At 39.0% G+C, this 47632-nt stretch carries 44 protein-coding genes and 6 pseudogenes; 23 read left to right on the top strand and 27 right to left on the bottom strand.

Annotated elements, in window-relative coordinates:
* Positions 1 to 224: 224 nt before the first annotated feature.
* Positions 225 to 1823, bottom strand: a complete 1599-nt coding sequence (locus tag MZO41_RS15195; RefSeq protein WP_015474755.1) for an APC family permease — start codon at positions 1821 to 1823, stop codon at positions 225 to 227.
* Between the two features lie 367 nt (positions 1824 to 2190).
* Between MZO41_RS15195 and MZO41_RS15190 the strand changes: the two genes are divergently transcribed.
* Positions 2191 to 3219, top strand: coding sequence for an IS30 family transposase (locus MZO41_RS15190; RefSeq protein ID WP_015474672.1), 1029 nt, complete (start codon positions 2191 to 2193; stop codon positions 3217 to 3219).
* Between the two features lie 111 nt (positions 3220 to 3330).
* Here the strand turns inward: MZO41_RS15190 and MZO41_RS15185 are convergent, their stop codons facing one another.
* From MZO41_RS15185 to MZO41_RS15175, 3 genes and pseudogenes are all read right to left on the bottom strand, one after another.
* Positions 3331 to 3918, bottom strand: a complete 588-nt coding sequence (locus MZO41_RS15185; RefSeq protein WP_027822913.1) for a recombinase family protein — start codon at positions 3916 to 3918, stop codon at positions 3331 to 3333.
* Between the two features lie 316 nt (positions 3919 to 4234).
* Positions 4235 to 4918 carry an IS6 family transposase gene (locus tag MZO41_RS15180; RefSeq protein ID WP_022669498.1) on the bottom strand — a complete coding sequence of 228 codons (684 nt, stop codon included), beginning with the start codon at positions 4916 to 4918 and terminating at the stop codon, positions 4235 to 4237.
* Positions 4915 to 5445 (bottom strand): annotated as a pseudogene (locus tag MZO41_RS15175) (acetate kinase); the annotation flags it as partial. The gene MZO41_RS15180 and the pseudogene MZO41_RS15175, both read right to left, overlap by 4 nt.
* 13 nt (positions 5446 to 5458) lie before the next feature.
* On the opposite strand from MZO41_RS15175, the pseudogene MZO41_RS15170 reads away from it, so the two are divergent.
* A pseudogene (locus tag MZO41_RS15170) lies at positions 5459 to 5710 on the top strand (hypothetical protein); the annotation flags it as partial.
* 389 nt (positions 5711 to 6099) lie between these two features.
* On the opposite strand, the gene aspT reads toward MZO41_RS15170, so the two are convergent.
* The 8 genes and pseudogenes from aspT to MZO41_RS15130 form a co-directional block, all read right to left on the bottom strand.
* Positions 6100 to 7758 (bottom strand): aspartate-alanine antiporter, encoded by a 1659-nt coding sequence (aspT, locus tag MZO41_RS15165; RefSeq protein ID WP_252129707.1) that lies wholly within the window; start codon positions 7756 to 7758, stop codon positions 6100 to 6102.
* Positions 7759 to 7770: 12 nt separating this feature from the next.
* The gene (locus tag MZO41_RS15160; RefSeq protein ID WP_187349911.1) at positions 7771 to 9369 is read right to left on the bottom strand and encodes a bifunctional aspartate transaminase/aspartate 4-decarboxylase; all 1599 of its coding nucleotides are present in this window, start codon (positions 9367 to 9369) and stop codon (positions 7771 to 7773) included.
* Positions 9370 to 9524: 155 nt separating this feature from the next.
* Positions 9525 to 9629: pseudogene (locus MZO41_RS15155) on the bottom strand (acetate kinase); the annotation flags it as partial.
* A gap of 65 nt (positions 9630 to 9694) precedes the next feature.
* Complete coding sequence (locus tag MZO41_RS15150) at positions 9695 to 10378, bottom strand: IS6 family transposase (RefSeq protein ID WP_022669498.1); 684 nt, start codon at positions 10376 to 10378, stop codon at positions 9695 to 9697.
* Positions 10379 to 10565: 187 nt separating this feature from the next.
* The gene (locus MZO41_RS15145; RefSeq protein ID WP_159271202.1) at positions 10566 to 12485 is read right to left on the bottom strand and encodes an ATP-binding protein; all 1920 of its coding nucleotides are present in this window, start codon (positions 12483 to 12485) and stop codon (positions 10566 to 10568) included.
* Positions 12482 to 13615, bottom strand: coding sequence for an SIR2 family protein (locus MZO41_RS15140; protein ID WP_159271200.1), 1134 nt, complete (start codon positions 13613 to 13615; stop codon positions 12482 to 12484). The genes MZO41_RS15145 and MZO41_RS15140 overlap by 4 nt, the downstream gene beginning before the upstream one ends.
* 106 nt (positions 13616 to 13721) lie before the next feature.
* Entirely contained in the window at positions 13722 to 15566 is a 1845-nt protein-coding gene (locus MZO41_RS15135; RefSeq protein ID WP_252129706.1) for a Z1 domain-containing protein, read from the bottom strand.
* Positions 15566 to 16807: a restriction endonuclease PLD domain-containing protein gene (locus MZO41_RS15130; RefSeq protein WP_252129705.1), complete on the bottom strand. Its 1242-nt coding sequence runs from the start codon at positions 16805 to 16807 to the stop codon at positions 15566 to 15568. The genes MZO41_RS15135 and MZO41_RS15130 overlap by 1 nt, the downstream gene beginning before the upstream one ends.
* 155 nt (positions 16808 to 16962) lie before the next feature.
* Here MZO41_RS15130 and MZO41_RS15125 point away from each other — a divergent pair, with 155 nt between their 5' ends.
* Together MZO41_RS15125 and MZO41_RS17005 are read left to right on the top strand one after the other, a co-directional pair.
* Entirely contained in the window at positions 16963 to 18105 is a 1143-nt protein-coding gene (locus tag MZO41_RS15125) for a DNA cytosine methyltransferase (RefSeq protein ID WP_159271194.1), read from the top strand.
* A gap of 116 nt (positions 18106 to 18221) precedes the next feature.
* Positions 18222 to 18284 (top strand): putative holin-like toxin, encoded by a 63-nt coding sequence (locus MZO41_RS17005; RefSeq protein ID WP_222843308.1) that lies wholly within the window; start codon positions 18222 to 18224, stop codon positions 18282 to 18284.
* A 157-nt stretch (positions 18285 to 18441) separates the two neighbouring features.
* Here MZO41_RS17005 and MZO41_RS15115 read toward each other — a convergent pair whose 3' ends face one another.
* The 4 genes from MZO41_RS15115 to mobQ all read right to left on the bottom strand — a co-directional run bounded on the left by MZO41_RS15115 (position 18442) and on the right by mobQ (position 24202).
* Positions 18442 to 19566, bottom strand: coding sequence for an ArdC-like ssDNA-binding domain-containing protein (locus MZO41_RS15115; protein ID WP_159271193.1), 1125 nt, complete (start codon positions 19564 to 19566; stop codon positions 18442 to 18444).
* Between the two features lie 3 nt (positions 19567 to 19569).
* Positions 19570 to 19785: a hypothetical protein gene (locus tag MZO41_RS15110; protein ID WP_003679901.1), complete on the bottom strand. Its 216-nt coding sequence runs from the start codon at positions 19783 to 19785 to the stop codon at positions 19570 to 19572.
* A 121-nt stretch (positions 19786 to 19906) separates the two neighbouring features.
* Positions 19907 to 22042 (bottom strand): type IA DNA topoisomerase, encoded by a 2136-nt coding sequence (locus MZO41_RS15105; protein ID WP_252129704.1) that lies wholly within the window; start codon positions 22040 to 22042, stop codon positions 19907 to 19909.
* Positions 22043 to 22138: 96 nt separating this feature from the next.
* Entirely contained in the window at positions 22139 to 24202 is a 2064-nt protein-coding gene (gene mobQ / locus MZO41_RS15100; RefSeq protein WP_064972137.1) for a MobQ family relaxase, read from the bottom strand.
* 252 nt (positions 24203 to 24454) lie between these two features.
* Between mobQ and MZO41_RS15095 the strand changes: the two genes are divergently transcribed.
* Positions 24455 to 24682: a hypothetical protein gene (locus MZO41_RS15095; protein WP_003555660.1), complete on the top strand. Its 228-nt coding sequence runs from the start codon at positions 24455 to 24457 to the stop codon at positions 24680 to 24682.
* 22 nt (positions 24683 to 24704) lie between these two features.
* Positions 24705 to 24983: a hypothetical protein gene (locus tag MZO41_RS15090; RefSeq protein WP_014216278.1), complete on the top strand. Its 279-nt coding sequence runs from the start codon at positions 24705 to 24707 to the stop codon at positions 24981 to 24983.
* On the opposite strand, the pseudogene MZO41_RS15085 reads toward MZO41_RS15090, so the two are convergent.
* The 8 genes and pseudogenes from MZO41_RS15085 to MZO41_RS15050 form a co-directional block, all read right to left on the bottom strand.
* Positions 24973 to 25113, bottom strand: a pseudogene (locus MZO41_RS15085) (zeta toxin family protein); the annotation flags it as partial. The gene MZO41_RS15090 and the pseudogene MZO41_RS15085 sit on opposite strands and share 11 nt — an antisense overlap.
* Positions 25114 to 25133: 20 nt before the next feature.
* Complete coding sequence (locus tag MZO41_RS15080; RefSeq protein WP_010620892.1) at positions 25134 to 25319, bottom strand: hypothetical protein; 186 nt, start codon at positions 25317 to 25319, stop codon at positions 25134 to 25136.
* 46 nt (positions 25320 to 25365) lie between these two features.
* The gene (locus MZO41_RS15075) at positions 25366 to 25647 is read right to left on the bottom strand and encodes a type II toxin-antitoxin system RelB/DinJ family antitoxin (protein WP_003660204.1); all 282 of its coding nucleotides are present in this window, start codon (positions 25645 to 25647) and stop codon (positions 25366 to 25368) included.
* 226 nt (positions 25648 to 25873) lie between these two features.
* Entirely contained in the window at positions 25874 to 26950 is a 1077-nt protein-coding gene (locus MZO41_RS15070; RefSeq protein ID WP_064972138.1) for a replication initiator protein A, read from the bottom strand.
* 662 nt (positions 26951 to 27612) lie between these two features.
* Positions 27613 to 27816, bottom strand: a complete 204-nt coding sequence (locus MZO41_RS15065) for a hypothetical protein (RefSeq protein WP_015474751.1) — start codon at positions 27814 to 27816, stop codon at positions 27613 to 27615.
* A 50-nt stretch (positions 27817 to 27866) separates the two neighbouring features.
* Positions 27867 to 28652 carry a ParA family protein gene (locus MZO41_RS15060; RefSeq protein WP_064972139.1) on the bottom strand — a complete coding sequence of 262 codons (786 nt, stop codon included), beginning with the start codon at positions 28650 to 28652 and terminating at the stop codon, positions 27867 to 27869.
* Positions 28653 to 28812: 160 nt separating this feature from the next.
* The gene (locus MZO41_RS15055; protein ID WP_064972140.1) at positions 28813 to 29697 is read right to left on the bottom strand and encodes an IS3 family transposase; all 885 of its coding nucleotides are present in this window, start codon (positions 29695 to 29697) and stop codon (positions 28813 to 28815) included.
* A 23-nt stretch (positions 29698 to 29720) separates the two neighbouring features.
* On the bottom strand, positions 29721 to 30008 hold the full coding sequence (locus tag MZO41_RS15050; RefSeq protein WP_003688751.1) for a transposase: 288 nt from the start codon (positions 30006 to 30008) through the stop codon (positions 29721 to 29723).
* A gap of 82 nt (positions 30009 to 30090) precedes the next feature.
* Between MZO41_RS15050 and MZO41_RS15045 the strand changes: the two are divergent.
* A pseudogene (locus MZO41_RS15045) lies at positions 30091 to 30582 on the top strand (recombinase family protein); the annotation flags it as partial.
* 609 nt (positions 30583 to 31191) lie between these two features.
* Here MZO41_RS15045 and MZO41_RS15035 read toward each other — a convergent pair.
* Entirely contained in the window at positions 31192 to 33720 is a 2529-nt protein-coding gene (locus MZO41_RS15035; protein ID WP_064972141.1) for a PRD domain-containing protein, read from the bottom strand.
* Positions 33721 to 33953: 233 nt separating this feature from the next.
* On the opposite strand from MZO41_RS15035, the gene MZO41_RS15030 reads away from it, so the two are divergent.
* From MZO41_RS15030 to MZO41_RS14970, 14 genes and pseudogenes are all read left to right on the top strand, one after another.
* Positions 33954 to 34388, top strand: a complete 435-nt coding sequence (locus tag MZO41_RS15030) for a PTS sugar transporter subunit IIA (RefSeq protein ID WP_022638614.1) — start codon at positions 33954 to 33956, stop codon at positions 34386 to 34388.
* Between the two features lie 15 nt (positions 34389 to 34403).
* The gene (locus MZO41_RS15025; RefSeq protein ID WP_022638613.1) at positions 34404 to 34898 is read left to right on the top strand and encodes a PTS sugar transporter subunit IIB; all 495 of its coding nucleotides are present in this window, start codon (positions 34404 to 34406) and stop codon (positions 34896 to 34898) included.
* A gap of 33 nt (positions 34899 to 34931) precedes the next feature.
* Positions 34932 to 35780, top strand: a complete 849-nt coding sequence (locus MZO41_RS15020; protein ID WP_027822950.1) for a PTS mannose/fructose/sorbose/N-acetylgalactosamine transporter subunit IIC — start codon at positions 34932 to 34934, stop codon at positions 35778 to 35780.
* A gap of 2 nt (positions 35781 to 35782) precedes the next feature.
* Positions 35783 to 36628 carry a PTS system mannose/fructose/sorbose family transporter subunit IID gene (locus MZO41_RS15015; RefSeq protein ID WP_024002725.1) on the top strand — a complete coding sequence of 282 codons (846 nt, stop codon included), beginning with the start codon at positions 35783 to 35785 and terminating at the stop codon, positions 36626 to 36628.
* 36 nt (positions 36629 to 36664) lie between these two features.
* Entirely contained in the window at positions 36665 to 36994 is a 330-nt protein-coding gene (locus MZO41_RS15010; RefSeq protein ID WP_027822949.1) for a hypothetical protein, read from the top strand.
* 191 nt (positions 36995 to 37185) lie between these two features.
* Entirely contained in the window at positions 37186 to 40038 is a 2853-nt protein-coding gene (locus MZO41_RS15005) for a GH32 C-terminal domain-containing protein (RefSeq protein WP_252129703.1), read from the top strand.
* A gap of 296 nt (positions 40039 to 40334) precedes the next feature.
* On the top strand, positions 40335 to 40997 hold the full coding sequence (locus tag MZO41_RS15000; RefSeq protein ID WP_119724052.1) for an ArsR/SmtB family transcription factor: 663 nt from the start codon (positions 40335 to 40337) through the stop codon (positions 40995 to 40997).
* 135 nt (positions 40998 to 41132) lie between these two features.
* Positions 41133 to 41417: a thioredoxin family protein gene (locus MZO41_RS14995; RefSeq protein ID WP_027822611.1), complete on the top strand. Its 285-nt coding sequence runs from the start codon at positions 41133 to 41135 to the stop codon at positions 41415 to 41417.
* A gap of 21 nt (positions 41418 to 41438) precedes the next feature.
* Positions 41439 to 42362: a thioredoxin-disulfide reductase gene (gene trxB, locus MZO41_RS14990; protein ID WP_053339260.1), complete on the top strand. Its 924-nt coding sequence runs from the start codon at positions 41439 to 41441 to the stop codon at positions 42360 to 42362.
* A gap of 15 nt (positions 42363 to 42377) precedes the next feature.
* On the top strand, positions 42378 to 43028 hold the full coding sequence (locus MZO41_RS14985) for a DsbA family oxidoreductase (protein WP_053339259.1): 651 nt from the start codon (positions 42378 to 42380) through the stop codon (positions 43026 to 43028).
* A 5-nt stretch (positions 43029 to 43033) separates the two neighbouring features.
* Entirely contained in the window at positions 43034 to 43168 is a 135-nt protein-coding gene (locus MZO41_RS16900; protein ID WP_255782008.1) for a hypothetical protein, read from the top strand.
* Between the two features lie 14 nt (positions 43169 to 43182).
* Positions 43183 to 43497, top strand: a complete 315-nt coding sequence (gene trxA, locus MZO41_RS14980; RefSeq protein WP_064972126.1) for a thioredoxin — start codon at positions 43183 to 43185, stop codon at positions 43495 to 43497.
* Between the two features lie 21 nt (positions 43498 to 43518).
* A complete protein-coding gene (locus MZO41_RS14975; RefSeq protein WP_027822615.1) occupies positions 43519 to 44856 on the top strand; it encodes a dihydrolipoyl dehydrogenase family protein in 1338 nt (445 codons plus the stop codon).
* 53 nt (positions 44857 to 44909) lie between these two features.
* Positions 44910 to 45042: pseudogene (locus MZO41_RS14970) on the top strand (aspartate racemase); the annotation flags it as partial.
* Positions 45043 to 45361: 319 nt separating this feature from the next.
* On the opposite strand, the gene MZO41_RS14965 reads toward MZO41_RS14970, so the two are convergent.
* Positions 45362 to 45724, bottom strand: coding sequence for a hypothetical protein (locus MZO41_RS14965; RefSeq protein ID WP_027822616.1), 363 nt, complete (start codon positions 45722 to 45724; stop codon positions 45362 to 45364).
* A gap of 26 nt (positions 45725 to 45750) precedes the next feature.
* Positions 45751 to 46191 (bottom strand): MarR family winged helix-turn-helix transcriptional regulator, encoded by a 441-nt coding sequence (locus MZO41_RS14960; protein WP_027822617.1) that lies wholly within the window; start codon positions 46189 to 46191, stop codon positions 45751 to 45753.
* A 136-nt stretch (positions 46192 to 46327) separates the two neighbouring features.
* Between MZO41_RS14960 and MZO41_RS14955 the strand changes: the two genes are divergently transcribed.
* Both MZO41_RS14955 and MZO41_RS14950 read left to right on the top strand, forming a co-directional pair.
* Complete coding sequence (locus MZO41_RS14955) at positions 46328 to 46765, top strand: OsmC family protein (RefSeq protein ID WP_010495033.1); 438 nt, start codon at positions 46328 to 46330, stop codon at positions 46763 to 46765.
* 11 nt (positions 46766 to 46776) lie between these two features.
* Positions 46777 to 47199 (top strand): OsmC family protein, encoded by a 423-nt coding sequence (locus tag MZO41_RS14950; protein ID WP_010495029.1) that lies wholly within the window; start codon positions 46777 to 46779, stop codon positions 47197 to 47199.
* The last annotated feature ends 433 nt before the right edge of the window (positions 47200 to 47632 follow it).

Raw genomic sequence — 47632 nt, 5'->3', positions numbered from 1 at the left:
AAAATAGTGGTGCTCATCAAGGTCCTTCTTTCTAATGGATTGTGTGGTAACACCATTAAAGACCTTGATGGGTTTTTCTGTCCACTTAAATGTTCAACTTAAATTTTACAATCTGCCTTATTTAAAAAGCGTCAAATTGTCTGTTCAGAAAGATCTGAAGATAGACAATTTGACGCTTTTTGGTTATAGGCTCAAAAATGAATTGTTGCTATAAATTATACTGACTATTCTTTTACCGTATCATTTAGTTCCTTGGCCTGATAAAAGTCCGGGAAGACGTGAGCACTCTTGATTCCCCAATAATAAAAACCAAGGGATGCAATAATAATCACGACAAAGTCCCAAGGATATGGGATCCAATTGATACCGTTAAATTGGTGACTGCCAATGTAGGACATGATTGAAATGAAAATGAGATAAAAAATCATCCACATACTTGACCAAAATGCTTTCCGGGTATTCACATAACCAGCTCGGTACTCGTAATAAAAGTAGAATGGTAATCCTAGTAAAATAACCAAAATAACTTCAACGGTTGTTGGCCACATTGCCCAATATACGGCAAGTGAAGCCAAAACAAACGAAAGTGGTGCCATCCAATTTAAATGCTTTAACTTAACAGGACGTTTAAAATCTGGTGCCAATTTTCGAAAGGCAACCGCTGTTACCGGCCCGGTTAAGTACGCAATTAAGGTTGACGTACAGATAACCGTTGCCAAGGTTGCCCATGATCTAAATACAGAAACCATCAGCATACTTAGAACCAGGTTAACAATCATCGCAACACGGGGAATCCCATATTTTTGATTGATCTTACCTACGAAACTCGGAATACGCTGGTTACTTTCCATCGCGTAAAGTGCTCGGCCAGTTGATGCGGCAAACGAGACACCGGTTCCGACGGGTGAAACAAAGGCATCCATGTAAAGCAGAACGGATAACCAGCGGATTCCCAACATAATTGCCAAGTCGGCAAATGGGGAATTGAAGTTAATACCACTCCATCCGTGTGCTGCAACCGCGGATGGCTTAATTGCCGTTATAAAGACACTTTGAAGGACAATGTAGATAATCCCACTAATCAAAAGTGAAATAAAAATGCCATGACCGATATTTTTATTTGGGTTTTCGATTTCACTTCCCATATTAATAACCGTTTGAAAGGCATTGAACGAGAAAATAATACCGGCTGATGAAGTAGCCGCAAAAATCGGTGCTGACCCGTATGGCATAAATTCGTGGAGTGAATGGCCATAGTTTTCGGGATGAAAACTGGCAATTGTCAGCATAATAATGGTTAGCGTTGGTACCCCGATCTTAAAAACTGAGATTAAACTGGTAAAACTGGTTAGAATTTTAACTGACCAGAAGTTCAAAAGAGTGAAAACCAACATGAATAAGAAAACTACCATTAATCCTGCTGTGGTAATGGTGCCATTTTTCAAGAACTGATGGGTCCAGTTTGCCCACGACCACGGCCATGAACTCATATATTGAACGGCAGCAACAGCCTCTATTGGAATTAACGTAATTAACGAAATCCAATTGGCCCATGAAGAAATAAATCCCAGAAGCGGTCCGTGGGAATATTGTGCGTATCGGCTCATCCCGCCGGCTTCCGGAAACATTGCGCCAAGTTCAACATAATCGTAAGCAATTGCGGCAATGACCGCACCCCCGATGACCCATGAAATAATAGCAGCGGGGCCTGCTATTTTCGAGGCTTCCCAAGAACCGAAAAGCCAGCCTGATCCAATTAAGGAACCAAGCGTTAACATTACAAGTTGAAATAATCCAATCTTAGTCGTTTTGTCAGAATCCATTTGTACCTCCTATTTGCAGTGACAACCAGTGTAACAAATGAGAAAATTATTGCAAATGAAGTAAAATGAAAAAAGTCGACTGGTGACTATCATGATAGTCAGGAGAAGATTTTATACTTTTTTAGGAATAGTACCGAAATTGTATTTTTTGAGATAAGGCAAGGAAACACGTTCTTTTAAGGACGTGATGAATTGCCCCATTTTTATGTGCAATGAAAGTTTAGCGTCATTACCTGTCAATAAATTTCCTCAATTGTCAAGTTAAGTGCAACACTTGATAACTAGACCAATTAGACTAGCTTAAAAGGCCATGAAGGCCTATTCTTATTATTAACGACAAAATCAACAGATAAGGATAGGTGTCTTCATGACCCAAACTAAGAATATCATGCCTAAGCATTACCAACAACTCCAATCTTTTGAACGCGGTCAAATTGAGTCCCTGACTCGATTAGGATTTGGCGTTCGTCAGATCGCCAGCCGGCTTCACCGGAGTCCCAGCACCATTTCTCGCGAATTAAAACGCGGGTTAACCACCCAGATTGATTCCCAGAAACATCGGTCATATCAGGGCTACTTTGCCGAGCGCGGGGCGGCTTACTATCGAGAACAGCGGGCCAAGTGTCACCCCAAAGGTTTACTGCAGCGGGCTGCCGTGTTCTTCAAGTCCCTGCCGAAAGCTTTAAAAGCTAAGCCACGAGTTTTCAGTGTCGATACGTATGTCCACTATTTTAAAGCTCATTACCCGGGCTTTCCCTGCCCATCAACGGCTACGGTCTATCGGTATATCGAGGCTGGCAAGCTCCCGGAGCTTCACAACTATGATTTACCCATGAAGCTACGTCGCCGCGCTAAACGCCCGAATCACCGACATGCCCGCCTGAATAAAAAACGGCTTGGACAGTCCATTGAAGACCGGCCCGCAGTGGTTCGGAAACGTCAGGAGTTGGGCCATTGGGAAGGCGACTTAGTGAAAGCCAAACGGGTTGAGTCCGAACCAGCTTTAATGACGTTAACCGAGCGAGTTAGCCGGATGGAAATTATCGTTAAATTGCCTGATTACCGGGCAGAGACTTGCCGGCAAGCCCTCCAAGATACGATTGATGATTACGGTGCAGAAAACTTTCGGACGATCACGTTTGACAACGGCTCGGAATTCGCTAGTTTAAATCAGGTTCAAGGAACGGGAATCTACTTTGCCCATCCATATTCTCCCTGGGAACGGGGCACTAATGAGAATGTGAATGGTCAATTAAGAGAGTTATTCCCAAAGGGGCATTCCTTTAAAAACCTCTCATTAGTGGATCTGCAGTTGGTTCAAGACACGCTGAATCACCGTCCCCGCCGCTGCTTAAGCTATAGTTGTCCAGCGGATGTTATGCCACAACTGGTTTAACTTTCTAGACCAATTATAAGAATAGGCCATTAGTGTTGCACTTAACTTGACAATTGAGGAAAGAAAATAGGGACCCTTTCAGTTAACATGTGCTAACCAAAAGGGGGGGCCCTATTTTCTTTTAATACCGTATTTCACACGGTATCGAATAAAAGTCGTCCGTTTAATACCTGTATTTCGCGACACATCAATGTCACTCATGCCTGCTCGATAAAGCTTAAAAGCATGTTGCAAGCGGGGATCATCTTGGGTGTATTGGGGTTTGCGCCCATGATATTTCCCCTGCTGTTTGGCTAGGGAAATCCCTTGTTGCTGACGCTCAATGATCCGCTTACGTTCACTTTCAGCTTGGTATTTATAAAGTTCAATAATGAGGTTGGTCATGAGTTGACGTAAATTGGGGTCAGCAATCCCTGTCATGGACGGTAAATTCAACACATCTAGGGTGGCACCCTTATTTTGAATGGAGTTCATGATCTTAGTCAAATCATGGTTGTTTCTGCCTAAGCGATCTAATTCAGTGACCATTACAATATCACCCTCACGAATATAGGCCAGCATTTTTTGCAGTTCTGGCCGATTAGTGTTAGCCCCACTTAATTTATCCGTAAATAATTTATCAACGTCTTTTAAAGCCGCTAACTGTCGATCTAAATGTTGCTCCTTGGAACTCACACGCGCATAACCGATTTTAGCCATTTCCAATTCTCCTTTTGGACAGTTCTAATGAACACTTGTAATTCCTAGTATAGCACAGAAATAAAAAAGACCATTAGGGTATACCCTAATGGCCGTTTTACGCTGTTATTTGTTGCCCCCATCCAAACGAAGCTTCATTACGTCGCTCCCCCTCAATAAAGGTGCCTCCTTTACTTTAAGTATTGTATGGTTGCACAGGCCAGCAGTGAATTTATTGAATCAGATATTTGTCAAAAAACAGAAATATTAAAGAGGGATCTGGTGCAAACAGTGTGAGAGATGACCATCTAACCAGCTATTGATCCTATGTTGAAGGTTATGCAGCTAACAATGCTTCTAATTCGTCCACGACTGAGAACCCGATGAGACTTAACTCTCGTCGGGTTCTTTTGCGTATTGCGTGAACAATTTCCACACCGCTCAACGTTGCACTAGCGGTTCGAATGCTTTGAAAGCTTGCTGAGCGGACACGATGACGTTTAATGAATCGGTGGTCCTGTTCAATCAAATTATTTCGATATTTGGAACATTGGTGGGTTGATTTGCTCAAATAGTCTTGCTTTATCAGGTGCTTCACTGCTTTCAGTGTTGCCCGATATTGATCAGTGACTAATCGATCAGGCCGACCATTGGTCGTCAAGAGACGCTTCAAAAAGTGATAGGATGCGGTATAATCGCGGTGTTTTCGTAGCTCAAAATCCATGGTCAAACCGTTACTGTCAATAGCGCGATACAAATAGGCCCAACGGCCTTTAACTCGAATATAGGTCTCATCGATTCGCCAACTTTTAGCGTGAGCTGTTTGATGCCGACGCCATAGAGCCTTAAAGATGGGGCCATAGTGATGAACCCAACGCATGACCGTGGTGTGATGAACAGTGATACCCCGATCCCGAAGCAATTCAACGATGTCACGATAGCTGAGACTGAATCTGAAATAGTAGCCAACGGCTACTAAGATGATGTCCTTTTGAAAGTGGCGTCCCTTAAAGTGATTCATGCGCGCAATCCCTCGTTTCTTGGCACCCAGTATACTAAAATCAAGTCAGCGAGGAAAATTTGCACCAGAACCATCTCGGCTTCTTTCCCGTGGATCTTGTTATTGGTTTCAACATCAAAATCGATCCCGAACCAAGTCATCGGTTTCAAAACGCGTTCGCGCATCCCAGTATCATTTTCGCCTACACCGGCTGTGAATACGATCGCGTCGACCCCATTCATAACAGAAATATACTGAGCGATATATTTGCGGATCCGGTCGCAATAGATTTCAAGCGCCAGTTCCGCGGCCTCGTTATCTTCTTTGACAGCAGCTTCGATATCGCGCATATCGCTGGAGATTCCGGACAAACCGAGGATCCCGGATTTTGTGTTCAGGATGACGATCATTTTATGAACATCCGTCATCCCAAGGTGATCCATCAAATAAGGCAAAAGGGAAGCATCGACGTCGCCTGAACGAGTCCCCATCGTTACGCCGGCAAGCGGCGTGAAACCCATCGAAGTATCGACAGATTTTCCGCCTTCCCATAAAAACCAAGAAAGCCTTCTAAAAAGCTTTCTTGGTTTTTATGGGTTGGAAGTTGATAACGCATTAGGACGTTATGAACATAATCTACATGTTTTGGAAACGCAAGAACTTGGTCAGTCTGAAAAAGAATACTACTTAGCCACAAGTGAAAATGGTCGCGTCAAATTAGCCACTGATCCGTTACCAAGCCAGCAAATTGCCGAGGAACAATTGAACAAGTTCTATCAGCGTGAGTTCGTTCGGTCAGCCAATTCTCGCTGAAAGAGAGATTTTTATCTGTGAAACCTAAAAGTTTTCTAGTATGATGATCCATGGAGATATCCTTTCCTGATGACTGTTGGTTTTCGTCGACTACATTTTATCAGTTTGGATATCTCTATTTCTATCCTCAAGAATAAAAAAGAGTGCTGGAAGAAAAACCCGAAGGATTTTCCACCAACACTAAATATTATAGAACCATAAAAAAGAGGCTGGGACAAAAGTCATGTCCCAGCCTCTTTTTCCGAATAAACGGTGTTTCAAAAGCAGCTTCTTCGGAAATAAGCCGAAAAATCTCAAAAATATGAGAAACTATTTTCGGATTTTTCTTCTTATTTCTTGAAGCTGGACACTTTTGTCTCAACCTCTTTATTTATGATTTTGCGCCTTGCCTAACTCAAAAGCGCAACTGTCAACGGTCCGAGGATCGTCAAGAGGATATTGCCGACTGCATACCCTGGTGTATAACTGAGGGCGAACAAACTGCTGCCGGTTTCTTCATTGATCGCGTTCAAAGCAGCGGTGATCGTACCCGCCCCAGTCAAGGAGCCGATATTATCGATCGCGTTCAGCTTCAAGACATATCGACCGAACAGCAATGTGATGAAATGCGGAAGGATCGAGATGATCGCCCCGATGATCAATACTTTCCAGCCCATCTTCACTAGGGCGCTGACAAAGTCTGAGCCGGCTTGCAGCCCGACTACCGCGATGAACAAGTTCAAACCGAGACTCTTGAAGACCCAGCGGACGGGTCCGGGGATATTGCCGATGTTGGCGTGTTTTTCTTGATACCATCCGAAGAAGAGCCCCAAGAAAAGTGCGCCGCCGCCTTCACCGAGTGTGATCGGGATATTGAAAGCTTTGACCACGATCGATCCCAAGAGAACCCCGAGAACGATCCCGATAGTCAAGAAGCTGATATCGGTCGTTTGTCCTTCAGCGATCTCATAGCCGATTTCTGGCAAGATCTTTTGCAGTGCCCGCGGAGTTCCGATAATCGTCAAGCGGTCACCGCTGCGCATCGTTGTCAGATCGGTCACTTTTTTGCCGTCGCGTTCGACGGAGGTGATCATCAAGCCGCTCTTGACCATATCTTGCAAAGCATGGAAATTAAAAGCATTCGTCAACATCACATTGATCGTTTTCAATTGGATATTACGATACTGTTTGTTTGAAACTTCGGTCGTTCCATGACTTTGTTCCAACTGTAAAAATTCTTCCATATTGCCCACGACCACGATCTCGTCGCCTGGCGAAAGGACCAAGTCGCTGGTTGCCGGGATGCTTTCTTCCTTGCGCAGCACATCCTCAACAACAAATTCATAGTGATATTGTTTTTCGATTTGCAAGATCTTTTTGCCGACAATCGGAGAATCGTCTCCCAGCAAAAATCCTCTGACCCGCACAGAACTAGTCAATGGCGAAAAACTTCCGGAAGTGAAGTTGAGTTTTTCTGCCAATTTTTTCGTTTCTTCTTTCAAATCGACGTGCAGGATCGCTGGCGCGATATTCTTCAAGAAGACCAGCACCCCGACGGTCCCGAAAACATAGGTCAAAGCATATGCGATCGCGACTTCCGAGTTGTAGGCTACCTTAGCAGCTGAAGAAATATCAAGACCATTGATCGACGAGTTGGCAGTCCCGATGACCGCCGACTGCGTTAAAGCGCCGGCGATGATCCCAGCCGCTTCGCCAAGGTCGACTTTGAATAGTTTAAACAAGACCATCGCGATCGCAAACGCAACTACCGCGAAGAAGACACTTTGGCCAACGATCTTAAGTCCGGTACTCTTCAAACTGCGAATAAATGAAGGTCCGACTTCATAGCCGATCGTAAAGATAAAGAGATCGAAGAAAATGCTTTTGACAAGCGGATCGATCTTAAAAGCTCCGATTTGACCGATAATAAGCGCAATGATCAAGACCCCGACCGTCGAACCGACGGAGAAGCTTTTGATCTTGAAACGCCCCAGCAGATAGCCTAGGCTCAGACTAAGAAATACCGGAATGATCGGATTGGCAAGCAAATAATCCACAATTGCTTTCATCACTATCCACCCCTATTTTTGTGCTTCAAACGTTTTATAATATTCATCAAGCAGTTCCAGCACTTGACGGCCGATCAAGCGATAATCTTCCGTCGGCAGGTTCGCCTCAGAAACCCGCAAATCGCCAGGTGCTGCACCGAACCCGACACCATCCATCAATACAACGCCGTTCTTCTCAGCCAATTTCAGCAAGAAGTCGACTTGTTCGAAGTTGTCTGCCAAGTATTCGCGGAACGCTTTGCCGTGACGCTTTTCAGCCAATTCGTAAATATCGATGATCGAATAATATTTCGCAGAAGTTTCGCTGTTGTCTTCCGGATACGTCAAGGCTTTATGCAAGTCGTCGTAGCGTTTATCGATCAATTTGTTCGAAGCTGCGATATACGGATCGTTTTTCGTCTTCTCAACCAAATGCGTCAAGCTGAAGAGGACTTCCATGATCTGCTGCGGTGTTGACAAGCCAGAAGTATGATACAAGCCGATCGAACGGGAATCCGCTACCATCCGGTCGATGAATTTCATCTTTTCGGGTTCCAAAACAACAAGACTGTAACGTTTTTCGAGTGCTTGTTTATCTGCTTGCGGAAGTGCCGCGATCAATTTATCAAAGACATTGTCCTTGCTGACACCGATCACCCCTAAGCGCCAGCCGGTCGCTCCAAAGAGTTTCGAGTAAGAATAAACAAGCAAAGTATTTTTCGGTGCGACACTGTAAACTGTTTGGAAATCGTCAACGAACGTTCCGTAAACATCATCAGTAATGATCATCAAGTTCGGATTCTTCGCAACGGCTTTTTTGATTTCATTCAGTGCTTTTTGGTCAAATGCTTTGGAGCCTGGGTTGCTTGGATTGACAATGAAGAAAGCTTTGATATCGGGATCCTGTAATTTGTCGATCTCTTTCGGCGAAACTTCCCAATTATTTTCTTCTTTCGAGCCCAAGTCGATTTCGACCATTTCATAGTCGTTCAAGGCTGGGATTTGGATGTACGGCGTAAAGATCGGCGTGTTGAGCGCGATCTTGTCGCCCGGTTTGATCAATTTGTTTTCTTTCAGCGAATTGAAAATATAAACGATCGCTGCAGTCCCGCCTTCTGTTGGGAACAATTGCGTTTCATTTTCCAAATCTTCTCCGTGATACAAGACAGATTGCAGATAATGATTGATGATCGTTTCGGAATTTTTCAGGATGCGGCTTGGGACCGGATAATTATTGCCGATGACGCCATCCACAAATTCTTTTACGACTTCATCGCGGTCCAAATGCAGTTCGTCTTTGATATAACTCAAGACGTTCATCAAAAATTGATCGGTTTCGTTTTTATCTGGATCGAGGAATGTTTCAAAACGTTCGCGGATCCCGTCTTTTTCGGTATATCCGGCTAAATCGCCGTCTTTCATTGTGCGTTCTGATTCAAGGACCCCAAATTCAACGATGCGAGTGAAAGCCAAACGGGCTTTTTTATTGATCCAGTTCGGGTTTCCGCGGCCAGCATTCAAAAAGATATTATTTTTTTCGCTTTTTTGTGCCAATGACAGCATTTTATTGCTGATTTCAAAGGCACCTAAATGTTCCAGCTGCTTTTCATCATTCTTGTTGATCTTGTCCATTTTCTTCTTCCTCCTCGTTTTCTTTATAAATTCCTTAAGTTATCTACCAACCCATCGTAAAGTGGATGGACTTATTGTGCAAATAATAACTCTTTTGCATAAAAAAAACCGACCCGCAAAAGCGGGTCGATCGCATGTGTCATCTGTTTTAGCGCTTATTTACCTAATTTTTTGAAATGTTCTACATCGCGAGCGATCATCAATTCTTCATCGGTCGGAATGACGAATGCCCGGATTTTTGAGTCGGGAAGTGTGATCTCGGCGGATCTGGTGCAAACAGTGTGAGAGATGACCATCTAACCAGCTATTGATCCTATGTTGAAGGTTATGCAGCTAACAATGCTTCTAATTCGTCCACGACTGAGAACCCGATGAGACTTAACTCTCGTCGGGTTCTTTTGCGTATTGCGTGAACAATTTCCACACCGCTCAACGTTGCACTAGCGGTTCGAATGCTTTGAAAGCTTGCTGAGCGGACACGATGACGTTTAATGAATCGGTGGTCCTGTTCAATCAAATTATTTCGATATTTGGAACATTGGTGGGTTGATTTGCTCAAATAGTCTTGCTTTATCAGGTGCTTCACTGCTTTCAGTGTTGCCCGATATTGATCAGTGACTAATCGATCAGGCCGACCATTGGTCGTCAAGAGACGCTTCAAAAAGTGATAGGATGCGGTATAATCGCGGTGTTTTCGTAGCTCAAAATCCATGGTCAAACCGTTACTGTCAATAGCGCGATACAAATAGGCCCAACGGCCTTTAACTCGAATATAGGTCTCATCGATTCGCCAACTTTTAGCGTGAGCTGTTTGATGCCGACGCCATAGAGCCTTAAAGATGGGGCCATAGTGATGAACCCAACGCATGACCGTGGTGTGATGAACAGTGATACCCCGATCCCGAAGCAATTCAACGATGTCACGATAGCTGAGACTGAATCTGAAATAGTAGCCAACGGCTACTAAGATGATGTCCTTTTGAAAGTGGCGTCCCTTAAAGTGATTCATGCGCGCAATCCCTCGTTTCTTGGCACCCAGTAACTAAAATCAAGTCAGCGAGGAAAATTTGCACCAGAACCTTAAAGAGTTATTATTTTAGCGATTACAAGAAAAGTGGAACCGTGACCATTTAAATACCATCCTGATGATTTTTTAGAGGCTGGATTTTTAAAGTTATGACCCGTAAAACAAAAAATCATTTTTGATGGTCATGTGGTAACCAGATTTTTTTTAAATTAGCATTATCACTACTGGGAGCATGTCCCTTATCTAATTGATCTATATGAACCATTACAGGGAGCGGAAAGCTGGTTCCTGTAAAGATAGCACTTCCAGGGGCTAGAGAAGGGATAGCAGATTTTGAAACACTATCCAATGAATTCAATGTATTGCCTAACATATTCAAATCAACTTCATTTACAAGACGATGAATAATAAAATTATGCATCTGAGAAACAATAGTTGCTGAAATGTCAGCGGGACGCTGACTAGCAATAGTTAAAAAGAAGCCAAATTTCCTGCCTTCTTTAATAATTTCTTCAAACACATCTAAACGATAATCTCGCCATTTATCACCTTCTCGATTTCTGTTTACAGAAAGAATGTTATGGGCTTCGTCGATTATAAGGTTAGTAGTCTTAGTAATTTCATCTTCTCCTAATAAGTCTTTTTTTTGAAGCTTATAAAGATACCTTGCAATTAATAATGGAATTGTTGCTTTAGCGTCTTTATTGACATTACGTAAAGAAATTATTGTGCAATATTTCTCAGAAAAATTATCCGAGTCGTCATTGCTTACTTTAATTAACTTATTAAACATCTTTGATTTTGCTTCAATTCTGTTTAATAAAGGAGCAATGAAATCAAATTGAGCTCCTCCGTAGGTTAATTTATAAATCATTTGTAGATGGACAAACACAGATAACAAAGTTAGAGGTTGCCAATCAGTATCAATCATGACATCCTCCCAATTTAGAGTTTCTTCTATCAAATATCTAAATTCTGATTTATTGACCATATTATTAAAATAGATTTTGCCATTGCTAGTAAAACTCCAAAATAGACCCGTATAAGTAGTATCAATATTAGAAAAATATGTGCCACTATTGCTGTTCCATGATGCTTTTAACCAAATGCTAAGTTCGGAACTTTCTGGTATTTTAATTTGTAAGTCATTTAAAATTACTTTAAGTAAATTTAACGTTCTTGGGTCTTGCACATTGTTTTGAAATACCTGACAAAAGGCGGTTACAACGTAACTTATTATTTCTTTCTTTGTAACTTTATTTTTCCCGGGATTAAAATGCTTTAAAGTTGTTCTAAGAAAGGGTTCTTGCGTTTGTTGCGTTGCTGAAAACAACACTGACAACATTTCTATATCCCAGAATTCTGATCTAGGAAGGATTATTTTGTCTCCTTTAGATGTAGATGAAGTATTAAGTTCAATAGTTTTTTTGCTTGATGTTAACGATTCATCACCAGTGTATTCACCATTAAAATCTATAAAAATAAACTTGGAATTATTAATATTCCAATTATTTTTATCAGCAGTATTAAATAATTCTGAATACATTTTTGCCAAGGTGTTAGATTTTCCACTGCCAGTGTTACCAAAAATTGCAAAATGCGTGTTAAAGATATGCGACCAATCAATTGCATATTTAAGTCCTTCGGGGACTGTTTTTCCAATATATAATGGATAATCTATATTGAGAATATTTCCCGTTAGTATCTGAAGGGTTTCTTCTGAACTTAGTAATACGATTTCAGAAAATATTTGAGGAAAAATAGAAATTCCAAAAGTGAATTTACTTTGCCTAAAGGCTCCTATGATTGAAATATCCACTTCTCTAATAAATCTGTTTTTTGAAAATTCCTGATCATTACTGTCTTTTTGCGTGTCTTCTAAATATTCGTGAAGGACCTTGCCTACTAATTTATAGGGGCCTCTTTGAATTCCAATGTATTCTCCAGTACCCACTCCCCTATATGTAACCCCGTTTCTGTAATATGTTAAATTATTAGTATTTTCAAACATTCTAGCTGTAACGTAAGTCCCCTTTACTTCAGTTACGATTCCGACACTTGGTAACGGATCCATCTTAGCTGTTTTCATTGTCCATAGGCTCCTTCTAAAAATTTATTTAGGACATTGAAGTTACCTGGCTCGTTAGTATCAGGGGACTTTAAAAATGTCACATCAGTATATCCTTTTAACACAAGATTAATATAGTCAACGTCTTTTTCACTATATGGAATAACGAAAATCTGTAAAGATGGATTGGAAATAGATCTTTTTAACAGATCTAAAATATGTTCATCTTTGAAGGAAAAACCAAAACAAATTAAAACAGTGTTATCCTTTTGCAACTCATTTTCGAATTCTCTTAGTAGTTGATAGTATTGTTTCTGAAACACTGTCTCTTGAAATTTTCTTTTGGTAGGACTCACAATTAATAGCTTGGAATAATCGTTTTCAAATATTCCGAGTTCATCTTTTAGTTCTTCATTTCTTTCTATATTGCTAAGATATTGGTCAATAACGTTTTCGTCAGTTACTTCAATTCTATTTCCTTGATTCAACATCTTTAAAATAGTATCTGATTCTTCTTTTATTTTCGTTAGTAATTCATTTTCTAGGCTTGATGTAATAATGGTTTGGTCATCTTTCAAAACTTTTTTTGACCATGAAAGAGAGCCATGTAATTTATACAGATTAATAGACGGTATCTCTCTACGAAATGTGTCAATGGATCCACTGTGGGTAACATTAAAATAATAGTTTTCGTAACTAACTTCACGCGTAAAGAAACCTCTAGAGCCATCGTTAAAAAAGGCTAAGGGGTGTTCAAGAGAAATATCATCAAAAGCGGCCTCGAAAAATGTATCATAGTTTGTAGTAAAAATATTAGTTCTTTTAGGTCTTTCAAATCCGTTGTGGCGCGAAAGAGTAAGCATATTCTCAATTAATTCTTTATAAGAGTTCAGAGTATCCATTGCTTCTTCTGGAATGTGAGTAGTGCTAACTAATCCATTTTTGACTGATGAATCAAAAAAAAGGAATTTCAAAAAAGCTTGTGCCATTTTTTGAGAATTATAGGCAGTTAAAAGGTCTTCAATACTGTGTTTATTCCCTTTTTCCCCAACAGAAAGAGTGCTTATATAATCAGAACTTGCACCAGAACCAATTAAAAAATCTATATTTTTCCCTTCTACTTTATCTAAAAATTTTTGACTGTCATTCATGATACCCAACCTCTTTTTTTTAAAAGTCAAAAGTGCCATTGATTATTTTACATTGGGCTTTCTTTCGATGCCGAATAAAGAACTTTCGTTATATTAAAATTACAATTTAAATAATATAAAAGTTCTTTTTCATCGGTAACTTAATATTCGGTACCCACACTGACTTACCATTGTTCTTCTCTCCAGAGACTTTGTACAGTGTTAATACGAACTCGTCTTGGAATTGATTAGTTTCTTTCCAGTCGTTTGGTGACAGCAATGCACGGTTTCCCAGTGTCACGGCACGATTACGCCTGACAAGAATATGGGCGCTTGCCATCGGATTCTCACTACGGGCACTATCAATCATTTTGATGTAACCATCAAGATTAAACTCTTTTTCTGCTTTGAAATGCTTCAAAATATCCGATATAAATTTTAGGCTAACTTCAGTAGCTGGATCATCATTAGAAAATTGTTGAACCAAATCTGATATTTGCGTAGTCGTTTCGTTCTTCGGTACGCTTGGAAAGTGGTTTGATCCGCCAACCAGGATATTCAGCAAAGATTTATCTAACACATTAGATCGCGTTGGATTCAAACCATCTGGATATGCAATTGTAATCTTCTTTCCTGCTTGAGCTTGACGGATAATCGAGTTATTAGTCTCATTGATTTCTGCAAAAAGTTTATACAACGCCCGGCTACTATACATTGTTATCAAGCCAGGGTCACGATCATAGCCAAACATGCGATTATGTTGCCACATCGTATCCGCATTTGGATTTTTGCTGGTCCTGGTGTAGTAGAACGTATTCAATTGGCCAAAGGTTACACCCCGGCCCAGGTTAGTTCCCCCAATAACAAAGTTACATCCAGACTCATAGTCTTTGTCATCGTCAATTGATGTTCCGTTTAATAGGACAATCGTAAACTCACGTTTTTCAAGAATCTGTTTAACACGTGTCAATACTTGATCGTGTGGTTGTTTCTCAGTATTTTGTGGTGTAATAGCGGCATACTCCCGATCAAATGCATCAGTGAATTTTTCGTCAGCATGCTGGTAAGTCCACCAGGCAATTGCATCTTCAATTTCTTTTTTTGACTTCTCGTGAGCTGCTCGTCGAATGCCAGGGTGAACTAAACAGTTTGAGACTTTACCACCAGTTAGCAATATTTGTGCTGATACGACCAAGTGGCGGAGCACAACATGCTTTGCGCTTTCTTGCGGTGTTTCATCATCAACAAAATGAATGAAGTTAGGTATATCGTTAGTCTCTGTTCCCGGAAAGAAAAAGTCACCACCGAGATAGCCATTACCAGGTTCAAAGTATTCAGTAAACATTGGCCGCCAATTGGAGTTAAGACTTTGAAGTAGCAGGGCTTGGGGAGTACCAGTCACTTGAAGATAAATTGATGCTTGTGCTGTATCACGTATTTTTCGTAGTCGATCATTGATCGCGGAAACCTTTTTTTGATTAACCTTTGTATTTTCTGAAGCAGCATCAGCTTCATCATCAACGATGAATAATGCATTTCCCTTCAGTTTTTGAGAATTACGGAATCGATCAACCCATGCCTGTAAAACACGTGTATTCTTTTTTACAATAATTAGTACCGGCTGATTTTTTGCGCTTCTGAACTTTTCTTCATCATTCTCGCTACAGATTGCAAATTCAGGCAAATCATGTTGTGCGCGTTCAAGTGTTTGTTTTTGTAGGAGTTTGCTGTCCGTTGTCATCAGTAGGAAGTAGCGAAATTCCAAATCAGCAGCTTCACAGATAATGCCAAATGTTTGTCCCGTCTTCCCACTTTGAATATTGCCAAAAAGCAATCCCATTTCATGTGTTATATAGGTGAAATGGCTGATGTATTTTTTGCCTATACGTCGAGACGTTTTTTCTATGCTGTTTGCAAGCTCATCTTTACCTGCATCACGAAATTGTTGTAGGTAATTATTAAGATATCCCATTAGCTTTTCTCACCTTCAAAGTGAACTGTCCAGACGTCTAGCAATTCCCGTGTCCAATGTTTCTTGTCTAAAGCACCTTTCTTATTTCGTGGTGTTGGAGCTAATCGATTGAATACCACCCCATATTCCTGTGTAGATGTCTTAGTAAGAACCATCACGCGCATTTGGGCAGCGTTTAACATTTCTTGCGTTACAACGCCGAGACGTTCCGTATCGGCGGCTGTATTATCGACTGGTTTGACGTATCCAGCTGTAGCCAATCGTCCCTTGATCCAGCGCCCAAAAACGCGATCGTTACCAGTCTTACCATAAGCCGTCAGTTGTTTATTGTTATCAGCAGTGGTATGCGCTTCAAATTTATAACCATCGTCCGTTACAATCCAAAAAGGCTTATTTTTAGGGTAGTTTGGCTGAGTAGAGATCGTCTTATTTACGGTAATTTGAACCTCATACCAATTTCTGGGATCAACACCACCACTCAATTTGTTATACCGACCGCCGCCATAGGCCACATTGATATTTGATCGCGCGTAATCATGCCGGGCGGTAGAAAAACGATTAGTAGCTAATGGTGCTTTAATTGGAATCCTAATCTCAATATCAGTCTGCAGTGAACGATACATATCTTGTTCACTTTCGGTCGTTTCCAAAACTTCTTCGATCCCGCCAAGCACTTCGATCCGCTCGTGGATTACCTTGAAATCGTTTAAATTGGTGGCAGAAACGGTGCAGCTGGTTTTCAATTTCTCAATATGAGTAGACAATTCATGCAGTTGGTTAGAATTGGTAATTGTGGTTGCTAGTTCATATTGACGAGCAACAGATCCCAACGGGGCCAGCACGCTTAAATTAGCTGATCCTAATACCGCTGACTTCAAATCATCATTTCCTTGTTGGTTCGGTTGCCAAAAGAGATAAACCTTGCCATGATAGCTCATATTGTTCACAAAGCAGATTTCGCCTTTACCTGTAGCTTGCCATTTATTATGTAACAAACGTACCCGATTATAGATACTTTCTGGAATACCACTTTCCAGATACATACCAACAACCAGACAGATCTGCTTAATGTTCCCCTTTGAAACTAATGAGTCCAGTTTATCCAATCCATCTACAGAAACATAGCCTACTGCAATGTCAATTCTCGAAGCTGAACTCGCCTCTTTTACCAACTGATTAGAAATAAGTGGTAAGCTCTCCCCAAATGGCATCGGTGGTACTTTAGAGTATAAAATTGTCATTTTTAGTCCTCCTATTATTCTCCATTTTCCCACACTAAAGCAGATTAATCACGACTATTAGAGCTTGCAATATGTAATAAAAAGTCGTATGATTTTTAGCATAGGCATATGCTAAAACACTTGTTCGATATGCTGAACTCATGGAGGTGTTCACTATGATATTTAGAACTGCTGAATTATTCGCTGGACCTGGTGGTGGCGCATATGCTGCTAAAACTTCACACTTTATCGATACTAAGGGCAGAAAATGGGGGTATCAACATGCCTGGGCAAATGAATTTGATAAAGATACTGTTGATACCTATAAACTGAACATCCTTAATAACCCTAAGGCGACTACCGTTTACTGCGAAGATGTAAGGAAATTAGATCTCACTAATCACCAATTACTGACTGATATGGATGCGTTGATTTTCGGATTCCCTTGCAATGATTTTTCCGTTGTCGGCAAGCAAAAGGGGTTAGATGGAACATATGGTCCACTATATACTTACGGAGTTAAAACATTAAAGGAGTTTCAACCAAAGGTTTTTATCGCCGAAAACGTCGGTGGCCTAACCTCTGCCAACGACGGTGATGCTTTCATTCAAATTCTCAAATCATTAGCCGATGTTGGTTACACACTAACGCCAAACTTCTATAAGTTTGAGGAATACGGTGTTCCACAGGCCCGGCATCGTATATTAATTGTTGGTATTCGCAATGATCTGGCTATTCAAGGCATTAAATTTCACGTACCTGCCCCGACCACACCCAATCCAGATGACTATGTTACCGCTGGCGAGGCTCTAACTAATCCACCGATTCCAGCAGACGCGTTTAATAACGAATTAACACGTCACAAGGCTTCGACTATTGAGATGTTGTCCTATATCCCAGAAGGTGGTAATGCTTGGTCGCACCAAATTCCTGAAAGTCTGCGTCTAAACGTCAAGGGAGCTCGGCTTTCAAATATCTATAAGCGCCTAGACCGTAATAAGCCGTCATATACTGTTACCGGATCTGGAGGCGGTGGTACCCATATGTATCACTGGAAGGAAAACCGAGCATTAACCAACCGTGAACGTGCACGACTGCAAACCTTTCCTGATAATTATCACTTCATTGGTGGTAAAGAATCTGTGCGGAAACAAATTGGTATGGCGATTCCACCTGCTGGTATGCGCCATATCCTAATGGCAGTGCTTAAAACTTTTGCAGGGGAGCCATACGACTACATTTCACCAACACCACGTTTACAACCTAATGTTCTGTTCAAAACATCTGGGTCGGAAGTGGCAACACTTGTTAAACTTTAGGTTAGCATACAAAAGTGAGCACTAAAGACACAGTTCTAAGCTTAGTCTGTTAATATTCGATCACTGAAAAAAATCGTTTTTAGATTTTCTTGAATCAATTATAAACATTCCAGTTGATGTTGCTGTTTGGCACGTTTTTAATCGCGCTCCTCAGCTATATCGACAAGCATCACAAATAAAAAAAGCCGCCCTGTGTAACTTTGGTAGAGGTCACAGGACGAGCTAAAATCGTTTATTAAATTTCTGCCACCGCCTTTGAAGCGGCTTGCATGGGAAGTCTTGTTAGCGCAAGGCTTCCCTTTTCTATTACATTATAGCATGACCTTTAAAAACTGGCTAACGTTTTAGACTTTGATCAGGTTCAGAATCTGGTTGTTTGATTTCTGGATGCTGTTCAGCAAATACTTTCAGTTGTTTTTGAGTTCGATTACTGATTTCCTGGTGTACATCATTTAATTTATTTTGTAGTTCTGATTTTTGTTGTGGATTAGTTGCTTGCTGAACTTGTTGTTGCAAGCCTTGGTAGGACTTATTAAGATCATGGGCTGATAGCTTTTTTAGATCATGCTCAGGTTCTTTTTGGGCTTCTTGTAAGCCTAATTGTTTGGTTAACCCGTCACTAAGCTCAATCACTTTGTTGCTAACTTGCTGGATCTCACTTAAAGCACTATGGATCACGGCTTTATCTTTAGCCCAGGTGGCCACGTAACCGAGGGAGTAGTTGCTGGTATCAACGCCAATATTTTGCATGGCAACATACGCAACCGCTTCGGCTTGGGTTTCCTGATAGGCTCGTGGCCGATCTTTAAAGGCTGATTTTAAGCCGTGTAGCTGGCTATGCGCATATTCGTGGTATAACGTCTTTAGTTTCAAAGCATTGTCGGGCTCATCGCCACCAATGACGATTTCATTAGTGCTGGGTTGAAAATATCCCTTAGCCCCATTTAGCGTCGCTAAAGGCACTTCACTGACTTTAAGGTCGGTTTGCTGGTTTAAATAATCCTTGAACGCGTTATATAAGCTTGTCACATTCTGATGATCGGCCAAATTTTCTTTGACAAAGTCTTTAGCACTTAACACTGGTTCACCGCTAGTTTGTGCCACATCAAAGACGGGTAGATAGCGATAACCGACAATGGCGCGCTCATCGGTGGTATCAAGATGCTTCTGCTCGGCTGGTGTTAGCTTCTTAATGATCGGAGCCGCAATCCGAATCGCTTTTGCGCCCCGGTTGACGGTGCGGTTAAAATCCTTCTGCCATTGCTTAAAACCGGCGACTTGAGTGGCTTGAGGATTTTGCGCATAAATTAAATCAATGTTTCTGGCGCTATAACGATGAAATTTAGCCAGGGTATTGAGATACTTTTTAAATTGGTCACTATCAGTTAATTTTAGGATTTGCTGTTCAGCCTGGGCGACTAATTGTGCTTTCCAAGCCTTCACATCTGCTTTATTTGGCATAAGTTACCCCTCCTCATCTTCAAAAATATCATTCAATGTTGGCAATGATCTTATTTGAATCGGGGTCGTGCCATAAAGGGCAACGTAACCGTCAGACAATTTTTGCCAGGCTACTTGATAATAAGCGCCGTTACCAGTGATTTCTTTTAAATACTTGTAGGTTCCTTTAGCTTGCAAAACGGGTAATTCACTGGCTAAAACTGCTAATTCGTTGTTCATTTTATGATCTCCTTTGCTTTGTTAATCTCACCCGTTGTTCAGGTTTACTTTTGGGATTGTAAAAGTGAACCTAAATGACGGGTTAACCAACCGGAACGTAGTATAGGGCGGTAGGCAGGTTCTAATCAAAATCAAAACTTAATTTATGGCCGTCAAGCTTTAACTTGGCGTCAAACGACTTTCCCTTTTTGCTCTTGAAACCCTTTAGTTTGCTGGTTTCCCCCTTGGTGACCAACGCTTTAATTGCGGTCTTACCGAGGGTCTTACTGCTCCATTTCTTGGGCAGGGTAAAGTCTTCGCCTTGCTTAGGCTTTACAATATAAAACTTCTGTTTATTTAAAACGGTCGCTTGCGGTGTTTCTAAGAAGACCTCGGCGGACTTTTGTGCTTGCTGTTGGTGATTGATTTGTTGCTTAATGGCTGCACTGCCAGTCAATTGCGTGGGAACATCAGCGATCAATTTAGCCACAAACTTCTTAATTTGGCTCAAAAAGTTATCCGGGGTGCGTTCTTCGGTACTGATTTGCTGTAACGCTTGCTCCCATTTAGCTGTCATTTCTGGACTAGTTAGCAAGGGCTCAAGTTCAACCGCTTTACATAAAGTAATTCCGGCTTCACTGACGTGTAGCTTGTTCTTTTCAGTGACGAGATAGCCGCGTTTCTTTAACACTTCCAGCACATTGGCCCGGGTTGCACTTGTCCCAATGCCTTGCACATCTTTAAGAATCGCTTGGGCTGCTTCATCATCAAGCGTTTTGCCGGCGGTCTTCATGGCCGTAATCAGGGTACCTTCGGTAAAGGGTACCGGTGGTGTCGTTTCTTTTTGCGGTGTTTGCAGATTTGCTTGGACTTGATCGCCTTGGTGAACGAGCGGTAGGGTGGCTGCTTCTTGCTGGTCGGCTTTGTTTTCATCAAATAATGCTTGCCAACCTTGCTTAGTTGGGACCTTACCCGTTGCTTTAAAATTAGCATCGCCGACTTGGGTAACAATGGTGGTTTCTTCATACTCGTAAGGATCAGCAAACATCGCTAACGTCGTTCTTAAAACCAAGTCATAGACCTGTTGCTGTAATTTAGGTAAGGCCGCTAATTGATTTTTCGTCGGCACAACTTTAGTCATGATAATAGCGTAGTGTTCTTCAACTTTTTTTCCATTAACATAACGCTTATTTGGCGTGGTATTGGTTAAAGCGACTTGCTTAGAGACTAACCCCAGATACTTCGTCAGATTAGCCACTAAATACTCAAATTCTTCATCAGTGATATAAGCACAATCGGTTCGGGGATAGCTAAGGAACTTAGCTTCGTATAAACTCTGAATGGCGGCTAAGGTTTGGCTGGCACTGGCATGATACCGTTTATTCATGGCACTTTGCAGACTGGATAGTGAGAATAGTTGTGGACTAGCACGCTTTTTGTCTTGTTTTTGGACGTCCTTGATTAAACCGGCCTGTGAGCCTTTCTGAACGTTCTTAGCTTGCATGAATGTTATTAGTCCTGCTTCATCTTTAAACCGCTGATAGGGGTCTAATTTTGCGACGAATTTTTGCTGATTGGCTAAAATTTCCGCATTTAGTTCAAAATAGGGTTCCGGCTTAAAGTTTTTGATTGCCTGGTCTCTTTGATAAACCATATACAAAGTTGGCGTCTGTACTCGACCAATCGAGTACACCCCGCGCACCCCGTTTTGTCTTAATAGCAAGGTGTATAAAGGACTGCCATTCATACCAATTAACCAGTCACTAATTTGACGGGTTTGGGCTTCTTTATAAGCCAAATAGTCTTTGTGCCAATCACCAAGATTTTTAAAGCCGGTAATAATCGCGTCTTTTTCTAGGCTATTCAACCAAAGGCGCTTAATCGTTTTCGACTTAACATCAATATGCGCTTGGTTCATGATCGACCACGCGATATTTGACCCTTCTCGACCACTATCGGTGGCCACAATAATGGTATCGGCTTTCGTTAACAGGTCTTTGACGACCTTGAATTGATCTTTTTTACTAGCTGACACTTCAAACTTGTATCTGTCTGGGAAAATCGGTAAATTAGATAAGGCCCATTGCTGGTATTTCTGATCATATTTATCCGGTGTGGCTAGTTCAACTAAATGTCCGAGACCATACGTCACAAGCGTATTTTCGGGCAAAACAGGGTCACTAACCGTATAGTAACCCTGTTTTTTTGTGCTCTTTTGAAAGGCTTGGACGTATGAACGGGCTTGACTGGGTTTTTCAGCTAAGATAACAGTGGTCATGTTCGTTCACTCCTTATGATTCAGCTTTTGTTCTAATTCTGTTTTGCCTTGTTCAGCCGCTTTTAACCAGGTTTAACGGTGCATTTTTTATTCCGATTACAAGTGCATGCCCCCATCTTCATGCCGGTTTCGAGTTTGGTGTTGCCGTTGCTTTTTCATCATTTCCCACTCAGTCTCCTTTAAACCTTGCGCCTGTCTTTGTCGTTGGTAATCTTCATCACGAGCATATAGAACAGTCATGATCGCGTCACTAAAGGCCGTCTTTAAGTAATAGTCTGGACTAACTGGCTTGTAATTTAGCGGTTGATAATGTCCGATATTTTCTTTTCTGTACTGGTCGTCCTTGGCTTGTTGCCCTTTTAACTGCTTTTGGATTTTCTCGATCTGACTGTTCTTAATCGTCGGATCGGCTTTGCATTCACCCAAAAAGAGTTGTTTAGTGCCATCATGCTTTAAAACCCGTTGTAAGTGATGATTTTCTAACTGATCTAAGCTAAGCTGTCCCGATAAATAAGCTAGTCCTTGTTGATGTTCTTGGGGACTGAACACCTGTGGTGGATTTGCTTGCCACTGTTCAATTGTTTCAGCCTGACATGGCTTTAAAACAGGATCATAGTACATCACGGCTGTATAGGCTTGTTCCTGTTTAATCAATGGCAATCCATCTAAATCGCCTTTGGGAAAGGCCCTTTTCAATACTTCATGGTATTGCGTTTTAATGACTTGCTTAACGGCCATGATTGCCCGTAGGTCTTTGACTGCGCGAGTAATCTTTTGCTGCTCGGTTGGTGAATACTTTTCTAGTAGACCTTGATCAACGTGTTCTAGACTTTCTAAGCTATCATCATGAATCATCAGCGTATATTTAAGCTTGATTTTGACTTCCTTTTCTTGTTGCATTAATAACTTCCAGCCAACGTATGGCCGTTTGGTAAAGGTCAATAATTGTCGGGTCAATAAATCATCACGAATATTCATTAAACGTTCGTTTAATTCACTGCCTTTGAAAATCGTTTGTTCACTATTAGTTTCTTTAATCAATTCCCGTCGTTCAGCCGCGGTTGTCTGTTCAAAATCAAGCTCTGGATAAAGTTTTTTAGTCGTGCGATCAACTACTTTATTTAAGAGCTCATCTGCTTTTTTTAGTGAACTTTCTTGTTGGTTAATTGTCAATAATTGCTTAGTGACATCTTCACCAACAGCGTGCTTAATTAAGGTACTGTTTTTCCAATTAAATAGCAGGCGCCGCTTATCATCTAAACTTTCCAAACTAATATAAGTTTTCAGTTCGTGGCTTAACTCTTTGACCACTTTTTTCTCGTTAAATGAGAAGTGTTTACTTAGGCTATCCAAGTGGCCTCGATTAACTACTTTCTCCTGCATATTTTTATAGCCAGCTTTGGACTTACGATAGTTCTTAACTTGTTGATTAAATGCCTTTCTTTCATGCCGTTTGCTATTGATTCCCTCGTGTTGCATTGGTGTGTCAGCTATTCCCTGTTCCACAAATGATTTTTCACTGATTCGATCCGGAATATTTTTTTGCTCTAAAACCTGATTGACACTAACTGCCCAATTATGACGCCATTCAATTATTTTTTCTTTCTTATCCCAATCGACCATCAGTATCTTTCTACTCTTAGGGTACTTGCTAGTTCCGGTATACATTTTATTGCCATTCTCATCTAAAATATATTGCTTTTTACTCTTGATTCCCCATGTTCCGTCTGGGTTAAATGGTCGGTTAGTTAACATCACATGTGCGTGCGGATTATCTTGGTGGTCGCGATGAATCGCTACATCAGCTACCATGCCTTGATCAACAAAATTTTCTTGCACATATTTTGTCAATAATTCTTTCTGTTCGGATTCACTTAATTCTACCGGTAAAGCCACGTTAAACTCTTTTGCATACCGTGAGTTTGATTTACGATCTTTCTTTTCAACTTCATTCCACAACTGCTCTCGATCACTCGCCCATTCAGGTGAATTTTTTGGCGTCAAAATAAAGCTTTCTGGCATGATCGATCGGGCATAAAAATAGTGGCGACCTTCCTTATCATCAAATAGCTTTTCACCACTTCGATAAGCGGCACTGGCAATCGCACTTCGTCCTTTACCAGCACTAATATTACTAAAACTCATGTGAAATATTGCCATGTCAGTCACCATCTTCCTTTGATTCTATGGGTTTTGACTTTGTTGTCGCCATCGGCGACTTCTAATACAGGATTTTAGCACGATTTACCCCACAAGAATTTAGTGGGGTGTAAGTGCGCATTGACCTCGTTTCACTCGGTCTTCTGATTCTCTTAACTTTAACTTAGTGTATGCCTTCCGCTTCGCTATTTCAACTTTTATACTTTGACTTAACGTTTCCCTTATGATATAGTGTCAGTGATTATTTCTAATATGATTGGAGGGATCGTTATGTCTCAAAGCAACTTAGAAAAACAAGAAGCTAAATTAAAAGCCCTTAATCAAAAAATTAAGGACGAAAAAAATAAGATTGAACAACGGCTAGGTAAACAAATCATCAGTCAAGCCAATTTAGATTATGCTAATTTGTCTAACGATCAGATTAAGCTTTTAGCTAAGCAATTTTCTGAATTTTTAAAGGTAAAGTCCGTAGATCATTAGCCATACGAGATGGGGAAATTCCATGTCTAATCAATATGAAAAACTAGTCGAGCAACAAGCGCGTTTAAAACAAAAAATTGAGCGGGAAGATTTTAAATTACGGCAATCTAAATACTATGAAAATCGGCAAGCCCGCAAAGCCCGTTCTCGCCGATTAATTCAAAAAGGGGCCTTATTAGAAAAGTACTTCCAAGCTAATAACCTCTCGGTCGAACAAACCGAAGAACTTTTAAAAATATTTGCTGACTATGTTAACGCCCATAAACCGGATAAATTAAAAAACGATCAACCTAATAACTAGGCCGATCGTTTTTATTTTCTGGATCATTTCTAGGCTTTACTTCTGGGTTTTGATCTGCAAAATTTTGTAACTGCTTTTGCACCTTTTCTGGATAAGTAATATTTTGGTTTATCCAAGGAAAATTCCTCAATATATATTGGGGTTTATCTATCAACGGACAAAGTCCTTTCGCTTAATAACCTCATCTTGCCTTTTATCTAAAAAGTAGGTATATAAAGCGTCATATACTTTGCGCTTTTCTGGGTCTGGCTCATGTAATGACTTATCAAGTAAATCTTTTAAATCAGTTTCTTTGGCAATTTCAAAAAAGTCATTAATTGTGATTGTATCTTTCATGTTCATCACACTTCCAAGTTATTAATTTATTTAATCTGATAAGTCATTAGTCCTCATCTGGATCATTGAGCCAATCAGCGACCTCTTTAGCGTCTTTGAACTCGGTGACTGGTGTTTCTTTGGTAGCCTTTAAAAAGCGTAAATTAGCTCTTTCTTCTTCGCTTAAAGACACATTAAAAGGTAAGGCACCATTAGCAACAATCCGCTTATAAAACATATTGATCGCGGTAGTTGGGTTTAGACCTAACTGGCTTAAAACGGCTTCGGTATTATCTGCCAATTCTTTGTCAATCTGGACTTGTACGCGTTTCTTTTCCTTAACTGCCATGATTTTCTCGCCCCCCTTTATTACTACTCACATTATACTAATCTTTGAGTACCATCTCAATTAGCCTGCTTCTTTAAAAGTTGTGAATTTAAGTTTGCTGTCCTTTCCGCAATGGCACTTATACAACGTTCCTAAAGTGCCCGTAAGCGCATTTTAAAACTCGTTTAATATAATTATACTCTATCTGTTTAAAACAGCTTAAATGGCCTTATATAGCTTTTTAGTTTTAAGCACGCTCATCGTTAGGGTGTTTGGCCGCATATTCTCTAGCCGCCTGTTTATTCCACCAAACACCAAATAAGTTTTGCATGGTGCCATACAAGTAGTTCTCCACGTTTTTAATGTGCTTCTCATTGCTTCTCAGGGCGTTAAAGTAGCGCCTCAAGGCTTTAGTCATTAAAGGCTTCAGTTCCTCATCATCAAGTGGGATTATGACGCCAATGTCCTGATGATCCTTTTCAACTCGATATTTAGCATTCAAGATAATACCAATAAACCGGCGCATTTGTTGTGGGGTGCGGCACCAGAAACTAAGTAATTGCACGGCTTCGGGTTCTAAGAAAACCGGTAAGCCACTATCTTCATCAGTTAAGAAATCATTAGCATGGATCACCAAATCCTTGTTTTGCTTTTCTAGTTCCGCTGGTGAGAATTGGGCTGTGGAAAAGTCCAACTTTTGAGTATCTATATTATATCTATTAGTATCTAAATTATTAGTATAGTCTAGATTGTGACTCTTTTTGACACTTTCGCGTGTATCAAGGGTTTGTGGTGTATCTTTAACGAACTTCCGCGAAGGTTCCGTTTTGACACTTTCGCGTGTATCAAGGGTTTTAACGAACTTCCGCGAAGGTTCCGTTTTGACACTTTCGCGTATACCAAGGGTTCGTGGCTCTTGTTGCCGAGATTTTGTATAAATGTCTGTTGCCGTAACTTCTAAATCTGCTAAATACAATCTATTTGGTTCATTTTTACCAGTTTTGGGATTAAAGTGCATGGTTTTCTGAAATAATAATCCTTGGTTTTCAAGTTCATTTTTTACCCTAATCACTTTCTTTTTTGACCAGCCCATAAGATCTGTTAGTTCTTGATTTGTAAAAATGAAATAAACCCGGTTATCTTCATCAACCCAGTTGTTTTTCAATGAATAATCTAGTCTATCGTGTAAAATCATATATCCTAATTTTGCACTATCACTTAATGTCTTATATTGAGATCCATAAATTAAAACCTGTGGGAATTGGAAAAAACGAGTTGCATAAGCTTTTTCCGACTCAATAAAATTGAAATTAGTTTGATTCATTATAAAACTTCCCTTCTCAACTGACACATACTGTCTCGAAAGAGAGTTGCTAAAACATTAGATTTGCTTTAAAATACAAATCTGATATGCTTTAACTAAATTACAAAGCATTCATTTAGCCGTGAGGGCTTTGTAATTTACCAGCATGTGTCTATTCTTGGTTGCCCATTCGGCAACTTTTTTAATTTCTAACAACAAAAAATGGACTAAATAGCTTCGGTTAGCTACTTAGTCCATTGGCTTTGATTTGTTTTTAACTATCCTTCACTTGTCCTCTAGGACTGGTTTGCGGTATAATTAACCTACAAATTAAGAACAATGTTCAGTCGATTTTCACCGCCAAGTTAAAATTGACTGAATCTAAGTAGCTGTCTGATAGCTACTTGCTAAACCAAAAGTCCCTGATTCCCCGTGAATCAAGGACTTTTTCTGTTTAGCTTTATCTTCTATTCGGTTGTTAAATTAGTTTTAGTCTAGCATAGCGCTTATCTTCCAGCAACATTATTTGATCTTGTATACTTTACCAGCTCTTAGTTTGGAACCAACAAGCGATTGAATATACTAGCAAATATTATTCAATCGATGTTTTAATTAAATTAACCAAAAAATGTAACATTTATTGTAGTTGCTGTTGTACTTATGCATTTTCTGGCTGATCATAATTATAGATTGAACTCTTTTTTCAATAGCTGCTCTAAATATCTGGAAGCTGTTAACTCTTTTCCTTTGGCACGTCTGGCCAATTCATTAGCAACGTTTTGTTTTAAAGTATAAGACTTTGAAACTCTAGGTGTAGGAGGTTCATTTGTTATTGGATTGCTGTTCATACTGTTTTTTAATTGGTCCATTTTATCTTCAAATGCCATGATGTTGATCCTTTCGATAGCATATCATACTATGTCATAGCATGATATGATTATTGCTTAGTAAACGTATCAAATATTTTGTCAATTTTCTCAAAAAATTCCCTTGCTTTTGGAGTTGAGCTTTTGCCTTTTTCCATGTTGATCAGCGGTTCATGATTAAGAGTTGTTTTATTGAATACTTCTCTTTCAGGAATTAAGGCAATGGTTCTGGGATCTTTTTTCATTTGTTCCACAAATTCATGTGAAGATTTAGTATTATGTTTTATTCTATTTCCAATAAATTTTAGTTCTGCTGTGATAAAGCTTTTACGACTTTCAACATTAATTACTTCTTGTTTTAATTGTTCCATTCTTAATTCCAAATTACTTTTGGAAATAAAACCGTATTCACTTGGTTCAATCGGACTAAATACTAAATCCGAAATTACAATCATATTTTGCGTGATTGTCGAAAAATCCGGATGTGTGTCTATTAATACATAGTCAAATTTTTTCAGTTTGTCATAATTGTCTGAGAACCACATGTACATTAGTAATTCTTTGTTGGCTCTCGTTTGAAGATCATTATTGACCATATCTAAATTCATAGAAGCAGGAATAATTGATAAGTTTTTGTGCAATTCAATAATTTCTACTTTTTCACTATCTTTTGTAAAAATGTTAGCTAAGGTGCCATTGTCTTTATAAATATCATAGGTTTGGGTCAGACTGCATTGGTGGTCGCTATCAATCAGCAAAACGTTATAGCCCTTGCTAGACAGCCATTCACTATAATTGAAAGTTAAGGTTGTTTTGCCAACCCCTCCCTTAATAGCAGAAAAAGTAATTATTTTCATAGGGCGCCTCCTTGTTTACAGTTAAAGCATATCATAGCATGATATGATATGCAATGACTGAATATAGCACAGCATGTTTTTTCTTTGTTGTGTATGTTTGCTAATGTCCGTCTGGTCCCCTGTCAATAAAATAGACAATTTAAATAGAGACTTTTTTGTCCTATGCCACGACTAAATTTTGAATTTGAGTTTGATACTCATCTTCAAGTTGCTTTGGTGATTTGAATCCACAGTGACTGTGAATTCTAACTGTGTTGTAAAACGTTTCAATGTACTGAAAAACTAGTCGTTTAGCTTCGGAGTATGAATGGATTTTAAACCGATTTATCCATTCACGCTTAATCAAGGCATGAAACGACTCAATGCAGGCATTATCCCAAGGATAAGCTTTCTTTGAATAGCTTAATGTCATGTTAGCTGTAACTTGATTGTAAGCTTCAGACGTAAACTGACTACCACGATCACTGTGCATGATTAATGGCTTGCTAATATGGCGACTGTGCTTAGTCTTTTCAATATCAATAAGTGGGATGACATTCGATACCTCCAAGGTTTCAGATAAGTCCCAACCAATGATCCGTCGGGAGTACAAGTCCATAATACTGGTTAAATAAACGAATCCGTCATGAACTGGAATATAAGTGGTGTCAATGCACCAAACGGCGTTTGGTCGCAATGGATTGAACTGCTCGTCTAAAATATTTATTAGCTGTTTATCAAACTTAGAATTGCGAGTGGTAGTCGTCCAAGGGGTTAGGTAAACGGCGTGAATGCCAAGTTCACGCATATACTTACCAACAGTTCGTTCAGCAATCTTATATCCTTTTGAGCGAAGTTCTTGGGTGATTTTGCCGGCACCGTAAATACAAAGGCTTTTGAGCCAAATTGCTTTAATTTCACCTTGAATAAACTTCTTCCGAAGCTTTCGCGGTGATTGGTGATTATGACGCTTTTCTCGTTGATAGTAACCACTTCTTGAGATTCCAACATAATCACACATACCATTGATGGAAGGGTGGGATTCCAAAGCGTGCTGAACGTCCATTTCTTGGTATACCTTTTCGGTAGTTACTTGCTCAGAATCCCGATTGATTTTTTTAACACTTCGATCGCTCCTTCAGCGTCACGAAGTTGACGCTTTAGTCGTGCAATCTCCTTGTCCTTATCGCTGGCAAAATTACCAGAGCCACGGCCAAACTCCCCAGTCTCAGTAAACAGCTTAATCCATTTATGTAATGTACTAGCCCCAATACCTAGATTCTTACTTATTTCATTCATGGTCATGTGATCCTTGTTATCTAAGTAATACTGAACGGCCTGTTCCTTAAATTCCTTGTCATAACTGTGCTTCGTCATTATTTGATCCTCCAATTTACTTCCTTAATTATACTAAATCAGAGTCTCTATTTAACTTGTACACTTTTTATTCTAGGCCCAACTAAAATTGGCAGGAGCAGAAAAAATCTTTCAGGAAAAGTTTACCGGCACAACTACTGAACGACCGGAGTTTCAAAAATTGTTGCGCGTTCTAAAAACAGGCGATACTTTGATTGTCACTAAGTTGGATCGGTTTGCACGGAACACGCGCGAGGCCTTAGCCATTATCCAAGAGTTGTTTAAAGAAAATGTCAAAGTCAACATTTTGAATATGGGCTTAATTGACAATACGCCGACTGGCCAATTAGTCTTTACAATATTTAGCGCCTTTGCGCAGTTTGAACGCGATATGATTGTCACGCGCACACAAGAAGGTAAATTGTATGCCAAGCAACATGATCCGTTGTTTCGGGAAGGGCGACCGAAAACGTATTCTGATGAACAGATCAGATTTGCTTATGAGTTGCGAAAACAAGGCATGACTTATAAGATGATTGAACGAAAGACGGGGATTAGTAAACGCACGCAACAGCGAAGGTTTAAGTCGATTTAAAAATAGGTGTTTTAAGAATTGACTGTTTAATTAATCACGTACGACGGGGATTGCCGCTTTATTAAACAGTTGTGAGAGAAATTTATTTAGGGATTTTAAGCATTATTTATACCTGTTGTGCTATTGAGGTTAGTTGTGATAAGGATTAATTTGGTACTACCAAAGGCCTACTCAATTGTTAGTTGAGCAGGCCTTTGGTGGGTATTTTGATTAAGAGCTATTAACCCTATGTTAATTATAAGGCTTAGTTTCCAAATGGAACATACTATTATCTAAATTATGATTTGTTAAGGTAATGTTGTCATAGTTACTGAATTGAATCAATTGGGCAGAAACAAGAAAAATTTAACTAAGACCATGAACACCATTCAAAATTAAGGAAACGTCATCTTAAATCTATCGCCAATGACGGGAATTGTTGATTCTTATTTATGCCAACTCGTGACCATGTTTTATCATTGGACGGTATGAATGATGTTGACAGAAACACTAGTATTAGAGGCCTCTTTATTATATATAGTAAAGGATACTAAACGAAATGGATTAAAGATAGTAGCAATATATCATAGTAGTCTCTCTGCTCCTTTTGGTAAAACGGTAGATTACGTCTTAACTTTTATTTTTTATAAAATCTTTGATCAATTGATAAATTAACTCAATTTCATAAGGTTGGATTTCAATATTGAATTTTTTTTCTATCGGTTTAAAGATTCCGTTAGACAATGTGAAAAAATCTCTTTCTTGGCTAGTCATGGCCATTTTTTTTATCAGATTATCAGAGCTTGTATGATTCATAATCATTCGTTCAATCATTAGCGAGAGATGCATATATAAATTGAGCTTTAATCTAGGATTAAATTTAACATCATAGAAATTCTCATAATGGGTAACAATGTCTTGACTATCTTCAATTACAATATTGGGATTCAAAATTTGTAACCGTCCACGAATACCCTCAATTGAAAGAAACTGTAGTAAGCGATCAATCAATAATTTGCAGGCTTCATAACTTTCACCAATTGATAACAATATTGATTGTAATTTTAAAGATGTGTTTTTATCAAAAATACTATAAACATTTATAATCTCAATATCTAAATCATGATTGATATCGGTTGTGGTTAAGATTAATTTTGTCTTTGAAAAAAATTGATGATCTTGGTTGATTAATAAATTGTGTAATTGCTTGTAATCTAGAGCAATTATTTCTAAGGATGATGACAGAGTTGTTTGAATAAGCTTTTTAAGTTCCTTGGATAAGCCGACTCCTGACATGCAAGAAACAATAATATTTTGTTTGTTCGATAATCCCTCATAGTATTGAGAATCAGTAGTAGCACCGTATTTCTGGCTTGCTTCTGCAATAGCAAGAAATGGTTCGTTGCGTTGAATCTGAAGACCAATATCAAGCGCCATTGCAGTTGTTATATTATTAACAACTAGAAGTTCTTGATCAGAAACTTTCTTAATTTCTTTAAACATTTGGTGTAGTGATCCCATATCAAATAGAACAATATTTCCTTTTGCAGAATCACCTTGCTCAGACAAATAATTACAGACATAAGTATTAATTTCTCCCAAGGAAATATCTATTGGCATATTAAAGGCTTCAAAAAAGTAATTACCACATAATGTATTCGCTATTTGTTGAATGCTAGAAGCAGTTTGTTCTCCATGTGCTAATAAAATAGCGTTATAATGCACAGATTCAATTTTATCTGTGCTTGATGCCATCAGGATGAAAAACGGAAGGTAATGATAACTATTTTTTACGTATTGAGGTTCAATTTTGGTCAATAATTTTTTAAATAAATAGTAGCTTCTCGGGTAATGATTTCTTAAAGCTTCTTGCAGTTTGGAGGATTGTTCATCATCTGGTAGGTTGATGCTACAAAGATTAGCATAGATGAAAGCTAAAGCAACCTGATTCCAAAAGTTACTATTTTGTGGGAAATTAATGCCATAGGGAGTAGTAATATACTTCTGGACAGCCTCTTGAAATGTCGGTGCTAAGCTGATCAATACCGGTTCATTAGTAATAACGCTGACTTGCTTAAGCACTTTAAGCACATAAAAATTTTGCTCTGTGATAGATTCACTATGGCCAAGTGAATCCGTGAGTTTTGCGAGTAAAGTGTGTGAGTTGGAATTAAGCTGTAGGATATTGTTGACTACCCTAGTTATGCTAGTTTGTAATAAATTCTGGTTAGGTATGATGGAGATAGCATGATTTACATCTAAACCAATAACTAACTGATTCATTTTTAAGGATCGGGCGTAGGCTGACGCTACCAGTAGTTTAATTGTATTTTGCAGGCCTCTGATGTTATCAGCTTGTCTAAGCTTGGCCAGCTTAATAAGTTCAGATGGTGAAATTAAAATCTTCTTGTTAATTTGATCGGCTTGTTGTTGTAGGAACATAATAATAAAAGCAACTTTCTCATGAAAAGGCCTGCTATCAAGGTCCAATAAGTCAATTCTCACCATAGCATTTTTTAAATATATGTTATCTTGAAGACTGAGGTTTGTATTAGTCGTTGAAAAAATATAACGAACGGTACTATCGGGTTGTTGCATAATATAAGTAAATAAACCGTGCTGATCTACAGGCTTAAATGTCTGTAGATTTTTAATACACACGTAACTATCTTCAGATTTGATTTTGTTAGACTGGGCAGAAATAGTTTTCAATTCTCTTTTCAGCACGTTTAACTGATTTTGATAATCTTCACAATCGATTAGTTTAAAAATAGCCTTTTCAGTCAAGATTTTACGTCTGATGGCTTCATTGTAAATGGCGTGAGCAAATAATAGTTTACCAGTGCCATGACTACCTGTAATAAGAACCGGTAACCCATGGCTAGGGTAGACAATGGCTTCTATAGCATTTTTAATATTAGATTTTAAACTGCCATATGAGCCTATTAAGTTATCAAAAGCATTCTTTCTATGTTTAATTTGCCAATATACTGGTCTGCTGCCAGACTTTTCTAATCGCCCTTGTTTTTCTAATTTTGATAGATAACTGCTAGTTACACCACGTGTCAGCCCAATTGCATGAGCTGCTTGGTTCGTAGTAATACGAACGTTAGGAAATTGTTGTGCGATGACCGCATAAAGTTTTTCTATTGCATTCAAAATTTCCACCCCTTAAGCACTATTGTCTGAAATTAAGCACAATATTTTGATGACTTTTTATATTTATATGCCTAATATATACATTGTAAGCGCTAACTATTCTTCAGTCTAGTTCGAATTCGAAGTTGCTTATATTATTTAATGATAAAGAAGGTGCTATCCCTAATAAATGATGATAGGTATCATTTTTAGAAAATGTATTCAAAAATTTCTTGAGTTAGGAGGAAAGTGAATTGAAGTATTTGTTACTCATTAGTCACGGTGATTTTTCTAATGGTTTAAAACAGACTTTAAGTATGTTCGCGGGTGATGCAACTAATACAGTCATATCCATTGGTTTAAAACCTGATGAAGCTATTGATACGTTAGATAAGCGAATTGATACTACTATGAAGCCAATACCAGAGAATTCTCAGTTTGTTATTTTGGCAGATATTATTGGTGGTAGTCCCCTTACCACAGTATGTAATGTTTTAAATAGACAAAAAAAATTCAATGATAGCATCATTATTGGGGGGATGAATTTCCCAATGGCATTAACCGCAATGATGTTTAAAGATTCTTTAGATAATATCGAATTGAAGAGTAAGCTTCTTTCAGAAGCAACTAAGGCCATTAGGCCCTTAGATATGAATGGAATATTGAAACCATCTGATGAAGACATTTAAGGAGGAAATATTAAAATGGCAATTTCTTTTGTTCGTATTGACGATCGTATGATTCATGGACTTATAACTGTCCGTTGGGGTAAAGAGTATCCGTGTGATGGAATTATTGCAGTAAACGATAAAGCAGCTAATAATGCTATTTTAGCTGAGGCTTATAAGGCTGCATCGGATAAAAAAACTTTTGTTTGGACCCTTGATCACTTTAACCAAGTCAGAGACAAAGTTTTGAGTTCGGAAACAAAATACTTTTTGATTACTAAAAACCCGCAAGATATGAAAACAATTTTGGTGGATATGAATTTTAAACCAGGTGATATTAAGACGATTATTGTTGGTCCAGGTAATGATCGGGAAGGTGCGATTAAATTAGGAGATAATCAATCCTTTACACAGTCTGAGGGTGATGCGTTTGAAGCTATTGAAAAGAATGGCTATAACGTGGAATTTGCTTTATTACCAGATCAACGATTAGGAGGTTGGAATAAATTTAAATCGAGATTCGGATATTAATCAATGATTGAGAAAGGATAGGAGGCTTTTAAAATGACAATTAGCTGGCTTCAAGCAGCCCTATTAGGTCTGTTTGCTTGTTTATGCTCGAATTCTTGTATGGCTGGTCAAGCAGTTGGGAATTACACGATTGGCCGCCCATTAGTTGGTGGGCTTGTTTGTGGTATTATTCTTGGAAATCTTCAACTTGGTATTGCTTGTGGTGTTGCAATGCAGTTGGTTTACATTGCGTTAGTGACACCCGGTGGGACAGTATCTGCTGATGTTCGTGCAATTTCTTATATTGGTATTCCATTGGCAATGGTCGCAATTGCTTCTCAAGGATTGAATCCGCTTGGCGGTAGTGCTGCTAACCTTGCAAAATCAGTTGGAACTTTGGTGGGTACAGTTGGAACAGTTTTGTATTACGCAGTCGCAACTATGAACTTGGTATGGCAATCTTTTGGTTGGAAAGATGTTCATAGTGGCAAGTTGGATAAACTGACGGCAGTTAATTTTGGCTGGCCATGGATTTCTCATGCGATTTTCTCTTTCTTACCAACCATGTTATTAACTTATTATGGTGCAACAGCGGTAACGGCATTACGAAATGCGCTGCCTATGGATGGGATAGCAATGAAGACACTATTCACAGTTGGTGGAATGTTACCATGTGTTGGGATTGCTATTTTACTTCGCCAAATCATTGGGCGGGCAGCAGATTTCATCCCATTTTTAGTAGGATTTACGCTTGCTGCTTCATTGAAACTTAATTTGGTATCAGTTACGGTTATTTCGCTATTATTTGCAGTTATTATGTATGAAGTTGAGATGGCAAAAACATCAGGATCTGAAGCTGTCACTGATGGTCCAAGTAATAGCGACGATGAGGAGGATATTTGATCATGGATAAAATTAATAGTCATAATCAGCTTGATCAAAAGACATTGACAAAGTCATTTCATCGTTGGTTTTGGGGGGCACTAACATGCTTTTCTCAAGAACATATGCAAACATTTGGATATATGGCATCTATGTTGCCAATTCTCAGAAAATTATATCCCAAGCATGAAGATCAAGTTAAAGCCATCAAGGCGTATACTGCTTTCTTTAATACTAATCCAATGTTAGGGACAGTTATTGTTGGAATCACGGCTAGTATGGAGCAAGCACGCGCTGATGGTAAGGAAATCGATGGAGAAACGATTAACGATATGCGGGCAGGTTTAATGGGGCCAATTGCCGGTATCGGTGATTCCTTAATTGACGGTACTTTAATTCCTATTCTGTTGGGGATTTCATTAGGTATGTCAAGTGGTGGTTCACCATTAGGTGCAATATTCTATATTATTGCTTGGGTACTCATTGCTTATTTTGGACAACGATTTTTATATTTTCGGGGATATAAGTTTGGTGATCAAGCAGTTAGCTTTTTAGTTGGTAAACAAGGTGCAGCTGTTCGACATGCTATTGGAACCGTCGGAAGCATGGTTGTTGGTGGCGTTTTAGCCTCATGGGTAAGCGTTACGACTTCACTTAAATTAACTGGGGCTAATGGTAAGGTGTTCCTAAATCTTCAAGATAAATTAGATAGTATTTATCCAGGATTGTTAACGGTTGCTGTAACCTTCTTTTGTTGGTGGTTAATGACAAAAAAACATGTATCAGCAATCTGGACAATGTTAATTCTCGTAGTAATTGCGCTTGTTGGTGTATTAGTTGGTTTCTTTAATCCGGGACTATCATATTAAAATAAGTAAATGATGTTACCAGGGAGGAGGATAATGATGACAATTCAAGAAATGAAGACGGGTTATGAAGAAGAAGTTGCTTATCAGAAGCATATGCTTAAAAATTTAGGCTATTGGATTCAACTCGGAACAGTTACTAGCGGAATTGGTATTGTTATATCTTATTTATATCATCAAAATTTATGGTTATATATACTTGGTATCAGCTTGTTTATTTTGGGTGCTTTACTAACCATTACATTCAGTTATGTAGGCTGGAAAGGACAGCAAAATATTCGTGCAGTTGTTGACGATTATGACCAGAAAATCAAATATTTTCAAAAGAAGGTTCGTCAGCAGACAGGAATTACGCCCAAAGTCAAATAGCTCCTGGTACAGGTAACTTTAATTGTAGGTGCTTCATTTATCAGTGATCAGTGCAACTATGGCAGGACTGAGAAGTCGGTGAGATTCAGTTCTCAACGATTTTTTGGGTGTAGCTCACTGTGATAGAAGAATAAATAGTGGTGACTAACACTCATGTGAATGAGCTGTTAAAAAATAGGAGGGTAATTAGGTTGAAGACTAATGAAAAGCAGCACTATAAGATGTATAAAAGCAAGAGCATGTGGGTATTTGCCTGCTTATCAACATGTCTTATCGTTTCATTTTTTAATGGTGGGCAAAATGTAAGCGCTGCGACAAGCGCTTCGTCTTCTCAAATTAGTCAAAACAACACTCAGACTAGCGATGTTACAACAGATGAGTCGGTTACTCAATCGCTTTCAGTCAATGACGTACCGACTGTAGCATCATCAAAACAAGTTGATTTGCCGAGTTCAAGCGACAGTGAGGCATCATCCAGTAATACAGCCAGTAATACAGCCAGTAATACAGCCAGTAATACAGCCAGTAATACAGTCAGTAATACAGTCAGTCAAACAGATGATAACAAAAATCAAGTAGCCTCAAATAGCACTAACAATACTGATGTGACAAAACCTGTTACAACAAGTGATTCAGATAAGGCTATTGTCAATTCGAATACCACATTGCCGACAAGTGATGAACAAGCAAAAAGTAGTGTAGGGCAATCTCAAACTGACCAATCAACATCTTCCACAACAATTGCAACCAAAGCAATTACCACCAAAGCAATTACCACTATAGCGATTGACAATTCAGCAAAGGCTACAACCCCCGATATCAGTCAAAATGATCAGTATGATGAACAATATAGAAATCAATTTCATTACTCCAGTAATGAAAATTGGATCAACGATCCAAACGGCCTCTTTTATGATAGTAGCACAGGACTTTACAATCTTTATTATCAATACAATCCAAAGGGGAACCAATGGGGCAATATGTCTTGGGGCCATGCCGTCAGCAAGGATCTAATTAATTGGACACAAGAAGATGTTGCCATTCCTTGGTTAGAGAATCAAGGTTGGGAAGACTTTACGTATACTAACACAACGGGAAATCTCAAAGATTATGGAACAGTGAGATATATTGGGGATCCAACAGGAGACTGGGGAACTACACCAAATAGTAAGGCTATATTCAGCGGTTCGATTGTGGTTGATGCCAATAATGTTAGTGGGTTAGGTAAGGGGACCATATTAGCCTTTTACACAGCTGATTATGAGATTGCGACTAGAAAAAATGACGGTGCTGAAGGTGGATTAGGGACTTGGATTGGAGTAAATGAGATTCAAGAGCAACATTTGGCCTACAGCCTCGATGGTGGCAAAACATTTATTCAATATTCGAAGGATGGTAATGCGGCTAATCCTCAGGCAATCATTCCAACCAGCATGAACCAGGGAGGAGATGCCGCGAATTTCCGCGATCCAAGCGTAGTCTACGATGCGGTTAATAAACAATACTATTTAACCGTTGTGTCTGGCCAGCAAGCCCTCATTTATAAATCTAGCAATCTGTTGGACTGGACATATGCTTCTAAAATTGAACGTGAAAATGATGTGGGTAACGGCGTATGGGAATGTCCATCATTGATACCAATAAAGGTAGCTGGAACAAATGACACAAAGTGGGTATTTTGTGTCAGTGTTCAACAAGGCGCACATGCCACAGGATCTGGGATGCAATATTATGTTGGCAATATGACCGCTGATGGGACTTGGATGCCTGAGAGCTCGAAGACGCTTCAAGATCCAATGACAATGGACTCAGGAGAAGACTTTTATGCCGGTATTCCTTTCTCCAATATGCCCGATGGTCGAACTGTTATGTTGGCTTGGCAGTCGAATTGGAGCTATACGGGAGAAGCTAACACAACACCTTGGTACGGTAATATGACTCTTCCTCGCGAACTGAATCTTGAAAAGAGTCCTGATACAACAGACGGGTACTTGTTGGCAAATACTGTGGTCAAAGAAATTGCTAACAACGAAGAGGCCAATGTTATTGATCAAAAGGACAGTAACTTTTCAATTTCAAGTAATGATCAAAAAGTTCAATATGATGGCAAACAATATAAAATTAGTGCGACATTTTCTTGGGATGAGAGCAATAAACCAAGTTCAGTCGGCTTTAAGCTTCGTGTTTCTGATGATAAAAAGTATGATATGTTGGTTGGTTATGATTTGACTACGGGATTATTTTTTGTCCAGAGACTCAGCACTGGTGAACCCAATATGGGTGCACCTCGAGACAAAATGAACGCAACAGTGAATGCTGATGGATCAATTACGATTACGGTTTATGTTGACGAAACAAGTATTGAGGCCTTTGCTAATAATGGCGAAAAATCGATAACCCAAAACTTCTTTATGCGGCCAGAAAATATTGGTGATCAAGCTACAAATGGTGTTTACGTGTATTCAGATAATGGAACGACTAACATCAGTAACTTAACTATCAATCCAATTGCTTCTATTTGGAACAGTGTTGGGAAACTAACTGAAAAATTTGTTGATGAAAGCGGCAATTCGATTGCTGACAATGTTGTTTCTTCTGGTAATGTTGGTGATCCTTACTCGACAACCCAAAAGGATATTGCTGGTTATACCTTCAAAGAAGTTCAAGGTACCCCTACGGGTAGTTTCACAGCTCAGGATCAGACCGTAACCTATGTGTACACCAAGAATCCGGTTGCTGGTGGGAACGGCACTGGAGATACTGGATCTACTCAATCAGGAAATCCGTCTGCTACTGGTAAGGGTCAAGAAAATCCTAGTTTTGACCAACTCGACAATCCAAGTCAACTAAATAATTCTACCAAGAATGGAATTGTCAATACATCCACGAGTACAGAATCTCAGTCTAACAACACCTCAAGATTACCCCGAACAGGTGAAGACAATAATGGAAATCAAACAATATCATTTGCTGGTATTTTGTTAGTAATACTCGGCAATTTGCTTGGCTTAATTGGTATTAAAAAGCATCGTAGTTTCCTGTAGTTAAGCACCTGACAACTTTATCCAGATGAACTGACTATTGGCCATTTAAATAAGTTTCAACAGCAAGATAAGCTCATAATAAATGCTAGAATTCCTTTGGCCGCAAATTAATGAAACTCATCGGTTTTTTAGCAAAATAGATAGATGGTTACCATGTTGTATGACGTTATTTGAAGATTCTAGCAGAATGAAAAGCCTATAGAATAGGGTAAATGAGCGTAATTTAAAGAAAAACTATACAAAGTTTTAAAATAATGATAAACTATTCAATAAATTATTTGAATAGTGGTGAGATTATGTACGAAGAAGCAATTGAGTACAAAGATAGTCTTTACAAAGAACTATCCAGAATAGGAAAGAGCCTCGGCAGTGATCGTCGTTTGGAAATCCTTGATTTATTAATCCAGGCTCCCAAGAGTGTAGAAGAAATTTCAAAAGAATTAAAGATTAGTGTTGCTAATACTTCACGGCATTTACAAGTATTAAGGGATAGTCACCTAGTAAAAACTGAGCGAGATGGGAATCGAATCATTTACAGCCTGAGTTCACCCTTAATTACGAAACTAATTCAACTGCTTACTGATATTGGCGAAAACGAGCTTTCTGAAATGAAAGTTATTCAACATAAAGCCACAACCTCAGAAAATGTAAAAAGCATTTCCTTAGAACAAGCACTGAAAAGTTATAAGAATGGACTACTTTTAGATGTTCGTCCACAAGATGAGTATCAAGAAGGACATATTAATTCTGCTATAAATATCCCACTTGATACTTTATCAGACCATCTAACGGAACTACCGAAGAATCGGCAAATTATTGTTTATTGTCGTGGTAGATTATGTGGTAATTCGAATATTGCAACGCAGTTATTAAATAATAATGGCTACAATGCGCTTGGCTTAAATTATAGTTACTATGATTGGAAAAGAGCATTGAAATGTATTAACGAGAAAAAGTGATCGGAAGATTTACCGGTCACTTTTTTGTTTAGGTAATTTAAATACAGAAATTTACCCTTGCACTTACAAAAAGTAGGTGCTATTATTTAACCATTCAATGAATTAGTTGAATTGATAAGAGGTGATATTGGTTATATGGTTAAGCTAGACATACCTAAACTTAAAATGTTGGTCTTTGAGAACGATTGGTGCGCTCAATGCTATACGGAAAGACCAATTATTCACAGACTTGCCATTAAATATCATGATCAATTAGAAGTTGAAGTGCTCAATGCTGATAATAACCCGCTTATGGTAAAAAAATACAATGTGTTAACTGCGCCAAGCATCATATTAATTAAAAATGATGAGATGGTAGAACGGATATCACGTTTTATAGATCAAAATCAATTGGAGACAGTAATTCGTTATTATTTATAGAGTGTGAGGAGTGACTAAATAATGGAAACATATGATGTACTCGTAATCGGTGCAGGTCCAGGTGGAATGACAGCTGCCTTATATGCTGCTCGTGCAAACCTTAAAGTTGGCATGATTGATCGTGGCATATACGGCGGTCAGATGAATAATACGGATGATATTGAAAATTATCCCGGGTTCACATCAATTAAAGGTCCAGATTTGAGCGAGAAAATGTATCAAAGTACGGTCAAGGCTGGAGTTAATTTTATTTGTGGTGATGTTCAAGAAGTAACTGTTGATTCAAATCAATGGAAGCATATCAAAACCGATAGCGAAGAGTTGGCCGCTAAGTCAGTTATTATTGCTACCGGATCGACTAATAAAAAATTAGGTGTTCCAGGAGAAGAGGAATTTTCAGGCAAGGGCGTCTCCTATTGTGCCGTATGTGATGGTGCTTTCTTTAAGGGTAAGCAGGTAACCGTAATTGGTGGTGGAGACTCAGCTATTTCTGAGGGCTTATATTTAGCCAATGTGACGAACAAAGTAAATGTAGTTCACCATCGTGATACATTGCGCGCCCAACAGGTTCTTCAGGATAGAGCATTCGAGAATCCAAAGATGAATTTCACCTGGAATACGACAGTTGAAAAGATTATTGGTGATGAAAATCATGTTACCGGAATTGAGGTCGTCGATACTAAAACAAATGAAAAGAAAGTTATTAATACAGACGGAATCTTTATTTATATCGGTAACTTACCTAACAGTCAGCTTTTTAAGAGGCTAAATATTACAGACTCAGCAGGCTGGATTCTGACAAATGATGATATGGAAACAAATATTCCGGGTGTCTTTGCAATTGGTGATGTTCGTAAGAAGAGACTTCGTCAAATTACTACTGCTGTTGGTGATGGGGGAATTGCTGGACAGAATGCATATGAATATGTTGAAAATTTTAATTAAGAAGGAGAATTAAAGATGGAAATTAAATATTGGTCAGATATTGCTTGTCCATTTTGTTATATCGGCTCTAATCGTATGAAGAAGGCTATGAAAGAAATTGGTATTTACGATGAGACAGAACTAAAGTTTAAATCTTTTGAGCTTAACCCTGCAACGCCAAAAGTAACTACTGAAGGGTATATTAATCACTTTACTCAGGGAAATAAGTCACTAGAGCCTCAGGCCAAAAAGCAAATGGCTTATATCGAGTCAATGGCGCACGCAGATGGATTATCGATGGAAATTAATAAGGTTGTCCCTACTAATACTATGGATGCTCATCGTTTAATTAAATTAGCTGGCAGTAAGGGTGATCCTGCACTTACAGAAAGAGTTATTAAACGTTTCTACCAAGTTTACTTTAGTGATGGAACCTCGATTGCTGATCATGATGTTTTAGTTAATGCGGCAACGGATGCTGGACTAGCTAAAGATGAAATAGAGGCCGTGCTAGATTCGGATAAATATCATGATGATGTCATTAGTGACGAGGTAGAAGCCCAACAATCAGGTATTCATGCTGCACCGTTTTTCGTGATTAATAATAAGTACGCAATTAGTGGTGCTCAACCATATGAAGTATTCGTTAAAGCACTTAAGCAGGTTCAAGCTGAAGAGGAGGCATAATTATCATGGAAGAAAAGGAAGTAACTACACCATTCCAAGTTGTCGGCGATAATCAAGGTGATAGTGGCACATGTGGGCCTAACGGCTGCAGTATTGCCGATCACTGGAACAAGAAAAAGAATGATGAAAAGAAGGACTAGGGAGGTAAGATAACATGATTAAAAATGTGACGGATCAAGACTTCAAGAAAGAGACCAATACTGGAGTAACTCTAACTGATTTTTGGGCTACTTGGTGCCCTCCTTGCCGAATGCAGGGACCAATTATCGAAGAACTTGATAAGGATATGGGAGACAAGGTCAAGATCAGTAAGATGGATGTCGATGCTAACCAAAATACTCCTGCTGAGTTTGGTATCATGTCTATTCCAACCCTGATTATTAAGAAAGATGGGAAGATCATGGAGAAGCTGGTTGGCCTTCACAGCAAGGACCAGCTTAAGCAAGTTCTTTCTCAATATACCGATTAATTAGAATGAGGGGAATAGTTAATGGAAAAGTTTAATTACGTCGTAGTTGGAAGTGGACCTTCTGTTTATCGTTTCTTGCTGGGAATGAAGGATAGTAAAAAGAAAATCCTAGTGGTGGAGAAAAAGCGTTTTGGTGGAATCTGCCCGAATGAGGGGTGCGAGCCAAAGATCTTCTTAGAAGGGGCTGTAAGAGCAGTTCTTACCTCACGAAAGCTAGAAGGAAAGGGAATTGAAACTCCTGGTAAGTTAAACTGGCAAAGATTAATTCAATACAAGAAAGAAGTATTCGCACCATTTCCTAAGAGCACACAGCAAATGTATGAGGGTTTAGGTGCCCAAACATTGACGGGAACAGCTTCTTTTATTGATTCACACCACATCAGTGTGGAGTCAGGTGTGATTGAGGCTGATAATTTTGTTATTGCTACAGGACGCACACCACGTCAATTATCTTTCCCTGGACAAGAATATACGCTAACTAGTACAGATATTTTTGACTTGGAGGACTTACCAAAGCGTATTGCCATAATCGGTAGCGGCTATGTTGGCATGGAGATTGCTACTTTACTTACCGCTGCTGGTTCAGATGTGACAATTATTCAACATTCCGATCGTCCCCTCCGGTCGTTCTACTCACAACATGTTCAACAACTTGTGAACGAAATGAAGGACTCGTTAGGAATTGAATTTAAATTCAATACTAGCGTAAAGGCGATCACTAAGAAGGAAAGTGGATATCAACTTGAAACCACGACTGGTGATAAAAGTAACTTTGATACAGTGGTTAATGCAAGTGGTCGAGTTCCTAATTTAGGTTCGCTTAATCTCTCTGCCGCAGGAGTTGAAGCGACCGAAGATGGGATCAAAACAAACGGTTTTTTGCAATCAAGTTCGGAAAATATTTATGCCCTTGGTGATGTGCTCAGTAAGAAGGTGCCAGGCTTGACACCAACTGCTCAATTTGAAGGTGATTATCTGAGTGCTCTCTTTACTGAAAAAGAAACGAAACCAATTCAATACCCAGTAATCGGGACAGTTGCCTTTACCTTCCCTCAAGTAGCACAAGCTGGTATAAATATTGATGAAGCACGTAATAATGAGAAATATGTTATAAAAGATATTGATATTACAGCGGGTGACTTTTTCTATCAAGGAACAGCCGATAATGCTCGTCTAACCATTGTTTATGACAAGAAAACTGGACGATTAAAGGGAGCTTCCGAAATTAGCCAGACTGCTGTAGATGACATTAATAATCTGATTCCAGTGATGAGTTTGGATGTGCAACCAGATGACTGGAAGAAGAAAATGTTAATGGCATTCCCAGGATTAGCCTACAAGATTAGAAATTTAGTATAACTTATCAATATTACTTTTTATAACATAGTTAGTCCTAAGAAGGGTAAATTAAAATGCAACAATTTTTTACAATCTTAGGTGGAATGGGAACGATAGCAACCGAAAGTTATGTACGCTTACTAAAATAAGCGTACATCGACTAATCGTGACCAAGACTGTCTAGATTATCTTGTAGTTAATCATGCATGGGCAGACATCTAGCTCAATGAAAAGAAAGCGAAAAGAAAACAGCTTAGTGCTCGTGGTATAATACAGCTGTAGGATATTGTGATGCATAGTCCAATTGGACCGCCTCTTTCCCATATGGAAAGAGTTACGACAACACAAAGCCCCTTCTGCTAGAGCCAATAGCAAAAAGGGGCTTTATTATGTCATAATATGTATATACATATAATTTCTTCTGGCTTCTCAGTAATATTGTTACTGGGAAGCTTTTTATATAGAAAAAGCCCCACGCAAAACACGTAGGACTACCAATAGAAGAGTTGGCGTCATTGTAACACGTCTATTCTTTGCGGACAATATCATCCCTGATTATCCTGGCACCATACTTCTGGCGTAGATTAAATAGCTTCTTCTTAGGAAAGGCGTGGGTCAGCACGGGAATGTCCCATTCCTTTTGAAATGCCATTAGCACCTCAACAAACTCATCATATGTAAAGTCAGAGAAGGGGAGCTGTGCAGCGATTGTAGTATAGACTCCAGGGTTAAATTTGCTATGTGCCTCCGCTGTGATATTGTATTTCTCGCTAAGATCGGTAATGGAGACCCAAAGGTTAAGTTTACCGTGAGTGTGCTGCTTGAAATCAGCAATAATCTCATTGCCTTTCTTAATTGCTAATCTAACATTACGAGTTTGATTTTTCATGATTAAATCACCTATAACACACGAAACTAGCTTAGTGCTTTTTTAGCATTTCTGATCATCTTATCAAAGACGTTGGCTACAATATCCAGTTCCTTTTGGCTTAATCCTTTAGTCATTGTCTTTTGGTATTCAATAACAATACTCAAGATCTCGTTATACTTTTTAATTCCATCTTCTGTTAGGGATATTAGCTTTTTGCGGTGATCTTTACTGTCTTGTTGCTGATATATTAATCCTTCATCATCAAGTCTTTGGACTATTTTGACCATACTAGGTCCAGTAATTCCTACTAATTTAGCTAAATTGTTTTGGGAAATTATATCGTGAGAATTAATAAAGTATAAAGAAATCCATGTATTGTAGGTAACGCCAACATCTTTCAAGCGGTCAGTAAGCACCGCTTTGAAAAGTTTGGAGCTAGTGTTGGTAGTAAACATTAAGCAATCTTCCAGGGTAAATTTAGTCACGGCATTTCACTCCTTACAATATGATTTTATCATAGTTTTCTGATTAGATAGTTAGTTAACTATTGATTTAAAAATTGAAAATACTATAATAATTACTGAAAGCGCTTTTAGTATATATTTGAAAGGAATGCTGACTATGACAAAGTACAGTGTAACCGCTAGAAAGACTAATTCAAGTTTACAAGTTGATGCTCATACACGTGGAATTCACAATACATTAGACGAGCCGAAAGCAAACGGGGGAACGAATACTGGACTTAATCCGGTTGAATTAGAGCTTGGCTCCCTCGGTGCTTCGCTCCAAGAAACAGCACGGAAACTTTCTGCATCAAATAATTTTAATTACCAAAAACTCGAAATAAGTCTTGAAGGGGACCTAGATTTTAGGGGATTTATGGGTGATCCAAATGTTCGGAATGGGTTCCAAGAAATTCGGATATCCTTTAATTTTGAAACAAGTCAAAGTAAGGAAGAATGTCAGAAGTTTGTTGAATTAGTTGAAAAAAGTTCTCCTATCTTTGACACGCTAGTTAACGGGACTAATGTCATTATTGATAACATTATTAAGGATTAGGAGGTATTATTATGGCTATCACAACGTTTAAGGCAAAGGTCGTAAGTACAGATGATCCTAACAAGTACATCTCTTATTCACGTGATTTCACAGTTAAATTTCAAACGAATGAATTAAATAATGGATACGATGAAGGAATTACTCCTAATGAAGGGATCTTATGTGCACTTGGGGCATGTGAGGATATTGTTGCAGCTTCCTTCTACAAAAAAGAAAAATTTGAATATAGTTCATTGTACATTCCTGTTAGAGGAGAGATTTCTGGGAAGCGTCCAGGATTTGATAATATTGGTGTTGATATTCACTTCAGGACACCAAAGGAAAAGACAGAGATAACCAAATTCGTTAAATTCATGGAAGATACTTGTCCTGTCAGAGATAATTTGGTTAATACAGTACCAATTGTAACTAAAGAAGTTAAATCTGAAAAATAGTAGTGGCTGAGTAAGATGGCAACAAATATAAAAGCGTCCTATTTTGGGACGCTTTATTGTTTAAACAATTATCTTCTACTTTATTGATTCAATGCAACTAGGTCCACCGTCTTTGAAGCGGCCCTGCATTTTGTGTACATCTGTTATAGCATGAATGAGCAGCGGTTGATAAACAGATGCTATATGGTTGCTATATATTTGCAAAGTAGGGTATTAAATCGCTTATATCGACCTGTCATTAAAATTCTTGTTTTAATGCGTTTATATTTTAAAACCGTTTTGGATGCCTATATTTATCTATATCTAACACGATCTATTTGGTAGCGTCAAGAATCTTGTGTAAATGAAATGCCTTCGTACATATAATATGTATCTAACTTAAATAAATGATGCTTCCAAGGTGTCCTGGAGTCCTTTGAACCCTCGGTGGATC

Origin of the sequence: Lactiplantibacillus sp. C232, from assembly GCF_023806725.1 — a bacterium.
Lineage (GTDB): Bacteria > Bacillota > Bacilli > Lactobacillales > Lactobacillaceae > Lactiplantibacillus > Lactiplantibacillus plantarum.
This window is presented reverse-complemented; position numbering and strand designations above follow the sequence as displayed.

Excerpts from the sequence above, each read along its gene's own strand:
- MZO41_RS15195 (WP_015474755.1), bottom strand. The coding sequence starts at position 1,823 with ATGGATTCTGACAAAACGACTAAGATTGGATTATTTCAACTTGTAATG.
- MZO41_RS15190 (WP_015474672.1), top strand. The coding sequence starts at position 2,191 with ATGACCCAAACTAAGAATATCATGCCTAAGCATTACCAACAACTCCAA.
- MZO41_RS15185 (WP_027822913.1), bottom strand. The coding sequence starts at position 3,918 with ATGGCTAAAATCGGTTATGCGCGTGTGAGTTCCAAGGAGCAACATTTA.
- MZO41_RS15180 (WP_022669498.1), bottom strand. The coding sequence starts at position 4,918 with ATGAATCACTTTAAGGGACGCCACTTTCAAAAGGACATCATCTTAGTA.
- aspT (WP_252129707.1), bottom strand. The coding sequence starts at position 7,758 with ATGAAAGCAATTGTGGATTATTTGCTTGCCAATCCGATCATTCCGGTA.
- MZO41_RS15160 (WP_187349911.1), bottom strand. The coding sequence starts at position 9,369 with ATGGACAAGATCAACAAGAATGATGAAAAGCAGCTGGAACATTTAGGT.
- MZO41_RS15150 (WP_022669498.1), bottom strand. The coding sequence starts at position 10,378 with ATGAATCACTTTAAGGGACGCCACTTTCAAAAGGACATCATCTTAGTA.
- MZO41_RS15145 (WP_159271202.1), bottom strand. The coding sequence starts at position 12,485 with ATGAAAACAGCTAAGATGGATCCGTTACCAAGTGTCGGAATCGTAACT.
- MZO41_RS15140 (WP_159271200.1), bottom strand. The coding sequence starts at position 13,615 with ATGAATGACAGTCAAAAATTTTTAGATAAAGTAGAAGGGAAAAATATA.
- MZO41_RS15135 (WP_252129706.1), bottom strand. The coding sequence starts at position 15,566 with ATGGGATATCTTAATAATTACCTACAACAATTTCGTGATGCAGGTAAA.
- MZO41_RS15130 (WP_252129705.1), bottom strand. The coding sequence starts at position 16,807 with ATGACAATTTTATACTCTAAAGTACCACCGATGCCATTTGGGGAGAGC.
- MZO41_RS15125 (WP_159271194.1), top strand. The coding sequence starts at position 16,963 with ATGATATTTAGAACTGCTGAATTATTCGCTGGACCTGGTGGTGGCGCA.
- MZO41_RS15115 (WP_159271193.1), bottom strand. The coding sequence starts at position 19,566 with ATGCCAAATAAAGCAGATGTGAAGGCTTGGAAAGCACAATTAGTCGCC.
- MZO41_RS15110 (WP_003679901.1), bottom strand. The coding sequence starts at position 19,785 with ATGAACAACGAATTAGCAGTTTTAGCCAGTGAATTACCCGTTTTGCAA.
- MZO41_RS15105 (WP_252129704.1), bottom strand. The coding sequence starts at position 22,042 with ATGACCACTGTTATCTTAGCTGAAAAACCCAGTCAAGCCCGTTCATAC.
- mobQ (WP_064972137.1), bottom strand. The coding sequence starts at position 24,202 with ATGGCAATATTTCACATGAGTTTTAGTAATATTAGTGCTGGTAAAGGA.
- MZO41_RS15095 (WP_003555660.1), top strand. The coding sequence starts at position 24,455 with ATGATTGGAGGGATCGTTATGTCTCAAAGCAACTTAGAAAAACAAGAA.
- MZO41_RS15090 (WP_014216278.1), top strand. The coding sequence starts at position 24,705 with ATGTCTAATCAATATGAAAAACTAGTCGAGCAACAAGCGCGTTTAAAA.
- MZO41_RS15080 (WP_010620892.1), bottom strand. The coding sequence starts at position 25,319 with ATGAAAGATACAATCACAATTAATGACTTTTTTGAAATTGCCAAAGAA.
- MZO41_RS15075 (WP_003660204.1), bottom strand. The coding sequence starts at position 25,647 with ATGGCAGTTAAGGAAAAGAAACGCGTACAAGTCCAGATTGACAAAGAA.
- MZO41_RS15070 (WP_064972138.1), bottom strand. The coding sequence starts at position 26,950 with ATGAATCAAACTAATTTCAATTTTATTGAGTCGGAAAAAGCTTATGCA.
- MZO41_RS15065 (WP_015474751.1), bottom strand. The coding sequence starts at position 27,816 with ATGGCATTTGAAGATAAAATGGACCAATTAAAAAACAGTATGAACAGC.
- MZO41_RS15060 (WP_064972139.1), bottom strand. The coding sequence starts at position 28,652 with ATGAAAATAATTACTTTTTCTGCTATTAAGGGAGGGGTTGGCAAAACA.
- MZO41_RS15055 (WP_064972140.1), bottom strand. The coding sequence starts at position 29,697 with ATGGACGTTCAGCACGCTTTGGAATCCCACCCTTCCATCAATGGTATG.
- MZO41_RS15050 (WP_003688751.1), bottom strand. The coding sequence starts at position 30,008 with ATGACGAAGCACAGTTATGACAAGGAATTTAAGGAACAGGCCGTTCAG.
- MZO41_RS15025 (WP_022638613.1), top strand. The coding sequence starts at position 34,404 with ATGGCAATTTCTTTTGTTCGTATTGACGATCGTATGATTCATGGACTT.
- MZO41_RS15020 (WP_027822950.1), top strand. The coding sequence starts at position 34,932 with ATGACAATTAGCTGGCTTCAAGCAGCCCTATTAGGTCTGTTTGCTTGT.
- MZO41_RS15015 (WP_024002725.1), top strand. The coding sequence starts at position 35,783 with ATGGATAAAATTAATAGTCATAATCAGCTTGATCAAAAGACATTGACA.
- MZO41_RS15010 (WP_027822949.1), top strand. The coding sequence starts at position 36,665 with ATGACAATTCAAGAAATGAAGACGGGTTATGAAGAAGAAGTTGCTTAT.
- MZO41_RS15000 (WP_119724052.1), top strand. The coding sequence starts at position 40,335 with ATGTACGAAGAAGCAATTGAGTACAAAGATAGTCTTTACAAAGAACTA.
- MZO41_RS14995 (WP_027822611.1), top strand. The coding sequence starts at position 41,133 with ATGGTTAAGCTAGACATACCTAAACTTAAAATGTTGGTCTTTGAGAAC.
- trxB (WP_053339260.1), top strand. The coding sequence starts at position 41,439 with ATGGAAACATATGATGTACTCGTAATCGGTGCAGGTCCAGGTGGAATG.
- MZO41_RS14985 (WP_053339259.1), top strand. The coding sequence starts at position 42,378 with ATGGAAATTAAATATTGGTCAGATATTGCTTGTCCATTTTGTTATATC.
- MZO41_RS16900 (WP_255782008.1), top strand. The coding sequence starts at position 43,034 with ATGGAAGAAAAGGAAGTAACTACACCATTCCAAGTTGTCGGCGATAAT.
- trxA (WP_064972126.1), top strand. The coding sequence starts at position 43,183 with ATGATTAAAAATGTGACGGATCAAGACTTCAAGAAAGAGACCAATACT.
- MZO41_RS14975 (WP_027822615.1), top strand. The coding sequence starts at position 43,519 with ATGGAAAAGTTTAATTACGTCGTAGTTGGAAGTGGACCTTCTGTTTAT.
- MZO41_RS14965 (WP_027822616.1), bottom strand. The coding sequence starts at position 45,724 with ATGAAAAATCAAACTCGTAATGTTAGATTAGCAATTAAGAAAGGCAAT.
- MZO41_RS14955 (WP_010495033.1), top strand. The coding sequence starts at position 46,328 with ATGACAAAGTACAGTGTAACCGCTAGAAAGACTAATTCAAGTTTACAA.
- MZO41_RS14950 (WP_010495029.1), top strand. The coding sequence starts at position 46,777 with ATGGCTATCACAACGTTTAAGGCAAAGGTCGTAAGTACAGATGATCCT.